This window comes from Treponema sp. UBA753 (assembly GCF_002297325.1).
GTDB lineage: Bacteria > Spirochaetota > Spirochaetia > Treponematales > Treponemataceae > Treponema_D.
This window is the reverse complement of record NZ_DBKJ01000012.1, coordinates 1-40,565: the sequence shown is the minus strand read 5'-3', so window position 1 is coordinate 40,565 and position 40,565 is coordinate 1. Positions and strand designations below refer to the sequence as shown.

Here is a 40,565-nt window from a genome sequence, read left to right as displayed (position 1 = left end):
CAGGGAAAACTCGGTAAGCAAGACGCAAAGCGGATTGCGCTAAGAGCTACATATTCAGTGTGTCGAAAAAGAAATAGGTGGCATTGGTCTTTGTTGGCGATGAAAATTTCAATGTCAGTTTTTTTTAATCTGTTTATGCTTCATGCTTTTGTGAGGCATGGGCGGATTTTTTTATTCTTCAAACCAGTTTTCAATTATCAGATTTGAAACTTGCTTTATGTCTTTAAAATCTCTTGTGTTCCTTGTTACTAAAATCAGGTTGTTGGATATGGCAGTTGAAGCAATCAGTAAATCCATTTTTGTTGGCAGTTTTCCTTTTTGTTTTAGTCTGGAAAACATATCTGAATAAACGCTGGCGGCAAAATCATCAAAAGGAAGAATAGCAAAAAATTTCCGGATTTGATTTATGGCATAATCAAAAAGATAATCCTTTCTTTTGCCTTCTGGAAGTGATTTTATGCCAGACAATATTTCTGCCCAGACAACTGAAGAAATGCACGAATGTTCAATGTTTGCTAAAATTTTATTTACAACATTTTTGTTCGGCATGGGTTTTGAAGGTTCTGAAATTATATTCGTGTCCAACAGATATATCGGTTTCATGCTTGCCTCAAAGTTATTCAAAATCTTCTGGATGTCTTATGAACGGATCTGTATCTTTTTTTCTTGCAAAGATTGAATCAATTTCTTCATTTGTAATTTGAGGTTCAGAAAGTTTTTCAGAATAGAATTTTTTTCGCCAGTTTTTTAATGAAGTCATAAACAGTTGTTTCTTGTCTAAGGCATTGGAAGTTTCTTGATTGTTGATAACGGCTACAGTTTTTCCGTGCCTTGTAACTTGGATGCTTTCGCCTTTTTCTTCAACAAGGTGAAGGTAATATGGTAATTTGTTTTTTGCGATACCAACTGATATTGAAATCATAAAACCTCCGGTAAAAACTAAAGCAAAAATTGATTTTTTCAAGACCTTTAATAGAATAATATTATTTAGCTAAAATGTCAAATTTGTGGCTAAAATCTTGATTGATTGTAGTTTTATAATTTTTCAATAATTTGTTTTGAATTATATTCCACTTTTATTTTTCATTTTCACCTTTCAAATTTTGCAGCTTACATTCTTGTTTTTGCAAGTCGCTTAAAATCATCTTTTTTATTTTTTTGTTAGCCTGTAAAGTTCTGCAAAAAGCTGGAGGTTGAAAATGATTTTAGAGGCTGTGCTTTTGGGGCTTTCAACAGGAACTTACTGCGTAATGTACTGCGGTCCTGTGCTGATTCCGTTTTTATTCGGGACAGAAAAAATTTCTTGCAGGCGGAATACGGGATTGATTGGATTATTTTTGGCTTCAAGGCTTGCGATGTATTTTGTTCTTGGAGTTGCTTTAAGTGTGGCAGGTCTTCTTGCAAGTGAATTTTTTGATCCGTATTTTGCAAGGCGTCTTTCTGTATGCGCTTACATTTTTTGTGGGACCGCGTTGCTTTTAAATTCATTCGGCGCAAAGTTTCCCTGGAAAAAAGATGGCTGCAAATGTGCTGGCTTAAAAAAACTGGGAAACGATTATGTAACTGCGGTTTTTGCGGGGCTTGCAGTAGGGCTTCATATTTGCGCTCCTTTGTGGACTGCCATTGCCCGTTCTGTCTTTTTGACCGGCATGAAAGGAATTTTTTATCTTGTTTTCTTTTATACTGGGACACTTCCGTTTTTTCTTCCGCTTCTTGGAATTCCGTTTGTTCAGAAAATATTTCCTGTGATGAAAAGAATTTCACGGATTGCGCAACTTTTAATCGGATTTTATTTCCTTATTTTTGAAGGCTTGATAAAACTGTTTTTTTAGTTTTTTTTACAGAGGGTAAAATGATTGTTCCAGTTATTCTTTGCGGCTTGATGTCGATTGTAATTTTATTTTTTGTCATTGCCAACAATGGATTTTCCGCAGTATCTATTTTTTACGGTTTGTTTCTTATGTTTCTTTACGGAGGAATGACATTCGCAGAAAATAAAAAGAAAGGAAGCGGAACTGTATACCGCAGAATTTTTTTGACAACTTACGCGGTGTTTTTTTGCATTGGATTTATTGCGAATCTTTTTGCAGAAAGGGGAAGCATGGCAATTACCAACGAGGCTCTTGCAACCTGCGAGCTTCCGTTTTGCCACATTGTAATTCCGCAGGGACTTTTGTCTTATCTTGCAACGCAAACTGTAATTTTTCCGGCAAGAGTTTCAGGGCATTTTGCTTCAATTGCGAGTATGCTTGCAATCTGGCTTGTGTTTACGCTTGTTCTTGGACGCGGCTGGTGTGCCTGGGTTTGTTTTTACGGCGGCTGGGATGAAGGTTTTTCTCACGTCGCAAAAAAAAGGCGGATTAATCTTTTGGCGCATAACAAGGAAATCCGAGAGTTTCAGTTTGGCTTTTTGTTCTTTTTAGCTCTTGCCTGCTTTGGAACTATGTCGGCTCTTTATTGCGACTGGTTCTGCCCATATAAAATTGTAACGGAATTTTTTCCTATGACGACAATTCCTGGACTTATTGCTGGCATTATTTTTATAGGACTTTTTTTGGGACTTGTTGTTGTGCTTCCGATTTTGACTAAGCGCAGAACACAGTGCAGTTTGCTTTGTCCGTTTGGCGCATTTGCTTCTTTGACCGACAAATTAAGTCCGTTTAAAATGCGCATTGACAGTGCAAAATGCAAAGGCTGCATGAAATGTGCGCAGGTCTGTCCGTTTGGAGCAATCGATGTTGCAACAATTCAGCAGAAAAAAGCTTCGCCGGAAATTACTTGTGCAAAATGCGGAGAATGCATTGCAGTTTGTCCTGAAAAAGCAATTTCTTATCAATTTAGATTTAATAAAGCCTGCTGTTCCCCTGAGCCAAAAACAAAATTTGCAAAAGGAATTCAAAAATTCTTTGAGCCTGAAAATTTGTTCAGGTTTGCGGCCTTTACGTTCGGTGCGATTATGTCCCAAACTTTTACAATTAATTCAATCGAAATAATTTTGAAATTTTTTGCGCATTAAACATCAGCTTATTAAATTGGAGATTTAAATGAAAAAACTTGTTTATTACTTTATGACTTTTTTGTGTGCTTTTATGTGTTTCGCCGGCATTTCATTGTTTTTTATAAATGAAGATTCTGTTCAAAATTTTATGGTAAAATCGCTGAAGCTGAAAAATTCTCCTTGGCTTAACGGCGGAAAAATTGTTGCGGATTTTTTTGATGAAGTTTGTGATGACAACGGAAGCGGAAAATTAAATTATCCGCATTATGAGCAGTTTGAAAAAGGCTCGCTGGACTTGATTCGCTACACTGTGCACAAGCCTGTTTATGAAGCTGTTTGGCAGCAGCATCCGGAATACTGGCAGCTTGACCTTGAGTTTAAGTGCGGAATTCCAGATGTGCGAAACATTATGGTTTACATTGGCGCAGAAAATATGAGCGGCGGTTCAACAGAACCTTTGTTTGCAGATGCAGAAAATGTAAAGTTTGATATTTTTCATCCATGGAATTTTGCAGTATGGGTAAACAAGGAAAATGGAACTGTCTATAATTCAAGGCGCGACTTTATCTGCGAAACTGAAAACTATTTTATAAGTAACGGCAAAGAAGTTTTTGTAAGAATTCCGCTTGCACAAAAAGAACTTCAGAAATTTTATACTTCAAAAATTACTTGGCACTATGTTGTTGCTGGAGGATTTTCTGAGTGGGACAAAGGCGGGTTTTTGCCTTCAGATTCTGATGAAAAAATTTATGATTTGCTAGACGGATATTCTTTGAAAATTCCGCAGAGCCAGCAGCTTTCTTCCAGAACACTTTTTCCAGTTGAAGTAAAAATGAAAGATGAATCTTCTTTGCAAGACACAACATTTGAAAATGCAGTCAAGAAACGCTACAAGGAATTTCAGGAGCAAAAAATAATTCCGCTTGATGAAACAAAAGATGAGCCTGTTTCATTTTCTGAAAAACTTGAATATGCAATTTGTCTTTTTGAGCATGGGGAATATAAAAAAGCTGAAAAACTTTTTTCAGAACTTGTGGATGAAAACGAAAATTCTGCGCTTGCAAATGCGTACTATGGTTCGTGCCTTGCAATCCGCGGTGGAAATTCAAATGTGTTTGCGGCAATGAAACTTGTAAAGCAGTCTTTCGTTTATCTGGACAAAGCTGTTTCTCTTTGCGCCGGAAGTGATGACGAAATGGAAGTTCTTTTAAACCGTGCCAATGTCGCTTCTTCAGTTCCAGAAAGTGTATTTAAAAAATCCGCAGTGGCTGGAGCTGACTTTGAGCGCATTGCAGAGCTTTATAAATCTTGCGCGGATTTTGACAAAGATTCAGATGAAAAGAAAACAACGCTTGCATATTACTATGTTTGCGCCGCGGAAAATTTCAGGAAGGCAGGACGTGAAACAGACGCCAAGCGAAATGCCTGGTATGCAGAAAAAATTTTTCAAAAGCAGTAGAATACAGAAAATGAAAATTACGATTTTAGACAATGATTCAGGAAGTGAGGACGAAATAATTGTAAAGTGCTCAAACTTGAGTCCTGAAATAATCCGGCTTTTGAATTCTTTTAAAAGCGGAAAAGACAAACTTGCGATTTTTAAAGATTCGCAGATTGTCGTTATTGAACCAAAGGAAATTTTTTATTTTGAATCCGTGGACAACAATGTTTTTGCGTACACAAAAGAAAATGTATACGAGTCAAAGAGCAAGCTTTATCAGCTGGAAGAAGAGCTTCTTTCCAAGGATTTTATTAGAGTGAACAAAGCTGTTGTCCTGAACATAAATAAAATTGCAAAGCTTGTTCCTGCGTTCGGCGGAAGATTTGAAGCTGTCTTGAAAAACGGCTACAAAGTTATAATTTCAAGAATGTATGTTCCATTGCTAAAAGAAAAACTTGGAATGTAAGCGGAGGTTAAAAATGAATTCAGTTGCAAGAATTGTAAATATGTTTTGTGTTATTTCAACAGGAATTTTTCTTTGCTCTGGAATATACTGCTATGCTTGCTGTGGCGCAGATGTTGAGCTGCATTTGTCATACATCTTTGGAGTTTTTTTGATTGCCTTTATTTCTTCTGTTTTATACATTCCGTTTTTAAAGGAAGATGAGTTTTCAAAAGGAAAACTTATTGCCTTGCGGATTTTATATTTTTTGATTATAAACATTTTAGTTCTAGTTGTTGGTTATAAACTTGATTGGTTCATATTCGGAAATATTAAAATGCTTGTGGGAATGGAATTGGCAGTTGTTGCAGTTTTTTCTATTGTATTTCTTGTTGAATATTTAAGAAGTCTGCAGGAAGCAAAAAAAATGAACCTGCAGATTGCTAACCGTCAAAAGGAATAACTTTATTTACAGATGTTTATATTTTTTTCCATTTTCAATGCTAGCCTAATACCCGAAATTTTTTCCGCAGTTGTATGTTCCCATTGCCGCAACATAAGAAATTTCGTTTGTTTCTATGACTTGTCCGTAAACGTCTGTTAGGCGGAATTTCTTTTTCCCAGAAATTAAGTTTTGCCCGTCAACTTTGTACCAGTTGTTTTGCGAAGAGAGTCGTGTCATCTGTTTGTACGCAGAACCGTTAATGCTGATTTCAACTTTTTGCAGCGGATAGCGCATATTGTAAAATCTTCCGGCAAGCCAATTTTCATTGATTCCGTCTTTTGCCTGAAAGAAAATATTTGACTTTGTTGGGTATGGAGTTGTTTTGAATGTAACGTCAATGACCCCTAGGCTTTCATCCGCAAGTTTTGTGAATGCGTCTTTTGCAAGGTCAAAGAAATATGAACTTTTGCTTGTCCAGTTGCTGTTTAATGAAGAAGGGCAGAGGTCAGTTATAAGAGCATGAATTGTTGTTCCATTGTAAGTTATTTCAAGGGCAGTTCCCGGCGGAAGCTCTGCAAGTTTTGGTTCAGAAACTGCGCATTTATAAAATCCGTTTTCAATCTGCGGAACATAATATGCCACAGAAGCCGCATCGTACCCTTCATAAAAAGTGACAGTTCCTGTTGTTGGTTCTGTATATTTTCCTGTAAATGAAGATTCTTTTGAGCTATTGTCATCTTTGTCATCTGAAAAAATTCCGTCTAAACCTGAGCAGCTACAAAGCCCCCCCATAAGGCGGCAATGCAAACAATGGCTTTGAATAAAGAAAATAATTTAAAATGTTTCATGCAAAGATTATAAAAGCACTGTTTAACTTTTTCAACAAAATTTATTGAAGTGCCTTTTGAATTCTTTGCATTGCTTCTTCAAGAGTTTTTCGAGGGCAGGCGGCATTTATCCTCTGGAATCCGTTTCCCGATGTTCCGAAAATTTTTCCGCTGTCAAGCCAAAGTTTTGCTTTGTTGATAATCACGTCTTCAAGTTCCTGCGCATTAAGTCCAGTTCCACGGAAGTCAAGCCAAGCAAGATAAGTTCCTTCGTGGTGAATCATTTTTACGCTGGAAAGATTTTTCTGCGTGAACTCTTCAATAAAATCAATATTTGCCTTTATGTACTTTTTTACAGAAGTGAACCATTCAATTCCGTTTTGATACGCTGCTTGGCAAGCTTTTATTCCGAACACGCTCAGCTGGCTTATTCCTGCAGCGTCAACTTGTCTTTTAAATTTTTTTCTAAGCCCAGGATTTGAAATAAAAATATTTGAAATAAGCGTTCCTGCAAGATTGAAGGTTTTGCTTGGCGAAGTACAAGTTACAGTTATATTTGCAAGCTCTTCATTTAACGAAGCAAACACGTTGTGCTGCCCTTCAAAAATAAAGTCGTTATGAATTTCGTCGCTTACAACAATGACTTTGTGACGCAGACAAATTTTCCCAAGGTGCAAAAGTTCTTCCTTGTTCCAGACTCTTCCCACAGGATTATGCGGACTACACAAAAAAAACAGCTTTACGTTGTTCTGAATAATTTTATTTTCAAAGTCAGCAAAGTCAATGTGGTAGCGATTGTCGTCGCCTAAAACAAGATCGCTGCTTACAACTTTTCTTTCGTTGTCGCGGATTACTTCCATAAACGGATAGTAAACCGGCAGTTGCAAAATAACGGAATCATTTTTTTGTGTAAAGGCTTTTACCGTCATTGCAAGTGCGAACACAACGCCCGGAGTTTTTATAAGCCACTTTTCCTGAACTTTCCAGTTGTGCTGATTTTTCATCCAGCTAGAAACTGCGTTAAAGTATTCACCTTGAGTTTCTGTATATCCAAAAATTCCATGCTCGCAGACTTTTTTAAGTTCATCGGTTACATAGCTTGAAGTTTTAAAGTCCATGTCGGCAACCCAAAGCGGAAGCACATCTTCTGGAAGTCCGCGCCGAACTGCAAAATCGTATTTTAAGCAGTCTGTATTTTTTCTGTCTACGATTGTGTCAAAGTCAAGATTCCGTTCCATAAAATTCTATTCCTCTTTTTGCGCCTGTGAAAATACCCGCTCAAATTCTTTTATAAGATCATCGCAGTTTTCAATTCCAACAGAAAGCCTCAATGTTGCGTTTGTGATTCCGTTTTTTATTCTAAGTTCTTCAGGGACATCAGCGTGCGTCTGGGTTGTAGGGTAAGTTATTAAAGTTTCAACGCCACCAAGACTTTCAGCATAACGGATAAGCGAAACTTTTTCCAGAATCGAAAGCGCGAGTTTTTGCGACTTTACTTGGAATGTAATCATTGCGCCGAATCCTCTTGCCTGCCTTTTCATTATTTTGTGTCCCGGATGCTCTGAAAAACCAGGATAAATTACGCGGTTAACAAGCGGATTTTCTTTTAGCCAGTTTGCAATTTTAAATGCGTTTTCCTGCGCGCGTTCCATTCTTACAGCCAATGTTTTTATTCCACGCAAAATGAGCCAGCAGTCAAATGGCGCAAGTCCAGCTCCTGTTGTTTTTATAAGAAATCTAAGTTTTTCCTGAATTTCAGTTTTATTTGTAACAATAAATCCTGCGAGCGTATCGTTATGCCCGCCAAGATATTTTGTTCCGCTGTGAACTACGATGTCTGCGCCAAGGTTAAGCGGATTTTGAAAATACGGCGAAAGAAATGTATTGTCCACAATCAAAAGAAGTCCGTGCTTTTTTGCAATTTTAGAAAGAAGCGAAATATCAGAAACGTTCATCATCGGATTTGTGGGAGTTTCCACGTAAAGCGCCTTTGTACTTTTTGTGATTAAATTTTCAATTCCATTTTCGTCAGAAACTTTGCTGAATTCTGTGCGGATAAATTTTATTCCGTTTTTTGCTGAAACGTTGTCGAACAGCCTTATGCTTCCGCCGTAAAGATCGGAATCCACAATCAGATTGTCGCCTGGAGAAAAAAGTTCCATCAAAAGACTTATTGCAGCCATTCCGCTTGAAAGCGCAAACGCATCGATTCCGTTTTCAAGTGAAGCAACAATTTTTTCAAGCTGCTCACGAGTTGGATTTTGCAACCGCGAATAATCAAAGCCTGTGCTTTTTCCGGCTCCCGGATGCGCGTAAGTTGCTGTCTGATAAATCGGGAAGCTTACCGCGCCGTAGTGATTTTTACAGTTGTCCTCGTCTTCCAAGTGAATGCATTTTGTTTCTATTGATAACGCCATTTTTTCCGCCTAATTTTTTTATTGTCTAAATTTCGAATCTAATGTCATTGTCATAGTTGATACGACAATCTTGAATGGATTTCCCGATTCTCCTGGGGGGGAATGACATTTAAATTATATATTCAATTGGCTTTAACACACGCTGAAGAAATTTCTTTGTGCGCTCTTCTTTTGGATGCTGAAAAATCTGTGCGCTTGTGCCTTTTTCTACAACAACTCCGCCGTCCATAAAAACTACTTGAGTCGCCACGTCTTCTGCAAAACTCATTTCGTGCGTAACAACAATCATTGTAGTTCCTTCCTTTGCAAGTTTTTTTATAACGCCAAGAACTTCTCCAACAAGCTCCGGGTCAAGCGCGGATGTAGGCTCGTCAAAAAGCACAACATCAGGATTCGCCGCAATAGCACGCGCAATTCCAACACGCTGCTGCTGCCCTCCAGAAAGCTGCGACGGATAAAAATCCTTGCGTTCCAAAAGTCCGACTTTTAAAAGAGCTTCTTCCGCAGTTTTTTTTGCATCTTCCTTTGGAATTTTTCTTGCGGTAACAAGACCTTCCATTACATTTTCAAGCGCAGTTTTGTTAGTAAAAAGATTGTAGTTTTGAAAAACAAAACCGGTTTTCCTCCTCACTTGAAGAACAGTTTTTTTATGCGGATGAGAAAGGCTTGTATGTATTTCATCAAATTCCATTTCGCCTTCGTCCGCAGTTTCAAGAAAATCAAGGCAGCGCAGGAATGTTGTTTTTCCAGAGCCGGAAGGTCCAAGAATTACAACAACGTCTCCTTTTTCAACTGTCAAGTCAACGCCTTTTAATATTTCATTTTCACCAAAAGACTTGTGCACATTTTTTACTTTCAGCATTTTTCACCTTCCAATTTTAACGTGGGTCTTCCTGTTCTATAAACTGAAACTTTCTTTTCTGCCAGCCTGAAAATTTGCTGAACTATAGAACACACAATTATGTAAATTACAAAAATATCAAGATAGGACTCAATATAGTTGTAGCCGTAAGAAGCTTCAATTCTTGCAACTGCTGTAATGTCTTTTACAGTCATCATAAATGCAAGCGAAGTATTTTTTATAAGATTTACGGTGGCATTGCAGATATTTGGGAGCGCGCTTTCCAGTGCCTGTGGAATTATAATTCTTCTGTAGGTTTGATAGCTTGTAAGTCCGCAAGTAATTCCGGCTTCAAACTGGCCTTTGCTTACAGTGAGCAGGGCTGAACGGAATACTTCAGAAAGAATCGCCGTGTTGTTCAATGAAAATACAATGTAAGCGTAGACAATCGGATTTATTTTGAACACATCTATTGAGCTTCCGGCATTTTTAAAAACTGAATTTAAAAGCGACGGAATTATTGAATACACAACAAGAATCTGAAGAACAATCGGAGTTCCTCTTATAAATGAAACAAAAAATGCGCAAAGTTGCGAAAGAACTTTTAATTTGTGTATTCTGCAAAGCGCAATCAAAAATCCAATCGCAATTCCACCTGCAAAAGCCACGGCGGTTATTTTTAAAGTAACAGGAAGAGCTTTAAAAGAAAGCCAGAATGTTCTAAAGAAAAATTCCACGTCAAACATAAGTTCTCCCAGTTAAAAAGTTTTTCTTCCGCGTGAAAAATATTTTTCCAGCTTGCCGAAAATCTGCTCAATAGAAATTGTGAGCGTCCAGTAAATGAGCGCAAGAGCTGTATAAGTTTCCACAGCATAAGCTCCAAAATTCATGCTTATAAAGAGATTTCCTTTTCCCATTACGTCCACAAGTCCGATTGTATATGCAAGCGAGCCTTCCTTTAAAAGAGCAATCAAACTGTTTCCAAGATTCGGAAGCGACACTGCAAATGCCTGCGGAAAAATTATCCGCCAAAAGCTTTGGAACTCTGTAAGCCCGGAAGTTAATGCAGCTTCTCTTTGGCCTTTTGGGACGCTTAGATAGCTTGCTCTCATTATTTCCGCCGCGCTTGCTGAAAACAAAAGTCCCAGCGCAAGAATAACAAAAAATGATTTTGCCCAGCTGTTTATGTCAACTTTGAATATTGCCCAAAACAAATTTGGAAGCCCATAAAAAACTACAAACAGCATTACAATAGAAGGCGTGCATCTGAATGCGTTTATTATAAAGGAAGAAATTTTCCTTGGTGCATTGCGTGAAGAAAGCATTCCTTTTGCAAGAAAAAATCCTATAAAAAGCCCAGTCAAAATTGTTCCTGCGATAATCCTAAAAGTTACCAAAAGATAAGGCAAAAGAACTGGAATAAGCTCAAGAATTTTTTCAGGATAAAATGGTCTGTCCATGGTTTTACGGTGCTCCCAAAGTTAACGTTTTTATTCTACAGAGGAAAAAATGTCCTCGCCAAAATACTTCTGTGAAAGTTTTTCGAGCGTGCCGTTTTCCTTGAGCGTTTTTATTGCTTCGTCATAAGCGTTTGCAAGAGCCTGATTTTTTCTATTGAAAAGCGGCCAGGTTGGAATCGCCTTGTATGGAACATAAGAAAGCTTGTCTTTGTATTTTGCGTAAGGCGCGCCTTCTTTTTCAATGTTGTTCTGGAACGAAAGCTTTATGTCTACCCGGGCATCGTATCTGCCTTCAACAACCCAAACATATCCGTCTGCCGCTTCGAACTGATCGCCTGCCACAAGTTTTACCTTTGCATTTGGATTTTGCTTGTTGTATTCATCGATAATGTTGTACTGCGCATTCGAAGGTCCGATTGGAACAAGTTTTCCTGAAAACTTTGCAAACGATTTCATGTCTGTTATTTTATCCGCTGTGTCTTTTCTGATTACAATTCCAATGATGCTGGCTCCAATTGGAGTCTGCGGAAAAATATATTTTTTCTTTCGCTCTTCTGTAATCCAAACGCCTTTTGTTCCAACATCATATTTTCCCTGAAGAACTCCAATCAAAAGGTCATCGTCGGAAGTCGGAAAATATTCAAATTCGTACTGCGGAAGAAGCTTGTCAACTTCTTTTAGAACAGCAACTTCAAATCCGTCAGATTCACCTTTGTCGTTTACAAAATCATAAGGAACATAATAGTTTGTGTGAGCCACGCGGATTTTCTGAATTTTTCCGCCCGATTTTTTGGGTTTTGCAGAAAGCGGAATAATCGCTGCCAATGCAATAAAAGCTAAAATTGTTTTTTTCATAATTCACCTCGTTTATTTTTTCTGTCATTGCCGCACTTGTTCCAGCAATGACAATTTGAATTGTATATTTTTTACTCTGCGGCTTCTCGAATCCACTCAAGATGCTGCAAATCTGTGTTGCGCGGAATTGTGCAGTCCGCTCCAAGAATTATTCCAGTGCGTCCAGAATCTTTTAAAATCTGTTTTGTTTCAGCTTGAATTTTTTCTTTTGTTCCGCTAAAAAGAATTCCGTCTGTTGTGTTTGCGAATCCGCCGATTATTGTTTTTCCGCCGAAAATTTTTTTTGCTTCTGCAAGCGAAACTCCTTCAACAACAGAAGCAAAGTTTACAGCGTTTGCAGGATAATTTTTGAACAGCGAAAGATTGTTTCTTGCTCCCTCGTAGCCGCAAACGTGCAAAATATTTATTCCGCCTGCGCCAATTGCGGCATTCAGCACAGAAAGTTCCGACGGAGAAATTATTTCCGCATACAAATCAGGTCCTACAAAAGCGTCTTGAATTGTCTGCACGCTAAGGTAAATTCCGTCCGCCTTGCCTTCGCTTATTACGGCTTCTGCAACTGCCTGTGTGTTTTTTGCAATTACGCTCAGCGCATAAAGAACTGCGTATTTGTCTTCTTTTATGAACTGCGCAAGTTTTTTGTCTGCGCCTTCAACGCTCCATTTAAATGCTGTTGCCGGAGCAAAAATGTTGTAAAAAGTAAGAACTTCATTTCCGAACGAAGAAGTAAGCTCCTTTACAAGCGAAACTTGCTCTGTTATCCAGCTGTCGTCTTTGGAAACTGAGTTTAATTCATAAAGTTCTTTTGCGGATTTTACATTGCTCAAAAACTTTGCTGTCTTTGGTTCAAAAAAATATCCGTCGCTCATAAGTTTTACAAAGTCCGGCTTGAATTCCTGAACGAATTTTTTGTGCCCGTCCAAGTTTTCCTTTCTCATCTCTGGATTTTCTGAAACAGGAAGCATTTCGTTTTTTGTATAATGAAACCAAAATCCCACAGGAACACGCTCTGTTGGTTTATTGTTCAGTGCGTCAAGCACAAGTTGCTTTTTGTTTGGCATATTTTCCTCCAATCCTCTGTAAGTAAGAGTGAATTTTTCCGCGCGATGAAGAAACAATACAGATTATTTCCTATTGGTTCAATAGGTTTATTTATACTGTTTTTTTATATTGAGCTATAGAAGAAACCTATAACTGATTAATGTTAATTAACTTGAAAATTCGACTAATGTCATTATCTGGTTAGACCCGATAATCGGCAAAATATAGAACTTTTTGATAGTACTTCGTTATGGAAATTAATAATGGTGAAGTATTTTTACTTTAAAATATGGATTTTAACCAAAAACTAAAGTATATTGAAACAATGTTTTTGCCAGTTTGCAGAAAAGACCTTGAAGAACGGGGAATAGACCAGCTTGATTTTGTTTTTGTTTCCGGGGACGCTTATGTTGACCATCCGTCTTTTGCAGCGGCTCTTTTGGGGCGGCTTTTGGAATCCCGCGGATACACTGTAGGAATTTTGTGCCAGCCTGACTGGAAATCTGCGGAAAGTTTTAAAGTTCTTGGACAGCCTCGTCTTGCGTTTCTTGTAACATCGGGCGCAATGGACAGCATGGTTTCAAATTATACTGCGAATAATAAGCCGCGCTCGGAAGATTCTTATTCTCACGGCAGCGAGAAAGGTCATCGTCCGGACAGAGCTGTAATTCAGTATGTGGCAAAAATCCGCGAAGCATATAAAGGCGCAAATGTTATTATCGGTGGAATAGAAGCAAGCCTGCGCCGCACAGCCCACTATGACTACTGGTCAAACACAGTAAAGCATTCTGTTCTTTTAGATTCAAAAGCCGACCTTCTTATTTACGGAATGGGCGAAAAAGCTCTTCTTGAAATTGCATCTCAGCTTAGCAAAGGAATTCCTGCGCGGAAAATTCGCGGCGTAAGAGGAACTTGCTGGTTCACTGGCAAAAAAGATGAAGTTCCATCTGATGCTGTAGTTCTTCCTTCATTTGAAGATGTAAGCAAAAACACTAAAGAAAGCAAAGAAAAATTTGCCCTGTCTTATAAAATTCAAGAGGAAAACACAGATGCAATAAACGGAAGCGTTCTTGCAGAGCCTTCTGAAAGCCGTTTTGTCATTCAGGAAAAAGCCTCATTTCCTCTTTCACAGGCTGAATTTGATTCGATTTATGAGCTTCCTTTTGAACGTAAGTGGCATCCGATGTATGATGTGGCTGCTTCAAATGGCAAAAAAGGAATTCCTGCTCTTTCCGAAGTAAAATTCAGTCTTACAAGCTGCCGCGGATGTTTTGGAGCTTGCAGTTTTTGCGCAATAACTTTTCATCAGGGGCGGCGCATTCAGTCCAGAAGCCACGAAAGCCTTTTGTCCGAAGCTAAAAAAATGACGCAAGACTCAGACTTTAAAGGATATATTCATGATGTTGGCGGGCCTACTGCGAATTTTAGAAGTGATGCCTGCGAGTTTCAAAAGAAAAACGGAGCGTGCAAAAACCGTGATTGCCTTGGAGTTTCTCCGTGCCCGAATGTGAAAGCCGACCACAAAGATTACATAGAGCTTTTAAAAAAACTTCGTTCACTTCCAAATGTAAAAAAAGTTTTTATAAGAAGCGGAATAAGGTTTGACTATCTTATGCTTGATAAAGACAAAACATTCTTGTACGAGCTTTGCAAGCACCATGTTTCCGGGCAGCTTAAAGTTGCTCCCGAACACGTTAGCGACAAAGTCCTTGCCCTTATGAGAAAAAGCACGCACGCTGTCTATGAAAAATTTTCTGCAGAATATGCAAAGGCGAACAAAGAGCTTGGGCTTAAACAATATTTAGTTCCATATTATATTGCGGGGCATCCTGGAGCCGGAATTCCAGAAGCAATTGAAACAGCTCTTTATTTAAAGAAAACAGGTTTTGTTCCAGACCAAGTACAGGATTTTTATCCAACTCCGGGAAGCCTTGCCACTTGCATGTATTACACAGGTCTTAATCCGCATGAAAAAAATTCAGACGGAAAATTTAAAGAAGTCTATGTTGCCCGCGGCGGACACGAACGAAGGCTTCAGCGCGCTTTGCTTCAGTTTAACAAAAAAGAAAATGCCCAGCTTGTAAAAGAAGCATTGATTCAGACGGGAAGAGCGGATTTAATAAGAATTTTATTATAAAATTCCGCTTAAAAATGCAAAAATTCAGTTGTTTTTGTGAAAAAAATTTCCGTGGGGGGGGGCAACTGTTGTAAAAATAATTTTTGTGGGATATAATTTAGCCATGTATAACCAAATATAGATTGCAAATTTGCATTGCAAAATTGCATATCGGCTGCCGTTTTCATTTAGGATTTATTTAAATCGTAAAAACGGCTTAAAAAGCTTAATCATAAAGCGAGACTTTAATTGGCTTTTTATGGAGGCAGTGTTATGGCAAAAAAAAGATCTTTTTCTATTCTGATGGGCATTGCGTCTTTTCTTCTTTTGAGCAGTGTTTTTTCCCTTTGTTTCTTTCTATATAAAAACCGTTTGTCTTCTGCGCTTGTAAATACCAAGCTAAAAAATCCAAGGGCGAATGTACTATTTGTAAGCTCAATGCCAAACTCTTATGTCGTTGAGCTTCAGAAAAAAGGAATAAGAAATGTTTTCCTAAAGAACAATGTAAATGTTGATATTGAATATTTTGAGCCTGATGATTTCTATGATAAAAAGCTTCCTGAATTTTTAAAGGAACGCATTAAGTTTTTGCAACAAGACACAAAATATAATGCCGTTCTTGTAAGCGGAAATAATGCGTGCAATTTTGTTGAGCGCAATAGCGACACTCTTTTTTCAGGAATTCCTATTGTGTTCTTTTGCATAGAAAGCAATATTAGAGCAGAACGTCTTTACGAAAAAAAGAATTTCTGGGGAATTGCCACAACAAGGTTTTTGGCGGACACAATTTCAGTTGCAAGAAAACTTTTTCCTTCTGCGGAACATTATGTTGCCATTTACGACAAAACCGACGCTGGCTATGAAAACTACAATGTTTTTATAAACGCCGGTGAAAAAATTCCTGATGTAGAGCTTTCAGGAATAGACACTTCTGAACTTACAAAAGAACAAATTGGACAAAAACTTTCTGCGCTGGATGACAAGACTGTTGTGTTTTATCTGGGAGCTTCGCAAGATGTCAATGGCAAAAAGTATTCCATGGAAGAGCAGTCGGACTTTATTGTAAAGAACACATCCGCGCCTGTATTCAGCCACAATGCGAACGGCGTAGGATTCGGCTTTCTTGGCGGAAAAATGGTTGACTACGAAAAAGCCGGTGCTCTTGCCGCAAAAATGGCTCTTGATATTATTGACGGTGAAAAATATGTTCCGTTTCAAAGAATAAAAGACGGAAAATTTATTTTTGACTACAAGGCAATCGAAGAGCACAAGTTAAAGCCTTCCGCATTTCCGCTGAATTCAGTATTTGTAAATATTCAGGATCAAATGCAAAAAAACAGCCACGGAATTTTGTTTGGAATAATCGGAATTGTAGTTTCACTTCTTATTTTTATTGCTGTTTCTTTGGTTTTGATAATCACGGAAGTAAGAAATTCCCATGAGCTTCGTTGTTCAAACTTAAAAATGGAATATATGCTTGGACACGATTCGCTTACAGATTTGCCGAACAGATTCAAGGCTCAGGCTGTGTTCAATGACATTCAGGAATCCGGAAAAAAGTTTTCTCTTATACTCTTTGACATTGACGACTTTAAAAATATAAACGACTTTTATTCCCATGCTTGTGGCGACATTGTTTTAAAGACAATTTCTTCAAGGCTCAAGGCTTATTCTGCCGGAAAAGATATTTTTGTTTCGCGGTTCGGCGGAGATGAATTCCTTGTTCTTTATCTTGAAAAGCAGCTGAATGAGGATTCCATTGAAATTCAAGAGCTTAGAACTGTTTTTGAAAGCCCGATAAAATATGAAGAAAACAATATCCATATTCAGTCTAGTTTTGGAATTGTAAATTCCAATGACGATGAAATGGAAAACATGATTCAAAATGCGGACATTGCGCTTTACCGTGCAAAAAATTCAGGCAAGAACAAGACTGTTTTCTTTAACGAGAAAATGCGCGACCGAATATTTGAAAACAACCGCATTTCAAGAATCCTTGACGATGCTATTGCAAACGACGGAATTTGGGTTGCGTATCAGCCGCAGATTGATGTTGAAACTGGAGAAATCCACGGATACGAAGCGCTTATGAGACTAAAGAACAGCAAAGTTTCGCCGGCGCAGTTTATTCCGATTGCAGAAGAAACCGGGCAGATTATAAAAATTGACAGAATCCTTACAGAAAAAGTTGTAAGGCAGATGGCGGAATGGCGCGAGCACGGAATTCCTTTGTACAAGGTTTCTATAAATTATTCTTACAGCCAGGTTTCGGACGTTCATTATGTTGATTTCCTTGAAGAGCTTTTAAAGCGTTATAATATTCCGCCGGAACTTATCTGCATTGAAATTACAGAAAGCCTCTTTATTTCAAACAAGGAAGCGGTTTCCAAACTTTTGAATGAATTTGTAAAGCGCGGAATTTCTCTTGCCTTGGACGACTTTGGAACTGGATACTCTTCTCTTAGCTATCTTACGTTCCTGCCGATTAATGTTGTGAAAATCGACAAATCGCTTGTGGACAATTATCTTTCCAATGAAAAAGGCGACTTTATAAAGAACATTGTGCGTCTTGTTCATTCGCTTGCAATGAAGCTTACTGTTGAAGGCGTTGAGCATCAGTGGCAGAATGAAAAGCTTAAGACTTTCCATTGCGACTATATTCAGGGCTACTATTATTCAAAGCCGATTTCCGGGGCAGAAATAGAAGACTTTAACAGAAAATTCCGCAGCATTGGATAATAAATTTATTGCTGTCATTATCCGGCTTGACTTGATAATCAAAATTACAATTGTTCAGAAATATCGCAGTATCAAGCCCGATAATGACCTTAATGTTTAATTTTATAATTTGTACAAACTCTGTCATTGCCGCACTTGATGCGGCAATCAATAATTCAATCTTGTAGTTTGCATGGATTCATTTTATAATGGGTCTATGCAAAATGCAGTTTTGATTTTTAATGCCCGGCTTGTTGATGCTAATACCGATAAAAAAAAATCCGCAGTTCTTTTAGCTTGCGGAAAAATTAAATCATTTCCAGACAAAGATTCTCTAAAAAAACTTTTAAATGACGACTCAATTTTTAAACTTGATGCCAAAGGACTTTGCGTTTTGCCTTCATTCATTGATATGCACTCGCATTTTAGAGATCCTGGTCTTACTCAAAAAGAAGACATTGAAACTGGTTCTTGTGCGGCCGCAGCTGGTGGTTTTTCCACTTGTGTTCTTATGCCGAATACAAATCCTGTTGTTTCAAGTCCAGTGCAGGCAGAGCTTAATAATAAAAAGGCTTTTGAATTTGGAAAATGCAGGACAATTCAGGCTGTTTCAATTACCAAAGATTTTGACGGAAAAACTATAAGCCACCTTGAATCTCTTGATCAAAAAAAAGTTCCGGTTATAAGCGAAGACGGAAAGGAAGTTTGCAACAGTTTTGTTATGCTTGAAGCGATGAAAATTGCCGCTAAAAAGAAAATTGTTGTTTCGTGCCATTGCGAAGATCCTTTTTTGGCAGAAAACGCGCGTCCGTTTAGAAAAGCAGCATTGGAAGTTCTTTCAAAAGAAAATGTTTCGCCTGCTGAAAAAAAAGATGCTGCAAATAATTTAAGAAAAGCCGATTCGCTTTTGGCTTGTGCTGAAGATACTGCGACTTTTAGAAACCTTAGGCTTGCAAAAGATGCCGGCTGCCATATTCATCTTTGCCACGTGAGCACTGCCGCTTGTGTAGAGGCTGCAAAAAAAGCGCGTCAAGAAGGAGTTGACGTAACTTTTGAAATTACGCCGCATCATATTTTTATGAACGGAGAAAAAGCTCCAGGCATTTTTAATATTGTAAATCCGCCGCTACGCTCAGAAAACGACAGGCTCGCTTTGATTAAGGCCTTAAAAGACGGAACTGCGGACTGCATTGCAACCGACCATGCGCCGCACACTGCTTTGGACAAAAAAAACGGCAGTCCTGGATTCAGCGGACTTGAAACTGCATTTTCCGCCTGCCATACAATGCTTGTAAAAGAACACGGCATGAGTTTAAAAAAACTTTCAGAGCTTATGAGCGCAAACCCAGCAAAAATTCTTGGCTTAAAAAACGAAGGACTTTTAAAGGAAGGATTTGCAGCTAATCTTGTTCTTGTTGACTTGGAAAAGCAATGGACTGTGCGCGGTCAGAAATTTGCAAGCAAAGGAAAATTTACGCCGCTTGAAGGAAAAAAACTTTTGGGCTTTATAAAGGCGACATTCTTTAACGGCAACATTGTTTTTTCATCATTGTAACAGTTATTTTTTTTTGGTAAAATCAGCGCATGGTAATTTCTTCTATAGATTTAAAAGGCGGCCATGTTGTTCAGCTGAAAAACGGAAAAGATCTTGTTCTTCAGCGTGATGATGCCGACTCATTGATTTCAGAATTCAATAAATATGGCGAAGTTGCAGTTATAGATTTGGATGCGGCTTTGGGAAATATTGACGAAAAAGGGAACACAGCGAACACTGAGCTTTTAAAGTCTCTTTTGCGCAAGGGAAATGTTCGTGTTGGCGGCGGAATCAGAACTGTAAAAAAAGCACGCGAGCTTGTTTCGCTTGGAGCTGAAAAAATTATAATTGGCTCTGCGGCTTGGAATCTTGATAGAAAAAACGGCGGATCAATTCTTAATACACAGTTCCTTGACGAGCTTGCATCTTCAATTGGAAAACAGCGCATTATAATTTCAGTAGACGCAATTAATGGAAAAATCGCAGTAAAAGGCTGGACAGAAACCGCAGACATTTCTTTGATTGAAGGCGCGCGAGAAGCTGAAAAATACGCCTCCGAGCTTTTGTTTACTTGCGTGGAAAAAGAAGGCTGTATGCAGGGAACGGATATGGAGATGGTAAAGCAGCTCCGTGATTCTGTAAAATGCCGTGTTGTTGCGGCTGGAGGAGTAAATTCCCTTGAGCAGATTGTTCAGCTTGAAAAACTTCATTGCGATGTTCAGCTTGGAATGGCATTGTATACTGGAGCTGTAAATCTTAAGGAAAGCTTTATAAATTGCATTGACTGGGAAAAGACAAACGGAATGGTTCCGGTTATTGCCCAAAGTCCTGCTGGCGAAGTTCTAATGATGGGCTATTCAAATAAAGAAGCCTTGGAAAAAACTTTTGAGCTTGGAAAACTTACTTTCTTTAGCCGCACAAGAAATACTCTTTGGACAAAAGGTGAAACTTCCGGCCATTGTCTTGAGCTTGTAAAACTTCGTGCTGACTGCGACAGGGACACAATTCTTGCGACTGTTATTCCGCATGGAGGAGTTTGCCACACAGGAAGCTTTAATTGTTTTTCTAGCGAGGCTGATGAAAAAAGCAGCATGGAGCGTCTTTACGGAACAATTGCAGAACGTTTTGCAAATCCGCGTCCGGGAAGCTATACTGCGACTTTAAATGACAAGCGTGTCCGCGAAAAAATCCTAGAAGAAGCAGAAGAACTTACAGAGGCTGAAGGAAAAGACGAAGTAATCTGGGAAGCCGCCGACTTGCTTTATTTTGCGAGCGTCCTTATGTACAAGGAAGGCGTAACTTGGCAGGATGTTTACAACGAGCTTGACAGAAGACATAAAAAATAATTTTGGAGTTTAATATGAAAGAACTTGAATTGAAATATGGCTGCAATCCGAATCAAAAGCCGGCTAGAGTTTACATGGAAAACGGAGAGCTTCCTGTAACTGTTGTAAATGGAAAGCCTGGCTATATAAATTTGCTTGACGCGCTTAATGGCTGGCAGCTTGTAAAGGAATTAAAAGAAGCAACCGGCCTTCCTGCTGCAACATCTTTTAAGCATGTTTCTCCTGCCGGAGCTGCGGTTGGTCGCCCTTTGAGCAGCACACTTAAGCAGATTTATTACACTGATGATGTTGAGCTTACTCCTTTGGCGTGTGCTTATGCAAGAGCTCGCGGTGCAGACAGAATGTCTTCTTTTGGAGACTTTATTGCTCTTAGCGACAAATGCGACAAGGCAACTGCTCTTTTAATAAAGAAAGAAGTTTCCGACGGAATAATTGCTCCGGGCTATGATGATGATGCTCTTGAAATTCTAAAGGCAAAGAAAAAAGGCGGATATTGCGTTCTTCAAATTGATGAAAACTATGTTCCTTCCGAAATAGAAAAGAAGCAAGTGTTTGGCGTAACTTTTGAACAGGGACACAATTTTATAAAACTTGATGATAATTGCTTAAAAAATATTGTAACAAAAAACAAGGCTCTCACAAAAGAAGAACGCGACAACCTTTTGATTTCCCTGATTATCTTAAAATACACCCAGTCCAACAGCGTCTGCTATGTAAAGGATGGCCAGGCAATTGGAATTGGAGCCGGGCAGCAGAGCCGCATTCACTGCACACGTCTTGCAGGCGACAAGGCAGACAAATGGTGGCTTAGACAGAGTCCGCAGGTTTTAAATTTAAAATTCAAAGCAGACATAAAAAGAGCAGATCGCGACAACACAATCGATGTTTATACAAGCGATGATTATGATGATGTTCTTGCTGAAGGAACATGGCAGAATTTCTTTGCGGAAAAGCCAGCAGTGTTTACACGTGAAGAGCGCAAGGCTTGGATTGCAAAAAATACAGATGTCGCAGTGGGCAGCGATGCATTCTTCCCATTTGGAGACAACATTGAGCGTGCGCACAGAAGCGGAGTAAAAGTTATAGCTCAGCCGGGCGGCTCAATCCGCGATGATAATGTTATTGAAACTTGCGACAAATACAACATGGTTATGGCGTTTACAGGAATCAGACTTTTCCATCACTAATGCTTTTTTTGTCATTTTCGTGGCGGGGCGAGTGTCATTGCCCAGTTTGACTGGGTAATCTCTTGCTAAATCTATTTTTAGGTTTAATATTGAGTTTTGACAATGAAAGTAAAATAACTTTTTTACAGGAATTCAGTATTCAACCTTTCAATTTTCCAGAATATCTACAAGATGGGAGCCTGCGCCTAAAAGTTCGGGGCGTTCAGCGTTGCAAATCTGATATTCAATGAATTTTTTAAAAGTTTCTTCTGTCATTGCGTTCAGTTGTTTGCGCATAAAGTCTGCAGGTCCGTCCGGAGAAAATATTTTTATCCTCTTTAATTCGCTTAGTTTGTTCAGCCGGTCAATATCTTCTAGGCGCACATAGTCGTAAAGTTCATTTTCTTTTGGAATTATGTGAAAGTCGTTAGAAATATTTTTGCTTTTTATAAGATCAGTAATTCTATTTTGCGCAAAGCAATATGAAAGAATGCTGTATTCGTTTAAAAGATACGCGGCAAAAATTGTTCCGCCTTTTTTTGTTATTCTGCGCGCTTCTTTTAAAGCTGTAAGTTTTTCTTTTTCTTTATGAAGATGATAAAGAGGACCAAAAACAATTGTCGCATCAAAAGTTTCATCTGGCAAAAAACTAAGGTCAAGAGCGTTTCCCGGCCAGCATTTTACGCGCTCGTGCTTGGACTCAAGTATTTCAAGATTATGTTTTACAAGCTCAACCGCCGTAACATCAAAGCCTTCTTTTGCAAGGGCAACTGAATACCTTCCTGTTCCGGCTCCAATGTCCGCAATCTTAAAAAGCCGTTTGTCTTGCGTAGGAAGAAAATCATGGATGTATTTCATTGCGACGGCGAATTCAACTTTGCCGTGCCGCGTTAAAAGCCTGTTTTCTTCCTTGTGCTTATTGTAATGTTTTTCTATTTCTGTCATTTTTTTTGTTAAGCATTGCAAGAATAAAAATCATAAGAATTCCGCCTGCAATCATCATAAGACAGAAAATTTGTCCTGTGCTAAGATTTAAAAGCGAAGTGTTTGTGTAGATTGCAGCGTCTTTTGTTGCAGAAATTCTGTAGCCAATGTCTGCGTCAGGCTCGCGGAAATATTCTATAAAAAATCTTACAAAGCCGTAGCCAACCGTGTAGCACGCTGTAAGAAATCCGTCGAACGGTTTTTTCTTTCTTAGGCACCAAATAAGAAGAAAAAGCAAAAGTCCTTCAAAAAGAGCTTCGTAAAGCTGGCTTGGATGCCGCGGAAGATTTACAAGCTTTGCGCCGCCAAGAGACATTCCTATTGAAGAAGCAAATTCTTTTACCCAGTCTAAGCTTGAAGAAAAAGTTTCTGCGCGTGGAAAGACAATTCCCCAAGGAGCTTTTGTTATTCTGCCGTAAAGTTCTCCATTCATAAAGTTTCCGACTCGTCCAAAAGTGTAGCCAAGCGGAATTGCAACTGCCATTGCATCAATCCATTTGAGCGCAGGCTTTTTGTGTTTTTTGCACCAGATTAGCATTCCCACAAGTCCGCCGAGGAATCCGCCGTGATAGGACATTCCCGCAAGACCTGTGAATCTTTTTGTTACTGTGTCGAACGGCCAGAAAATTAGCCAAGGCTTTTTCCAGTAAAGCCCGGAAGTATCATACACAAGCGTTGAAAAAATCCGCGCGCCTGCCAAAAGAAAAATAATTCCGAATGCAATAAAGCTGAAAATATCATCTTCCGTAGTTTTTGAATCTGGCGTGTCCAATGCGCCTTCACGCTGAATTTTCCGCAGAATATAAAAAGCTGTTCCAAATGCGATTATGTACATAAGACCGTACCAGCGCACAAGTCCCAAAAGCGGAACTCCGGGAAAAAGCTCCGGATGAATCCAAGACGGATATTTTATATATAAAAGAGAATTTAGCATTTTGTCTTACACCTTGAAGCCTTTTGCCGCTGCTTCCAGAAGTTTTTTCTTTAATAGATTGTTTTCGTTTTTTAACCTTGTAAGCTCGTATTGCTGCTGCTTTAAAGTTTCTGCAAGTTCCCCGGCAGTAAGCGCGCCAGTTCCTGCAAGCTCTTCTATGTAAGCCATTTTTTGCCCAAAGTCGTCATTGGCTTCTTCTGTGGCAATTTCAAATGAAGTGTCTGAAGCCTGGGTTATGTCATAGCTGTCGTCAAACTTTAAAGTTTCGGACTGAATTATTTTTTCTGCAATTCTGTAGATTGCCTGGCCTATAATTGACTGCGGCTTGTAAGCAATGACTGGCAGTCTTGAAGAAAGAGCCTTGTCCTGCAAAGTGTCGCGGTAGATTACGCCAAGATGATCCAAGTCCAAGTCCAAATACTGCTGGCATGAACGGCGGATTCTTTGCGCTCTGTCTGCGTCTTTTGGGTCATCTATCATATTAAGCACGAGCCGCGGATGAAATTCATTTATACGCTTTTTGAACAATGCAGTTCCTTCCGGGTCTTCTTTTTCAAGAATTTCAACAAGCTTTGGAATATAAAGCCTCTGGAGCGAAAGCGAATCTTTTTTTAGCGACTCAAGATATTTGTAGCCTGCGCTTCCTTTCTTAAAAGTATTGTACATCATGCGGAACATTACATTCTTAAGAAAAAGATAGCCGTTCAATGTGGCGGTAACAGTCGGAGCTGTAACAACAATTCCCTGCGGAGAAAGAAGAAACATATCAAGAATTGTAAGATGGGTTCCTGCTCCCAAGTCCAAAATCAGATAGTCGAATTTAGATTCCTGTTTATTGAAGCTTTTTATAAGCTCGTTTTTCTGGCTGACTTTTAGTGAAGTAAGCCCAGGAATTTCAGAATCGCCTGCAATAAAACTTACATTGTCGTAGTCTGTTGGGCAAATTATGTCTTCAAACTTGCTTTCGCCTGTAAGGAATGTGCCGACTCCTGCCTTTGGGTTAGGATGGCCTATTACAAGATGAAGGTTTGAAGCTCCCAAATCCAAATCAATGAGAAGAACTTTTTTGCCTGCCTGTCCTAGGGCAATTGCAAGGTTTGCGCTTAAAAGGCTTTTTCCAACGCCGCCTTTGCCGCTTGCTACTGGAATAATCTGCATAATGCAATTGTATCATAGAATACTTTGATTTTAAAGACAGAGTTTAAAAAATAGACCTGGTAAATCTTGTTGCGCAGTCTGCTTACTATTTTCTTGCGTAACTTTTTTAGAAATGTTAAATTTCAATCAGTGAGAGATGAATCATTTATGGAAGAATATATGAAAAAGATTGTTTTTTTTGTCTGCCTAGTTTTTAGTTTTGCTTGTTTTGCTCAGGCTCCTGATTTTAACCTTGATGCTGAAAATGCGTTTGTCCTTGATGCCAATTCTATAGCTGGAAAAGCAAGAGAAGATGTAAAGCTTATAAACGAAACAGACGAGCAGCTTGGCTTTGAAGTTTACTATTATGACAATAAAAATAATTCCTGGCAGTTTTACGGAAGAGCATTCTTAAAGGGTTTTTACGATTCAGAAGATGTTGATTCCCGCATGGAAGACCGCATTGCTCAAATACAGTATTTTGCTGTAGTTCCTAAAAATAACAAAGTTTACAACTACCGTGCGCAAAAAATTGACAATGACCTTTGCATTTTTGTAATGCCGGATTCCGAATTTGATTTTGAAAAGGAGCTTGAATCTGCCTTTGTAATTGATTCAGACAATATAAAAGGAAGATTTTATGACGAAATAGAATTTGTAAATCTTACTGATGATTATGGAATTTCATTTGTTGTCTATGCTTCAGATTATAAAGATAAAGGCTGGAAAAAAGCCGGCGGTGTTACTCTGCAAGAATATAATGATTCAGAAGACTTGGAATCTCCTATTGAAAAAACACTTCGTAATTTTAGATACTTTGCAATTGTCTCAAAAAACGGAAAAGACTACAATTTTGAAGCAAGAAAACAAAAAGGCGACCTTGTTATATTTGTAAGAAATTAGCGCATTCATTTCTGCCACTAAAATAGAAGAACGCATTTAAAAACTTGACAGATATTTATAGCGTATGTAGTATGTAAATATGATTTATGAATGGGACAATAAAAAGAATGAATATAACAAGAAAAATCATGATGGAATCAGTTTTGAATTTGCTGTCCGTGTTTTTCTTGATGAAAAACGTATTGAAAAATACGACAGTAGCCATTCAACAGATACAGAAGATCGTTGGAATGTAATCGGAATGGTTGACGACATTCTTTTTGTTGTGTACACGGAACGCAATGACAGGACTCGTATTATTTCTGCTAGAAAAGCGACAAAGGAGGAAACAGATGAATACTATGACGACTATGACCTTAGATGAGTTGAAAAAACTTCCGCCACTTACAGAGGCTGAAAAAGCGATTATAAGAAATGCTCGTGCGACACCTGCTGAAGATTGCCCTGCGATGACAAAAGAAGAATTAAAGGAATTTCAGCCGTGGTATAAAAAAATAAAAAAAACAGTTACTATAAATCTTGATTCGGGGGCGATTTCTTATTTCAAGGAGCTTGCGGAAGAGACAGGTATTTCTTACCAGAATCTTATAAACCTTTATCTTGTTCAGTGCGCAAAAGAAAAGAAGCGTCCTGTTTTTGCATAATGTTAAATAATTTTATTGTACGGCGAAAATGAAAAATGAAATAATAACGGTCTTGAATGAATATAATTCTCTTGGAATAAATCAGCAACTTGATTACGATAAGTTTTATTTATATTCGATAATTACACATTCAACAGCGATTGAAGGCTCTACGATTACGGAAATTGAAAATCAGGTTTTGTTTGACAACGGAATTTCTTGTTCAAAGCCTATTTCAGAGCAGCTTATGAATCTTGACCTAAAAAAAGCGTATGAGCAGAGCTTTGATTTTGCAAAAAAACACGAAAAAATAACAGTTGGTTTTCTTTGTTCTCTTTCTGAAACTTTAATGAAAAATACAGGCTCCTCTTATAATACAGTTGCAGGTTCTTTTTCTTCTGCAAAAGGAGAATTAAGGCTTTTGAATGTAAGTGCTGGGCGCGGCGGAAAATCTTATCTTGCTTGGCAAAAAGTTCCTGACAAGCTTCAAGAATTCTGCGGCTGGCTCAATGAAGAACTTGAAGAAACTTATTCAGATGACATTGAAAACGCATATAAATTAAGTTTTGAATCTCATTTTAGGCTTGCTTCAATTCATCCTTGGGCAGACGGAAACGGAAGAATGAGCCGTTTGCTTATGAATATGGTTCAATATGAAAAAAATCTTGTTCCATCGATTGTAAAAAAAGAAAGACGTGCTGAATATATAAAGGCAATTTCCGAAAGCCAAGACGCCGAAGATTCTGCAAGCTTCATTGACTTTATGTTTAATCAGCATATTCAAAATCTAAAGCAGCAAATTGAAGAATACAAAAGAAGTTTATGAAGCATATAACGCTTTCGTTTGATGACGGACCTAATGCAAATGTTATGTCAGATATGCTGGATGTTCTTGAATTTAATAGGATTCCTGCGTCATTTTTTTTAGTCGGAAACAAAATCAATGAAGAGTCTGCAAAAGTTGTAAGGCGCGCATTTAAAATGGGATGCGACATTCAAAATCATTCGTTTACGCATTCCGATATGTCAAAAATGAGCATTGCCATGATTCAGGACGAATATGAAAAAACTGAATCCCTTATAGAAAAGTGCATCGGCAAAAGAAGTGAATTTTTCCGTCCGCCTTATATCAGTGTAAGCGTCAATATGTACAAAGCTATAAAAGTTCCCTTTATTGGCGGAAAAGGCTATGAGGACTGGCTTCCTGAAATTACTGCTGAACAAAGAACTGAGCGTATTTTAAAATCTGCGGAAGATGGGCAGATTGTGCTTCTTCACGTAATGGAAGAAAATTATGCTACAGTTCAGGCTGTTAAGTCCGCCATTCCAGTTTTAAAATCCCGCGGCTATGAATTTGTAAACCTGATAGAACTTTTTAGGATAAAGAATATAAATCCTTGTATTCCATTGCATATTTGGACAACAGTAAAATAGAATAGATTTTGCTTTGTTTTTCCACACTGATTAGAAAAAACTAACGATTTTTTTTATTTATTGCGTTTTCAACAGAAAATTCAATAAATTTTTGCCAAAAAGTTGTTTTTTGAAATTTATTCATTATAATGTAAGACAGGTTCTTGAAAAGTTGGTTATAACAGAGATTCCCACATCAAGTGTGGGAATGACAGGAAAATTCAAGTACGACAATGACAGAGAGATGAAACAACTGCGGGAATGACATGAAAATGTTGGGAAAGTTGTCATTTTCGGGCTTGCCCCTACGATGTTTCTGACAGAAACTCGGGTGATAATCCGATGGCAAGATTGATAACTGAGTTTGGTATGCAAACATCGCAGTCTCAAGCACGGTAATGACAGCCTTGTTAGCATAGGAATAACTGTTTAATAGCTGTTTTTATAAAAACTCGGCATTCGACCTATAAGTATGTAATTATTATGCTCAAAAGACATACTTTAATTTCATTGCAAAGGATAAAGTTTTCCTTTCAAAGTTTTTCAATCCACAGTTGGTTTATAAATTAGAATTTCAGGCTAATTAATTATGCAATTGAAAACTTAAGAGCGATATTGTAATATAATTGATGATTGATTTGCAATGTTTTCAATGTTCTGTCCAGCATCCATTCTCAACATTAACATGAGCATCTGAAAGTTCAATGTTTTTTAATGCATTTTCAATTACGGTTTTTATATAGTTAAAAAATGGGAAATAATATGAGCAGTTCAAAAAATAAACCTTTTTTGTTTAGAATATTTTTTTCAATACTTTGGATTTTCTGTGGATTAGTTGGTCTGGTTTTTGCCTGGATGCTTTTTTGCGGACTGGACCGGACTTCTACTGTAAATGCGCTTCCTAATAATTATTCAGTTTATATAAGAACAGATTCTTTTTATGATGCCGTTGAACCTTTAGTTGATTTAAAGGCTATGGATGTTGTTCTTGCTGAGCCTAGTTTTTCTAATGCCCGACAGATTTTTTATTCAATCCGCGAATCAGACTTGCGTAAAAATGCTTTTGTAAAATTAGCTTTTTCCCGTAGGATTGATGTCGCTATGTATGACGGAAGCAATTTTGTTGCAATTGTTGATATGGGTTTTCTTTCTGGAATTTCACGTCTAGCTCCGCTTTTTGCTAAATTTCATCCGGTAGAAAATCTTTATTATATTAATGAATCAGGCCATTCTTATTTTGAATATAAAAAAGGCGAAAAGTCATACTATGCAAAAATCCATAAAAACCTTGTGATTGTTTCTGAAAGCCCAGTTTACTTTGAAAAGGCTATTTCGTTAAAAAATACAGCCGATTACAGCGGCGATGAATTAAAAATCATGAAGAATCGCCTTGCTCAGCCTTTTAGAATTGTTGCAAATGGACGGAATCTTTTAAAACTGATTGGAAAGAAAAATCCATATATTAATTTTGTTGCAGATTCTCTTTCAGAAAATGAGCTAAGCAAAATTGAATTTGGTATTTCTGATGAAAATATTAATGTTGAAATAAAGCTTCCTTTTGAAAAAAGCAGCGAAAAATCAAATGCAGTTCTTGACTTGATTGAACGCAAATCTGATATTCCTGAACTTTTGCCAAAGCTTCCTGGAGCAGTTCAGTATTATACTTTGATTAACCTTGGAAAACTTTCTGAAATAAAAGATGTGGCTTTTGAAGTTCTGGATGAAGGAAATATAAATATAAAAAGAAAGTGGAATGATGCAAATGCCCTTTCAAAAACTTTTTTCAAAGATTCTTTGGAAAATATTCTTTTTTCATGGACTTCTGATGAATATGCTGTCCTTGGCCTTGAAGGAAAATCAAATCCTGTTTTTGTTCTTAAAATTGAGGATGAAGAAAAGCGGCAGAAAGTTTTTGATATACTAATTTCTTCTATTATATTGCGGTCAGATACTAGCCTTCTTTTGGATGGAGTCCGTTTGCCGCGTATTGAATTTCCTAACTTTGTTGTTTCTTTGCTGAATGCTATGAATATTACTCTTCCCAAACCTTATTATATGGTAAAGGATAATTTTATTTATTTTTCACAATCACCTGAAAATCTTGCTTCCATAAATGCCGCTCTCAAAAATGGGGTGAGGCTTGATAAAGATGATACATGGAGAAAGGTGAATGGAAATTCAATTTCTCCTGCTTCTGTAAGTCTGTACTACAACCTTGAGCAAAGTGTTCCATTTTTTGTAAAAGGAAACTCGCTGTTTAATAAAATTCTTCAGCTTTACAATATTGGAAAACTTGATATTTCTACAAAAGACAATGTTATTTCTGCTCGCCTGAATTCAATTTACAGCGAAAAAAGGCAAACTCAGTCTGTTCAAGGGTTTCCTATTCAGCTTAAAGGTAATTCCGTTCCTGTTCTTTACAAATCTGAGAATCCAAAAAATCGTCTTATTTACTGGTACCAGAATCCTGGATTGATTAAGACATTTAATGCTGCAAGCCTTGAAGTTGCTGAAAAAGAAATAGCAGGTCTTGAGTATCTAGTGCCTGCTTCCAAAGTTACTTTTAAGAAGAACGGAGGAGAATTCTGGGCTGTAACAAAAGATGGTCTCGTTTATCTTTTAAATCAAAGCCTTGATGAAGTAGAAAGTTTCCCAATTATGACGGGAATAAGACCAGGCTGTCGTCCTGTGGTTTTTGAGGATTTGCTAGTAATTGTTGGCGATGATGATTTGCTTCACTTTGTTAAATCTGATGGCCAGACTTTTGAATACGCTTTTGAAGATTCATATCAGATAAAAAATGCACCTGCTGTTTACGGTGATAAAATTGCTATTTATAAAAAAGGCTTTGCAGGTTCAGTCAATCTGCTTACTATAAAAGCAAAGAATCCTTTGGAGATTTCTCTTTTGGAAATTCCTGTTGATGGAATTGGTTTTGGCTCACCTTGTATTTTTGAAAATAATAATCAGACTTTTGTTGCTTTTGTTTCTCAGGCCGGAGAACTTTATGTTTGGGATTCAAATGGTGTGCTTGCCAATGCTCTTCCGCTTAATCTCGAAGATATCTTCTATCAAAATGTAAAATATGTAAATGATTCATTGATTGCAGTTTCTGAAAATGGAACAATTTATAAAGTCATGCTGGATGGCTCTGTAACAAAAATCAAGCTGCCAAGTCTTTCTGCAAAATCAGGTTACATTACAGTTTGCGACTATAACAGCGATAAAAAAGATGAAATCTTTATTTGCGGCGATTCAAATGCGATTTATGGTTTTACATCAGACCTTGAATTCTTAAATGCATTCCCAGTTACAGGTTACGGTATTCCGTTCTTTATGGATTTAAACGGCGACAAAAAAACCGACATTCTTTCACTTTCAATTGACAATAAATTAAACGCTTGGAAAATTAACTAATTGGAGAATTTAAATGAAGAAAATCCTTGTACTTTTATCTGCTTTTGGCTTTCTTTTTTCTTCTTGTGTAACTACTTTGCAGCAGGATGTGTTTCAGACAACTAATCTAAACAAAGAACTGATGGAAGAAATTTCTGTTTACGAAGACAGGTTTATTCTTATTGATGCAAATTATCTTATGACTGGAAAATTTGATCAGAATCAGTTGGACAGTTTTCATCAGGATGTATATGCCCAGCTTTCTAAAAGCCATGTTGAGCCAATAATAGAAGCTCACATTACATCCATTGACGGAATACTTTATCTTATGGAAGGAAAAAAATCTAAGGCGGCTGAATGTTACCGGGATTCAAAAGCGATTAAGGGCGGCGATGATTATGTTCTTCTTCTTGGCTCAAAACTTGAAAAAAATATTGACACCTCAATTCAGAAAATAGACGAAATACTTTCTTTTGACCCAAACAATTCAATCCTTCTTTTGGAAAAAGGAAAACTTTTATATTCAAAAAAACAGTACGACAAATCAATAGCTTTTATTGATGAAGCGTTTATTGAATTTGATAATCAGGGCCGCAGTAATTATCGGGCTGTATACAAAAACTTTCGTGATAAGGTATGGATTCTTTACAATTCCGGAATTGATGTGGAAAACAGTTCGGTTCTTTCTTCTGAACAAAATCTAGCCTCTAAGCTGACTAAAGAAACAATGGTTCAGCTGGCTTATGAAAAAACTGGTTTGCTGAATGATTTTACAACTGGAACAAAGCTTTCTGCTTCCCGTCTTACAGAAAAAGTTGCGGAAGCAGGCATGTTTAACCCTGCAACAGATCCAACAGATGAGCAGGGGCTTTCTGCTGAAATTTTAAATTCCGAAGCTATTAAAAGAATTACTTGCGCAAGATTTTTGTGGAATCTTTATGTTATGAACCGAGGGAATCCAAAGCTTGCTGTGAAATATTCAAACCGGTATAAAAAAAATCCGGCGGCTAAATCTCCAGTTGCTGATGTGGAAATCAGTAACCCTGATTTTGATGCTGTTCTTGGACTTGTAGAAAATGAAATTATGAATCTTCCAGACGGAAAGAATTTTTTTCCAGACACAGAAGTCGTTGTCCTTGACTATCTTTCTTATTTGAAAAACGTAAAATGAATTATTGGAGAAAATCTATGAAATTTGCCAAGGTTTATAAAATTCTAATTGCTTCAGCAATCTGTTTGTTTTCTGTTTCTGCATTTTCCTGCCGTAAAAAGAGCAGTGCAGTTTCTGTAAATTATAGTGTTTACAACCCATCCACACGCCTTGATGAAAATGGGCAGCCGGATACTCTTTGTGTGAATTTTGATGGTTCTGTTTCAAAACTGACCGAAGCTGGTTCTGAGCCTTCATCTCAGATTACTATTACACCGCAAATTGCAGGTAAATGGGTTTGGGTTAATGATTCCCAATTACGATTTATACCGCATGAAAATTGGCTTCTGGGAACGCGATACAAGGTTTCTATGCCGTCAGCAATTTTCTCTGAGGATGTTAATGTAAAATCAGACTTTAGTTTTAAAACTGAAAATTTTGTTGTAAGCCTTGAAGATGCCGAATTCTATATTAATCCAGAAAACCCAAAGGAAAAGCGGGTAACAGCAACAATTTATGCTTCTCATCCAATGGTAAAAGAGTCAGTTGCCGGTTGTGTAACTATGAGCCTTGATTATTATGATGCTAATGGAAAATCAATTAAGGTTGAAAACGTTCCTTTTAAACTTAGTTATAATAAATCTGCTTCAGAAGCATATCTTGTTTCTGATCTTCTTCCAATTCCTCCGTATACGTCTGCTCTTAAAGTAAAAATGGGCAAAGGAATTGAAGCGCAGGTTGGTGGAAAATCTTCGGATGAGGAAACAAAAACTGTATCTGTTCCAGGAATGAGTGACTTTGTAAAAATCGAGTCAGTTGATACTTCTCTTGTAAAAAATCAAAATCAGAATTATGACCAAATGCTTGTTATTGAAACAAAAGGTTCTGTTGCTGTTGACGAGCTTGCTTCTTGCATAAGTGTTTTTGAACTTCCAAAAGATCGTCCTGAAATGGAAGGTTGGGATGTAGCAGAAGATGCCTTTTGGTCTACTAATTATGTTACTGATAAAATTCTTAAGATTTCTAAAAAAATTGAACTTTCACCTGTTCCAACAGCAGAGCCTGCTGCAGACTTAAACAGTTTTGGTTATAAAGCAACTCCAGGCCGTTATCTTTATGTAAAAATAGAAGGCGGCATAAACTTTTTTGGCGGATATAAGCTTCGTTTTTATAACGAAACTAATTCTTATGAAACAATAATAAAAGTTCCTGAATATCCAAAGGAGCTTTCGATTATGTCAGAAGGTACAATTCTTTCTCTTTCCGGCAGTCGCAAAATGGCTTTGTATTCCCGAGGAATTAAGAAAGTTTATTACCGTCTTTCCCGCATTATGCCAAAAGATGTAAATCATCTTGTTTCAATGTCCAATGGAGATATGAAGAATTTCCACTTTGAACATTATTCTTTTAACGAAAACAATATTGCAGAATCAGAAACTTCTAGTTATTGGATTCCGGATTATTCAATTTCTGAAATTTCTTATTTCTCTTATGATTTTTCTGATAAACTTCGCGCAAATGCTTCAAAGAATCTGAAGAATGGCCTTTTCCTTTTTCAGGTTGCAGAAAATGAAAATAGTCTTGGCCGAGATTCCTACTATTCAGGAAAATCAGACAAGCGCTTGATTCTTGTTACTGACCTAGGTTTTATTATTAAGAAAAATACTGACGGAACGCGAGATGTATTTGTTCAGTCGATTTCTAATGGAAATCCTGTTTCTTATGCTACTGTAAAAGTTGTAGGTCTGAATGGAAATGTTGTTGCCGCAACAACAACTGATTCAAGCGGCCATGCAAAACTTCCTGCAATTTCAAATTATTCCGGTGAGCATCGTCCTACTGCTTATGTTGTAGAAACGGCAAACGACCTTTCTTTTATGCCATATTCAGAAAACGGAAGAAGCTTGGATTATTCAAACTACGATGTTGGCGGTGAGTACGGAGCTTCCCAGCCTGACAGAATTACTGCCTATATGTTCAGTGACCGCGGAATGTACCGTCCGGGAGAAACGGCCCATATTGCTTTGATTGCCAAAGCAGGTAACTGGAATATTGATTTGCGTGGAACTCCTATTGAGGCAGAAGTTACCGACTCAAATGGTTCTGTAGTATTTAATAAAAAACTTCAGCTTTCTTCCGCCGGATTTGAAGAAATCGATTTTCCTACACAGGATTATTCTCCAACTGGAAATTACACTGTAAATCTTTATCTTTTAAAAGAATATAAAAACCGAGTAGAACGTGAATACCTTGCTTCTGAAACTATTAAGCTAGAAGAATTTCTTCCTGATACTCTGTCTATTTCTGCTGGCTTTGATCCATTGCCGGAAAATGGCTGGATTAATCCTAGTCAACTTAAAGGTACTGTTTCTCTTAAAAACCTTTTTGGAACTCCTGCTGCCGGAAATGACATTAAAGGCCAGATGTTCCTTACCCCTGGATTCCCTGTTTTATACAGGTATTCTGATTACTACTTTGCAGATCCTTTCTACAAGGGAAAATCTTTTGATGAATTCCTTGGAACAAAACAAACTGACGATGCAGGAAAAGCTGAATTTGACTTGAACTTGTCTAAGTTTGAAAAGGCAACTTATAGACTTCAGTTTTATGCAGAAGGATATGAAAAGGGCAGCGGAAGAAGTGTTTCCAGCCAGGCTTCCCTTTATGTTTCGCCTTTAAAATATTTGATTGGTTATAAAGCAGACGGTTCTTTGGGCTACATTAATTCAAATTCTGTACGTAATCTTTCATTTATTGCAATTGACCAGAAGCTTAACAAGATTGATCTTGAAGGTGTAACTCTTAAAATAGAAGAAATACGCTATATTTCAACTCTTGTAAAACAGTCGAACGGGCTTTATAAATATCAGTCGGTAAAAAAATCTTATCCTGTAAATGAAAAGCAGATTTCAATCAGTAAAAATGGCACTGATTTTATTGTTCCTTCTGATGCTGCCGGTGAATTTAAACTTACTCTTGCAGATAAAGATGGATTAATTTTCAATACGATTAATTACACAATCGTTGGTGATAAAAATGTTTCCCGTAGTCTTACTAGAACTGCAGAGCTGGAACTTAAGCTTCAGTCAGGGGATTTAAATCCTGGTTCAACTGCGGAAATCTTCATTAAGGCCCCTTATGCAGGAACTGGTCTTATTACTATTGAACGGGACCACGTATATACCTACAAGTGGTTCAAGACAAATGAGCTTTCTTCTGTTCAGCATATTCGTATTCCAGAAGAGCTTGAAGGAAACGGATATATTAACGTAATGTTTACTAGGGATTCTGCGTCTAATGAAATTTTTATGAGTCCTTTCTGTTATGGCGCAATTCCATTCTCTGTTGGCAGGGGAAAACGCACAAACAATATTACTCTTAAAGTTCCGGATGAAATTAAATCTGGCTCCGACCTTACAATCAGCTATTCTTCTTCTGATTCTGGAAAGATTGCAATTTTTGCAATTGATGAAGGAATTCTTCAGGTGGCAAAATATTCTACACCAAATCCGCTCGCTTATTTCTTTAAGAAACGGGCTCTTGAAGTAAGGACTTCCCAGATTTTGGATTTGATTTTGCCAGAATACAATGTTCTAAAAACTCTTTCTGCAACTGGTGGTGGTGCAGAAATGGAAATGCTTGCAAAGAACCTCAATCCGTTTAAGCGGCGCCAGAATGCTTCTGTTGCATACTGGTCTGGAATTATTGAAACAGGTCCTGAAAGCCGCAGTGTAAAATATCATGTTCCGGATTACTTTAACGGAAGCCTTAGAGTTATGGCGGTTTCTGTTTCCAAGGATAAAATTGGTGTGGCTCATGTTTCTACAATTGCAAGAAATCCTATTATTATTGTGCCTAATGCTCCGCTTGCTGCAGCTCCTGGCGATGAATTTGATGTTTCTGTAACTGTAACAAATAATCATAAGGGCAGCGGAAAGAATAATATTCTTCTTAAGGCTATTCCAGCTTCTAATCTAGAAATCATTGGAGAGTCTTCTGCGGCTCTTTCAATTGAAGAAGGAAAAGATGCAGTTGCTGAATTTAAGGTTAAGGCAAAGAATGTTATTGGTGCTTCTGAACTCAAGTTTACTGCAACTGACGCGAGTGAATCCTGCACAATTTCTTCTACTTTGAGTGTTCGCCCTTCTATGCCATATCAGGTTTGGATTAGTGCGGGTTCTACTAAAAAAACATCTGCAGAAGTAGATGTAAATCATAGGCTTTATGAAGAATTTGCAACTCGTGATGCGGCGGTTTCAAATGTGCCAACTACATTCCTGGATGGCCTGAAATTCTTCCTTGAAAAATACCCTTACGGCTGTGCAGAGCAGATAACAAGCAAGGCGTATCCATATTTATATGAAGACTTTGTAAAAGCTGGCGGTAAAACTCATGCTGATGCTGAAAAAATAGTCTCTGACACTATTGGCATTATTCAGTCTCGCATGAAGTCTGACGGAAACATTGGTTACTGGACGAGCAAGAGCCCTGTAAATCCATTTATTACACTATACTGTGCAGAATTCTTAACTGATGCTCAGAACAATGGTTTCTATGTTCCTGTGAATATGATGAACCAAGTTTTAAGTGCAGTAAAAGGCATTGCCGAAAAGAACGATGACTCGTCAAGTGGAATATACCATCGTTCTTATGCAATCTACATTCTTACAAAAAACAGCATTGTAACAACTTCTTATATTGAGAAATTGGAAGAAGACATGAACCGTAAGAATTTCTCTGCAACGGACTACGAAGGCCTTTACCTTGCTGCTTCTTACTCAATGTTAAAGCAGGATAAAAAAGCTAATGCTATTCTTCAGAAAGTAAAAAACAAAAAGACATTTGACTCTTCATGGATTTTCCAGAATGGACTTCATTATATTTCGACTTACATAGACATCATTGCTTCTTACTTTCCGTCAAGAATCAGTGATATTAAGGCAAATGAGGTTGAAGAGCTTTGCAACTATCTGGATTATTCTTACTACAGTACAAGTTCAGCGGCTGCCGCAGTCCGTGCCTTTGAAAGTTACGCTTATACAGACAAGTCGGAAGTTTACAAGGCCCTGGCAGTTACCGGAGAAGAACAGACTGAGCTTGAGTTAAAAGGCGATGCTGTTCTTAAGGGAAGCTTTTCTGATAAGACTGAAAAAATAAAGTTCACTTCTGACAAATCAATGCCAATGTTCTATGGAACAATTCAGGCTGGTTTTGAAAAAGAAATCCCTTCAAAGGAAATCAAAGAAGGCCTTGAAGTTTCCCGTGAGTATCTGTCAGAAAATGGAAGCAAGGCTTCTTCTTTTAAGGTTGGAGATACTGTAACTGTTAAGATTTCGTTCCGCTCAACAAAGGGAGTTATTGCAAATGTTGCTCTTGTTGCTATGTCTCCGGCGGGCCTTGAAACCCAGATTCAGTCTATACGTAATTCAGAAAACGGCTCTTGGACTCCTGATTATGTTGATATTCGGGAAGACAGGGTTGTAATTTACGGTACTGTAACAGACAAAGTAAATACCTTTGCTTATAAGGCAAAGGCCGTAAATTCCGGAACTTTTGTTGTTCCTCCTATGTTTGCAGAAAATATGTATAACAAAAAGATTAGGGCTCTTAGTTCGTCTCCTGCAATGAAAATTGAAAAGGCAAGGTAATTTCTGAATGAAATTCACTAGAAAACTGATTCCTACGGGAATTGGTTTGCTTTTTCTCGTTTTAGCAGTCTCTTTTGCTTTTAATATATTTTATGAAAAACGCAAGGGAGATGTGCTTAAAAACTTAGAGTTTTCAAGATCTTATTCTGACTGCAAAGGCCATCTGCTTCAGGTTTTTCTTACCTCTGATGAGCAGTATAGGATTTTCCGTCCTTTAAGTGATTTTTCTCCCCAGTTCATTGAATTGATTCTTATGCAGGAAGACCGCTATTTTTTCAGCCACCACGGAGTTAATTTTGCGGCTGTTTTTAAGGCCGGCTGGGAAACCTACATTAAAAAGTCTCGTCGCATGGGTGCTTCTACAATTACCATGCAGGTGGCAAAACTAAACTATCACATTTATACAAAAAGCATTTCGGGCAAACTCAGACAAATTCAAAAGGCCTTGTATCTTGAAATGTGTTTTAGTAAAGCACAGATTCTTGAAGCCTATCTGAACATGGTTCCCTGCGGCGGAAACATTGAAGGCTTTGAAACTGCGGCTTGGTATTATTTTAATAAAAGCATAAAAGACTTGAATTTTTCTGAAAATGTGATGCTTTGCGTGCTTCCACAAAACCCTATAAAGCGCGCTCCAGAACCAACAAGGACGCCTTCAGAACTTATTCAGGCACGAAAAATTCTTTTCTCATCATGGCTAGAAAAACATCCGGAAGATTCTGACAAGGAAATTTTTATGGACATGCAGCTTTCAGTTGTCTGCAAATTTCCCAATGAAGCCCGTCATTTTACAGAAATGCTGAATGTTACGGATGGTGTAAAAAAAACTCTTTCAAAAAGAACATTACGGACAACTTTGAATTTGGAGCTGCAGCATAAATGCGAAGAAATTTTCAACGCATACATAAACCAGAACAAACATTTTGGAGTTAAAAACGGCGCAGTCCTATTGCTAGACTGGAAGTCCATGGATTTGCTGGCAAATATAGGTTCTGCGGATTACTACAATAATTCAATCGATGGACAAGTAAATATTACTACTTCAAAGCGTTCTCCGGGTTCAACTTTAAAGCCTTTTATTTATGCCTTGGCTTTGGAAAAGGGATTGATTCACTTTAGGACAATGCTAAAAGACACACCTCAGACTTTTAATGAATATACTCCGGATAATTATGGAAGCATTTTTAAGGGACCGGTTCAGGCTTGGTTTGCTCTTTCGGACAGCCGTAATATTCCGGCAATTACACTGAACAGGGAGTTAAAAGACTACGGGCTTTATGAATTTATGAAGGATTCCGGTGTAAAAGAAATAAAAGAAAAGGAACATTACGGCCTTTCAATAGTTCTTGGAAGCTGTGAAGTTTCTATGCTGGAACTGGTTAAAATGTATGCAATTCTGGCAAACAACGGAATTATGCATGAAATTAATTTCTTTCCTGTCCCTAAACTGGCGCCGGGTAAAAGGCTTCTTACAAGGGAAAGCGCTTTTATTGTCCGTAAAATGCTTAAGGATAATACACCTCCGTATCAGAACAAACCTAAAGATATTCAGGATATTCCTGTTGCTTATAAAACTGGAACTTCAATTGGATTTAAGGATTGCTGGAGCGTTGGAATTTTTGACCGTTATATTTGTGCTGTCTGGATTGGAAATGCAGACGGAGAAGGAAACAATGCCTTTATTGGAAGACTTATGGCGGCACCTTTGCTTTTTAATATTGCCTATTCAGTTTTGTCAGACTTACCGGCAAAAGAAAGACTTTCCAGGGAAATGAATCCGGATGGCTGCACACAGGTTGAAGTATGTTCTGTTAGCGGCGGACTTCCTGGCCCGTATTGTCCTGATAAGGAGTTGGCATGGTTCATTCCAGGTGTTTCTCCTATTGAAAAATGCAGGATTCACCGCAAAATAAATATTGATAAAAGAACCGGTTACCGCACAGATGAAGTGCCTGAGGAAAAGCCTTATGTTGAATCAGTTGTTCGGGAATTCTGGCCCAGCGATTTGCAACATCTTTTTGAGCAGGCTGGACTTCCTAGAATGGTTCCTCCTGAATATCCGCCGGAAGAATATAAAATGGACTTTAAGAAACTGGGGTTCCCGCCGGAAATTATTTCTCCAATGAGCGGAACTGATTATGTTTTTCGCTTTAAGGACCAGTCCAAAAATAAAATTATGCTGTGTGCTTCTGCGGATGCGGATACTTCTGAACTGATGTGGTTTATGGGTACAGAATTTATAGGCAGGTCAAAACCGGGGCAAAGCATTGAATGGGCACCTAATCCCGGAAATTATAAAATTTCAGTAACAGATCAGAAAGGCCGTTCAGATGTGGTATATGTTTCTATTGTAGGAACTGGAGAATAAAAATTTGTGCTATAATCACATCTTTAGCATGAAAGATGACAAATTGCTATAATGGATGCTGCTTATACTCCTAAGAACATCACTGTTGTGTCTTATAGAAATGGTTCATGAATTCCTTTAGAAATACATGCACCATTTCTAAGGGAATTCGTGTATCATTTCTAAATAGCCTGAAATTTGAGTTTTTAAATCAACTGTGGGCAGAAAAAAACTGTTAAAAACTTAGGCTGTCGCTGAGCATGTAAGCTGCAATGCTTTTCGCCTTGTGGCTCAGGCAGGGGATGTCTAATAAGTTCTAAATGTCATTGTCGTACTTGATACGACAATCTCTAAATGATTGCAATATATGCATTTAGATTTTC

Annotated in this window: 32 protein-coding genes; 19 read left to right on the top strand and 13 right to left on the bottom strand. The window is 37.9% G+C overall.

What is annotated here, in order from left to right; translation table 11 throughout:
- Positions 1-171 precede the first annotated feature (171 nt).
- Positions 172-603 carry a PIN domain-containing protein gene (locus tag B4C08_RS00585; protein WP_296662123.1) on the bottom strand — a complete coding sequence of 144 codons (432 nt, stop codon included), beginning with the start codon at positions 601-603 and terminating at the stop codon, positions 172-174.
- Positions 604-616: 13 nt separating this feature from the next.
- Complete coding sequence (locus tag B4C08_RS00580; RefSeq protein ID WP_295796421.1) at positions 617-922, bottom strand: type II toxin-antitoxin system Phd/YefM family antitoxin; 306 nt, start codon at positions 920-922, stop codon at positions 617-619.
- Between the two features lie 277 nt (positions 923-1,199).
- On the opposite strand from B4C08_RS00580, the gene B4C08_RS00575 reads away from it, so the two are divergent.
- Genes B4C08_RS00575 through B4C08_RS00555 form a run of 5 tightly spaced genes read left to right on the top strand, consistent with a single transcriptional unit; the run spans position 1,200 to position 5,344 of the window.
- Positions 1,200-1,832 (top strand): sulfite exporter TauE/SafE family protein, encoded by a 633-nt coding sequence (locus B4C08_RS00575; protein WP_296662122.1) that lies wholly within the window; start codon positions 1,200-1,202, stop codon positions 1,830-1,832.
- Positions 1,833-1,852: 20 nt separating this feature from the next.
- The gene (locus B4C08_RS00570) at positions 1,853-3,016 is read left to right on the top strand and encodes a 4Fe-4S binding protein (protein WP_296662121.1); all 1,164 of its coding nucleotides are present in this window, start codon (positions 1,853-1,855) and stop codon (positions 3,014-3,016) included.
- Between the two features lie 28 nt (positions 3,017-3,044).
- Entirely contained in the window at positions 3,045-4,457 is a 1,413-nt protein-coding gene (locus tag B4C08_RS00565) for a glucodextranase DOMON-like domain-containing protein (protein ID WP_296662120.1), read from the top strand.
- Positions 4,458-4,467: 10 nt separating this feature from the next.
- A complete protein-coding gene (locus tag B4C08_RS00560; protein ID WP_296662119.1) occupies positions 4,468-4,905 on the top strand; it encodes a LytTR family DNA-binding domain-containing protein in 438 nt (145 codons plus the stop codon).
- A gap of 13 nt (positions 4,906-4,918) precedes the next feature.
- Positions 4,919-5,344 carry a DUF3021 family protein gene (locus B4C08_RS00555; RefSeq protein WP_296662118.1) on the top strand — a complete coding sequence of 142 codons (426 nt, stop codon included), beginning with the start codon at positions 4,919-4,921 and terminating at the stop codon, positions 5,342-5,344.
- A 45-nt stretch (positions 5,345-5,389) separates the two neighbouring features.
- On the opposite strand, the gene B4C08_RS00550 is transcribed toward B4C08_RS00555, so the two are convergent.
- The 8 genes from B4C08_RS00550 to B4C08_RS00515 all read right to left on the bottom strand — a co-directional run bounded on the left by B4C08_RS00550 (position 5,390) and on the right by B4C08_RS00515 (position 12,787).
- Positions 5,390-6,118 carry an RlpA-like double-psi beta-barrel domain-containing protein gene (locus B4C08_RS00550; RefSeq protein ID WP_296662117.1) on the bottom strand — a complete coding sequence of 243 codons (729 nt, stop codon included), beginning with the start codon at positions 6,116-6,118 and terminating at the stop codon, positions 5,390-5,392.
- Between the two features lie 97 nt (positions 6,119-6,215).
- A complete protein-coding gene (locus B4C08_RS00545; RefSeq protein WP_296662116.1) occupies positions 6,216-7,391 on the bottom strand; it encodes a MalY/PatB family protein in 1,176 nt (391 codons plus the stop codon).
- 6 nt (positions 7,392-7,397) lie between these two features.
- A complete protein-coding gene (locus B4C08_RS00540) occupies positions 7,398-8,570 on the bottom strand; it encodes a trans-sulfuration enzyme family protein (RefSeq protein ID WP_296662115.1) in 1,173 nt (390 codons plus the stop codon).
- Positions 8,571-8,679: 109 nt separating this feature from the next.
- Entirely contained in the window at positions 8,680-9,432 is a 753-nt protein-coding gene (locus B4C08_RS00535; RefSeq protein WP_296662114.1) for an amino acid ABC transporter ATP-binding protein, read from the bottom strand.
- On the bottom strand, positions 9,426-10,157 hold the full coding sequence (locus B4C08_RS00530; RefSeq protein ID WP_296662113.1) for an amino acid ABC transporter permease: 732 nt from the start codon (positions 10,155-10,157) through the stop codon (positions 9,426-9,428). Before B4C08_RS00530 ends, B4C08_RS00535 begins: the two co-directional genes overlap by 7 nt.
- A gap of 12 nt (positions 10,158-10,169) precedes the next feature.
- Entirely contained in the window at positions 10,170-10,871 is a 702-nt protein-coding gene (locus B4C08_RS00525) for an amino acid ABC transporter permease (protein ID WP_296662112.1), read from the bottom strand.
- Between the two features lie 30 nt (positions 10,872-10,901).
- A complete protein-coding gene (locus B4C08_RS00520) occupies positions 10,902-11,726 on the bottom strand; it encodes a transporter substrate-binding domain-containing protein (protein WP_296662111.1) in 825 nt (274 codons plus the stop codon).
- A 71-nt stretch (positions 11,727-11,797) separates the two neighbouring features.
- On the bottom strand, positions 11,798-12,787 hold the full coding sequence (locus B4C08_RS00515; RefSeq protein ID WP_296662110.1) for a uroporphyrinogen decarboxylase family protein: 990 nt from the start codon (positions 12,785-12,787) through the stop codon (positions 11,798-11,800).
- A 269-nt stretch (positions 12,788-13,056) separates the two neighbouring features.
- On the opposite strand from B4C08_RS00515, the gene B4C08_RS00510 reads away from it, so the two are divergent.
- The 5 genes from B4C08_RS00510 (at position 13,057) to B4C08_RS00490 (ending at position 21,668) form a co-directional block, all read left to right on the top strand.
- Positions 13,057-14,904, top strand: coding sequence for a YgiQ family radical SAM protein (locus tag B4C08_RS00510; RefSeq protein WP_296662109.1), 1,848 nt, complete (start codon positions 13,057-13,059; stop codon positions 14,902-14,904).
- A 252-nt stretch (positions 14,905-15,156) separates the two neighbouring features.
- On the top strand, positions 15,157-17,622 hold the full coding sequence (locus tag B4C08_RS00505) for an EAL domain-containing protein (protein ID WP_296662108.1): 2,466 nt from the start codon (positions 15,157-15,159) through the stop codon (positions 17,620-17,622).
- Positions 17,623-17,818: 196 nt separating this feature from the next.
- Positions 17,819-19,156: a dihydroorotase gene (locus B4C08_RS00500; protein ID WP_296662107.1), complete on the top strand. Its 1,338-nt coding sequence runs from the start codon at positions 17,819-17,821 to the stop codon at positions 19,154-19,156.
- Positions 19,157-19,185: 29 nt separating this feature from the next.
- Positions 19,186-20,481, top strand: a complete 1,296-nt coding sequence (gene hisIE, locus B4C08_RS00495; protein WP_296662106.1) for a bifunctional phosphoribosyl-AMP cyclohydrolase/phosphoribosyl-ATP diphosphatase HisIE — start codon at positions 19,186-19,188, stop codon at positions 20,479-20,481.
- Positions 20,482-20,495: 14 nt separating this feature from the next.
- A complete protein-coding gene (locus B4C08_RS00490; protein ID WP_296662105.1) occupies positions 20,496-21,668 on the top strand; it encodes a phosphoribosylaminoimidazolecarboxamide formyltransferase in 1,173 nt (390 codons plus the stop codon).
- Positions 21,669-21,815: 147 nt separating this feature from the next.
- Here B4C08_RS00490 and B4C08_RS00485 read toward each other — a convergent pair whose 3' ends face one another.
- The 3 genes from B4C08_RS00485 to B4C08_RS00475 are packed head-to-tail and all read right to left on the bottom strand — an operon-like array spanning position 21,816 to position 24,723.
- Complete coding sequence (locus B4C08_RS00485; RefSeq protein WP_296662104.1) at positions 21,816-22,592, bottom strand: class I SAM-dependent methyltransferase; 777 nt, start codon at positions 22,590-22,592, stop codon at positions 21,816-21,818.
- Positions 22,564-23,565, bottom strand: coding sequence for a prolipoprotein diacylglyceryl transferase (gene lgt / locus B4C08_RS00480; RefSeq protein WP_296662103.1), 1,002 nt, complete (start codon positions 23,563-23,565; stop codon positions 22,564-22,566). Before lgt ends, B4C08_RS00485 begins: the two co-directional genes overlap by 29 nt.
- 6 nt (positions 23,566-23,571) lie before the next feature.
- Positions 23,572-24,723: an AAA family ATPase gene (locus tag B4C08_RS00475; RefSeq protein ID WP_295798921.1), complete on the bottom strand. Its 1,152-nt coding sequence runs from the start codon at positions 24,721-24,723 to the stop codon at positions 23,572-23,574.
- Between the two features lie 159 nt (positions 24,724-24,882).
- Here B4C08_RS00475 and B4C08_RS00470 point away from each other — a divergent pair, with 159 nt between their 5' ends.
- From B4C08_RS00470 to pbpC, 9 genes are all read left to right on the top strand, one after another.
- Entirely contained in the window at positions 24,883-25,605 is a 723-nt protein-coding gene (locus B4C08_RS00470) for a hypothetical protein (RefSeq protein WP_296662102.1), read from the top strand.
- A 79-nt stretch (positions 25,606-25,684) separates the two neighbouring features.
- The gene (locus B4C08_RS00465) at positions 25,685-25,969 is read left to right on the top strand and encodes a BrnT family toxin (protein WP_296662101.1); all 285 of its coding nucleotides are present in this window, start codon (positions 25,685-25,687) and stop codon (positions 25,967-25,969) included.
- A complete protein-coding gene (locus tag B4C08_RS00460) occupies positions 25,938-26,249 on the top strand; it encodes a hypothetical protein (protein WP_296662100.1) in 312 nt (103 codons plus the stop codon). The genes B4C08_RS00465 and B4C08_RS00460 overlap by 32 nt, the downstream gene beginning before the upstream one ends.
- Before the next feature lie 28 nt (positions 26,250-26,277).
- On the top strand, positions 26,278-27,054 hold the full coding sequence (locus tag B4C08_RS00455; RefSeq protein WP_296662099.1) for a Fic family protein: 777 nt from the start codon (positions 26,278-26,280) through the stop codon (positions 27,052-27,054).
- Positions 27,051-27,662, top strand: coding sequence for a polysaccharide deacetylase family protein (locus B4C08_RS00450; protein WP_296662098.1), 612 nt, complete (start codon positions 27,051-27,053; stop codon positions 27,660-27,662). Before B4C08_RS00455 ends, B4C08_RS00450 begins: the two co-directional genes overlap by 4 nt.
- A 729-nt stretch (positions 27,663-28,391) precedes the next feature.
- Positions 28,392-31,058, top strand: coding sequence for an FG-GAP repeat domain-containing protein (locus B4C08_RS00445; RefSeq protein ID WP_296662097.1), 2,667 nt, complete (start codon positions 28,392-28,394; stop codon positions 31,056-31,058).
- Positions 31,059-31,071: 13 nt separating this feature from the next.
- On the top strand, positions 31,072-32,208 hold the full coding sequence (locus tag B4C08_RS00440; RefSeq protein ID WP_296662096.1) for a hypothetical protein: 1,137 nt from the start codon (positions 31,072-31,074) through the stop codon (positions 32,206-32,208).
- Positions 32,209-32,225: 17 nt separating this feature from the next.
- Complete coding sequence (locus tag B4C08_RS00435) at positions 32,226-37,835, top strand: alpha-2-macroglobulin (RefSeq protein WP_296662095.1); 5,610 nt, start codon at positions 32,226-32,228, stop codon at positions 37,833-37,835.
- Between the two features lie 7 nt (positions 37,836-37,842).
- On the top strand, positions 37,843-40,203 hold the full coding sequence (gene pbpC / locus B4C08_RS00430; protein WP_296662094.1) for a penicillin-binding protein 1C: 2,361 nt from the start codon (positions 37,843-37,845) through the stop codon (positions 40,201-40,203).
- Positions 40,204-40,565: the final 362 nt, after the last annotated feature.

Coding starts and splice junctions, on each gene's coding strand:
- B4C08_RS00585 (WP_296662123.1), bottom strand. CDS start 603: ATGAAACCGATATATCTGTTGGACACGAATATAATTTCAGAACCTTCA.
- B4C08_RS00580 (WP_295796421.1), bottom strand. CDS start 922: ATGATTTCAATATCAGTTGGTATCGCAAAAAACAAATTACCATATTAC.
- B4C08_RS00575 (WP_296662122.1), top strand. CDS start 1,200: ATGATTTTAGAGGCTGTGCTTTTGGGGCTTTCAACAGGAACTTACTGC.
- B4C08_RS00570 (WP_296662121.1), top strand. CDS start 1,853: ATGATTGTTCCAGTTATTCTTTGCGGCTTGATGTCGATTGTAATTTTA.
- B4C08_RS00565 (WP_296662120.1), top strand. CDS start 3,045: ATGAAAAAACTTGTTTATTACTTTATGACTTTTTTGTGTGCTTTTATG.
- B4C08_RS00560 (WP_296662119.1), top strand. CDS start 4,468: ATGAAAATTACGATTTTAGACAATGATTCAGGAAGTGAGGACGAAATA.
- B4C08_RS00555 (WP_296662118.1), top strand. CDS start 4,919: ATGAATTCAGTTGCAAGAATTGTAAATATGTTTTGTGTTATTTCAACA.
- B4C08_RS00550 (WP_296662117.1), bottom strand. CDS start 6,118: ATGGGGGGGCTTTGTAGCTGCTCAGGTTTAGACGGAATTTTTTCAGAT.
- B4C08_RS00545 (WP_296662116.1), bottom strand. CDS start 7,391: ATGGAACGGAATCTTGACTTTGACACAATCGTAGACAGAAAAAATACA.
- B4C08_RS00540 (WP_296662115.1), bottom strand. CDS start 8,570: ATGGCGTTATCAATAGAAACAAAATGCATTCACTTGGAAGACGAGGAC.
- B4C08_RS00535 (WP_296662114.1), bottom strand. CDS start 9,432: ATGCTGAAAGTAAAAAATGTGCACAAGTCTTTTGGTGAAAATGAAATA.
- B4C08_RS00530 (WP_296662113.1), bottom strand. CDS start 10,157: ATGTTTGACGTGGAATTTTTCTTTAGAACATTCTGGCTTTCTTTTAAA.
- B4C08_RS00525 (WP_296662112.1), bottom strand. CDS start 10,871: ATGGACAGACCATTTTATCCTGAAAAAATTCTTGAGCTTATTCCAGTT.
- B4C08_RS00520 (WP_296662111.1), bottom strand. CDS start 11,726: ATGAAAAAAACAATTTTAGCTTTTATTGCATTGGCAGCGATTATTCCG.
- B4C08_RS00515 (WP_296662110.1), bottom strand. CDS start 12,787: ATGCCAAACAAAAAGCAACTTGTGCTTGACGCACTGAACAATAAACCA.
- B4C08_RS00510 (WP_296662109.1), top strand. CDS start 13,057: ATGGATTTTAACCAAAAACTAAAGTATATTGAAACAATGTTTTTGCCA.
- B4C08_RS00505 (WP_296662108.1), top strand. CDS start 15,157: ATGGCAAAAAAAAGATCTTTTTCTATTCTGATGGGCATTGCGTCTTTT.
- B4C08_RS00500 (WP_296662107.1), top strand. CDS start 17,819: ATGCAAAATGCAGTTTTGATTTTTAATGCCCGGCTTGTTGATGCTAAT.
- hisIE (WP_296662106.1), top strand. CDS start 19,186: ATGGTAATTTCTTCTATAGATTTAAAAGGCGGCCATGTTGTTCAGCTG.
- B4C08_RS00490 (WP_296662105.1), top strand. CDS start 20,496: ATGAAAGAACTTGAATTGAAATATGGCTGCAATCCGAATCAAAAGCCG.
- B4C08_RS00485 (WP_296662104.1), bottom strand. CDS start 22,592: ATGACAGAAATAGAAAAACATTACAATAAGCACAAGGAAGAAAACAGG.
- lgt (WP_296662103.1), bottom strand. CDS start 23,565: ATGCTAAATTCTCTTTTATATATAAAATATCCGTCTTGGATTCATCCG.
- B4C08_RS00475 (WP_295798921.1), bottom strand. CDS start 24,723: ATGCAGATTATTCCAGTAGCAAGCGGCAAAGGCGGCGTTGGAAAAAGC.
- B4C08_RS00470 (WP_296662102.1), top strand. CDS start 24,883: ATGAAAAAGATTGTTTTTTTTGTCTGCCTAGTTTTTAGTTTTGCTTGT.
- B4C08_RS00465 (WP_296662101.1), top strand. CDS start 25,685: ATGATTTATGAATGGGACAATAAAAAGAATGAATATAACAAGAAAAAT.
- B4C08_RS00460 (WP_296662100.1), top strand. CDS start 25,938: ATGAATACTATGACGACTATGACCTTAGATGAGTTGAAAAAACTTCCG.
- B4C08_RS00455 (WP_296662099.1), top strand. CDS start 26,278: ATGAAAAATGAAATAATAACGGTCTTGAATGAATATAATTCTCTTGGA.
- B4C08_RS00450 (WP_296662098.1), top strand. CDS start 27,051: ATGAAGCATATAACGCTTTCGTTTGATGACGGACCTAATGCAAATGTT.
- B4C08_RS00445 (WP_296662097.1), top strand. CDS start 28,392: ATGGGAAATAATATGAGCAGTTCAAAAAATAAACCTTTTTTGTTTAGA.
- B4C08_RS00440 (WP_296662096.1), top strand. CDS start 31,072: ATGAAGAAAATCCTTGTACTTTTATCTGCTTTTGGCTTTCTTTTTTCT.
- B4C08_RS00435 (WP_296662095.1), top strand. CDS start 32,226: ATGAAATTTGCCAAGGTTTATAAAATTCTAATTGCTTCAGCAATCTGT.
- pbpC (WP_296662094.1), top strand. CDS start 37,843: ATGAAATTCACTAGAAAACTGATTCCTACGGGAATTGGTTTGCTTTTT.